At 44.7% G+C, this 54,914-nt stretch carries 64 protein-coding genes and 2 tRNA genes (1 of these 66 cut by a window edge); 34 read left to right on the top strand and 32 right to left on the bottom strand.

Annotation, left to right across the window (positions count from 1 at the left end; all coding sequences use genetic code 11):
* Window positions 1-45 carry the 3' end of a DUF2938 domain-containing protein gene (locus AB2J24_RS11990; protein ID WP_367385614.1) on the top strand. Its footprint begins 489 nt before the window's first position, so only the last 45 of its 534 coding nucleotides appear in the window; its start codon lies off the left edge, out of view; it ends in the stop codon at window positions 43-45.
* 69 nt (window positions 46-114) lie between these two features.
* Here the strand turns inward: AB2J24_RS11990 and AB2J24_RS11995 are convergent.
* A tRNA-Gly gene (locus tag AB2J24_RS11995) sits at window positions 115-188 on the bottom strand.
* A 71-nt stretch (window positions 189-259) separates the two neighbouring features.
* Window positions 260-344, bottom strand: a tRNA-Tyr gene (locus tag AB2J24_RS12000).
* A 184-nt stretch (window positions 345-528) separates the two neighbouring features.
* Between AB2J24_RS12000 and AB2J24_RS12005 the strand changes: the two genes are divergently transcribed.
* The 3 genes from AB2J24_RS12005 (at window position 529) to AB2J24_RS12015 (ending at window position 2,766) form a co-directional block, all read left to right on the top strand.
* Window positions 529-1,587: a TrmH family RNA methyltransferase gene (locus AB2J24_RS12005; RefSeq protein WP_162651179.1), complete on the top strand. Its 1,059-nt coding sequence runs from the start codon at window positions 529-531 to the stop codon at window positions 1,585-1,587.
* A 145-nt stretch (window positions 1,588-1,732) separates the two neighbouring features.
* Window positions 1,733-2,266: a dihydrofolate reductase family protein gene (locus AB2J24_RS12010; RefSeq protein WP_367385615.1), complete on the top strand. Its 534-nt coding sequence runs from the start codon at window positions 1,733-1,735 to the stop codon at window positions 2,264-2,266.
* Between the two features lie 80 nt (window positions 2,267-2,346).
* Window positions 2,347-2,766 carry a lipocalin-like domain-containing protein gene (locus AB2J24_RS12015; protein WP_367385616.1) on the top strand — a complete coding sequence of 140 codons (420 nt, stop codon included), beginning with the start codon at window positions 2,347-2,349 and terminating at the stop codon, window positions 2,764-2,766.
* Window positions 2,767-2,794: 28 nt separating this feature from the next.
* Here the strand turns inward: AB2J24_RS12015 and pncB are convergent, their stop codons facing one another.
* The gene (gene pncB, locus AB2J24_RS12020; protein WP_162651182.1) at window positions 2,795-4,084 is read right to left on the bottom strand and encodes a nicotinate phosphoribosyltransferase; all 1,290 of its coding nucleotides are present in this window, start codon (window positions 4,082-4,084) and stop codon (window positions 2,795-2,797) included.
* Between the two features lie 104 nt (window positions 4,085-4,188).
* The gene (locus AB2J24_RS12025) at window positions 4,189-4,596 is read right to left on the bottom strand and encodes a methyltransferase family protein (RefSeq protein ID WP_367385617.1); all 408 of its coding nucleotides are present in this window, start codon (window positions 4,594-4,596) and stop codon (window positions 4,189-4,191) included.
* Window positions 4,597-4,753: 157 nt separating this feature from the next.
* Between AB2J24_RS12025 and AB2J24_RS12030 the strand changes: the two genes are divergently transcribed.
* Together AB2J24_RS12030 and AB2J24_RS12035 are read left to right on the top strand one after the other, a co-directional pair.
* Window positions 4,754-5,929, top strand: a complete 1,176-nt coding sequence (locus AB2J24_RS12030; RefSeq protein WP_367385618.1) for an NAD(P)/FAD-dependent oxidoreductase — start codon at window positions 4,754-4,756, stop codon at window positions 5,927-5,929.
* Window positions 5,930-5,938: 9 nt separating this feature from the next.
* Window positions 5,939-6,346, top strand: coding sequence for a hypothetical protein (locus tag AB2J24_RS12035; RefSeq protein ID WP_367385619.1), 408 nt, complete (start codon window positions 5,939-5,941; stop codon window positions 6,344-6,346).
* A 60-nt stretch (window positions 6,347-6,406) separates the two neighbouring features.
* Here AB2J24_RS12035 and AB2J24_RS12040 read toward each other — a convergent pair whose 3' ends face one another.
* On the bottom strand, window positions 6,407-7,000 hold the full coding sequence (locus AB2J24_RS12040) for a hypothetical protein (RefSeq protein WP_367385620.1): 594 nt from the start codon (window positions 6,998-7,000) through the stop codon (window positions 6,407-6,409).
* A 269-nt stretch (window positions 7,001-7,269) separates the two neighbouring features.
* Here AB2J24_RS12040 and AB2J24_RS12045 point away from each other — a divergent pair, with 269 nt between their 5' ends.
* The 5 genes from AB2J24_RS12045 (at window position 7,270) to AB2J24_RS12065 (ending at window position 11,203) form a co-directional block, all read left to right on the top strand.
* A complete protein-coding gene (locus AB2J24_RS12045) occupies window positions 7,270-8,031 on the top strand; it encodes an SDR family oxidoreductase (RefSeq protein ID WP_367385621.1) in 762 nt (253 codons plus the stop codon).
* A gap of 74 nt (window positions 8,032-8,105) precedes the next feature.
* Window positions 8,106-9,080, top strand: coding sequence for an NADPH:quinone reductase (locus AB2J24_RS12050; RefSeq protein ID WP_367385622.1), 975 nt, complete (start codon window positions 8,106-8,108; stop codon window positions 9,078-9,080).
* A gap of 16 nt (window positions 9,081-9,096) precedes the next feature.
* Window positions 9,097-9,531, top strand: coding sequence for a thiol-disulfide oxidoreductase DCC family protein (locus AB2J24_RS12055; protein ID WP_367385623.1), 435 nt, complete (start codon window positions 9,097-9,099; stop codon window positions 9,529-9,531).
* Entirely contained in the window at window positions 9,531-10,652 is a 1,122-nt protein-coding gene (locus AB2J24_RS12060) for a saccharopine dehydrogenase NADP-binding domain-containing protein (protein ID WP_367385624.1), read from the top strand. The genes AB2J24_RS12055 and AB2J24_RS12060 overlap by 1 nt, the downstream gene beginning before the upstream one ends.
* Window positions 10,649-11,203: a DUF4166 domain-containing protein gene (locus tag AB2J24_RS12065; RefSeq protein ID WP_367385625.1), complete on the top strand. Its 555-nt coding sequence runs from the start codon at window positions 10,649-10,651 to the stop codon at window positions 11,201-11,203. The genes AB2J24_RS12060 and AB2J24_RS12065 overlap by 4 nt, the downstream gene beginning before the upstream one ends.
* Window positions 11,204-11,206: 3 nt before the next feature.
* Here AB2J24_RS12065 and AB2J24_RS12070 read toward each other — a convergent pair whose 3' ends face one another.
* The 4 genes from AB2J24_RS12070 to AB2J24_RS12085 form a co-directional block, all read right to left on the bottom strand.
* The gene (locus AB2J24_RS12070; RefSeq protein WP_367385626.1) at window positions 11,207-12,358 is read right to left on the bottom strand and encodes an amidohydrolase; all 1,152 of its coding nucleotides are present in this window, start codon (window positions 12,356-12,358) and stop codon (window positions 11,207-11,209) included.
* A gap of 32 nt (window positions 12,359-12,390) precedes the next feature.
* The gene (locus AB2J24_RS12075; RefSeq protein WP_367385627.1) at window positions 12,391-13,107 is read right to left on the bottom strand and encodes a PEBP family protein; all 717 of its coding nucleotides are present in this window, start codon (window positions 13,105-13,107) and stop codon (window positions 12,391-12,393) included.
* 84 nt (window positions 13,108-13,191) lie between these two features.
* Entirely contained in the window at window positions 13,192-13,584 is a 393-nt protein-coding gene (locus tag AB2J24_RS12080; RefSeq protein WP_162651194.1) for a hypothetical protein, read from the bottom strand.
* Window positions 13,585-13,707: 123 nt separating this feature from the next.
* Window positions 13,708-14,475, bottom strand: a complete 768-nt coding sequence (locus AB2J24_RS12085) for an SDR family oxidoreductase (protein ID WP_367385628.1) — start codon at window positions 14,473-14,475, stop codon at window positions 13,708-13,710.
* Window positions 14,476-14,634: 159 nt separating this feature from the next.
* Here AB2J24_RS12085 and AB2J24_RS12090 point away from each other — a divergent pair, with 159 nt between their 5' ends.
* Both AB2J24_RS12090 and AB2J24_RS12095 read left to right on the top strand, forming a co-directional pair.
* A complete protein-coding gene (locus AB2J24_RS12090; protein ID WP_367385629.1) occupies window positions 14,635-15,528 on the top strand; it encodes an AraC family transcriptional regulator in 894 nt (297 codons plus the stop codon).
* 36 nt (window positions 15,529-15,564) lie between these two features.
* A complete protein-coding gene (locus AB2J24_RS12095) occupies window positions 15,565-15,801 on the top strand; it encodes a hypothetical protein (RefSeq protein WP_162651197.1) in 237 nt (78 codons plus the stop codon).
* On the opposite strand, the gene ilvA is transcribed toward AB2J24_RS12095, so the two are convergent.
* A complete protein-coding gene (gene ilvA / locus AB2J24_RS12100; RefSeq protein ID WP_367385630.1) occupies window positions 15,798-17,048 on the bottom strand; it encodes a threonine ammonia-lyase IlvA in 1,251 nt (416 codons plus the stop codon). The genes AB2J24_RS12095 and ilvA overlap by 4 nt on opposite strands.
* 131 nt (window positions 17,049-17,179) lie before the next feature.
* Here ilvA and AB2J24_RS12105 point away from each other — a divergent pair, with 131 nt between their 5' ends.
* Both AB2J24_RS12105 and AB2J24_RS12110 read left to right on the top strand, forming a co-directional pair.
* Entirely contained in the window at window positions 17,180-18,595 is a 1,416-nt protein-coding gene (locus AB2J24_RS12105; protein ID WP_367385631.1) for a DUF1036 domain-containing protein, read from the top strand.
* 77 nt (window positions 18,596-18,672) lie between these two features.
* A complete protein-coding gene (locus tag AB2J24_RS12110) occupies window positions 18,673-19,188 on the top strand; it encodes a GNAT family N-acetyltransferase (protein ID WP_367385632.1) in 516 nt (171 codons plus the stop codon).
* A gap of 76 nt (window positions 19,189-19,264) precedes the next feature.
* Here AB2J24_RS12110 and AB2J24_RS12115 read toward each other — a convergent pair whose 3' ends face one another.
* Window positions 19,265-19,666, bottom strand: coding sequence for a lysozyme inhibitor LprI family protein (locus tag AB2J24_RS12115; RefSeq protein ID WP_162651200.1), 402 nt, complete (start codon window positions 19,664-19,666; stop codon window positions 19,265-19,267).
* Window positions 19,667-19,721: 55 nt separating this feature from the next.
* Window positions 19,722-20,471, bottom strand: a complete 750-nt coding sequence (locus AB2J24_RS12120; RefSeq protein ID WP_367385633.1) for a YdcF family protein — start codon at window positions 20,469-20,471, stop codon at window positions 19,722-19,724.
* Window positions 20,472-20,673: 202 nt separating this feature from the next.
* Here AB2J24_RS12120 and AB2J24_RS12125 point away from each other — a divergent pair, with 202 nt between their 5' ends.
* Both AB2J24_RS12125 and AB2J24_RS12130 read left to right on the top strand, forming a co-directional pair.
* Window positions 20,674-21,441 (top strand): MBL fold metallo-hydrolase, encoded by a 768-nt coding sequence (locus AB2J24_RS12125; RefSeq protein ID WP_367385634.1) that lies wholly within the window; start codon window positions 20,674-20,676, stop codon window positions 21,439-21,441.
* A gap of 300 nt (window positions 21,442-21,741) precedes the next feature.
* Window positions 21,742-22,134 (top strand): group 1 truncated hemoglobin, encoded by a 393-nt coding sequence (locus AB2J24_RS12130; RefSeq protein ID WP_367385635.1) that lies wholly within the window; start codon window positions 21,742-21,744, stop codon window positions 22,132-22,134.
* Between the two features lie 64 nt (window positions 22,135-22,198).
* Here AB2J24_RS12130 and AB2J24_RS12135 read toward each other — a convergent pair whose 3' ends face one another.
* Window positions 22,199-22,462, bottom strand: a complete 264-nt coding sequence (locus AB2J24_RS12135; RefSeq protein ID WP_367385636.1) for a hypothetical protein — start codon at window positions 22,460-22,462, stop codon at window positions 22,199-22,201.
* A 251-nt stretch (window positions 22,463-22,713) separates the two neighbouring features.
* Between AB2J24_RS12135 and AB2J24_RS12140 the strand changes: the two genes are divergently transcribed.
* A complete protein-coding gene (locus AB2J24_RS12140; RefSeq protein ID WP_367385637.1) occupies window positions 22,714-24,243 on the top strand; it encodes an FMN-binding glutamate synthase family protein in 1,530 nt (509 codons plus the stop codon).
* A gap of 10 nt (window positions 24,244-24,253) precedes the next feature.
* Here the strand turns inward: AB2J24_RS12140 and AB2J24_RS12145 are convergent, their stop codons facing one another.
* Entirely contained in the window at window positions 24,254-25,063 is an 810-nt protein-coding gene (locus AB2J24_RS12145; protein ID WP_367385638.1) for an aspartyl/asparaginyl beta-hydroxylase domain-containing protein, read from the bottom strand.
* Window positions 25,064-25,256: 193 nt separating this feature from the next.
* Between AB2J24_RS12145 and AB2J24_RS12150 the strand changes: the two genes are divergently transcribed.
* A complete protein-coding gene (locus tag AB2J24_RS12150; RefSeq protein ID WP_367385639.1) occupies window positions 25,257-28,124 on the top strand; it encodes a response regulator in 2,868 nt (955 codons plus the stop codon).
* A gap of 38 nt (window positions 28,125-28,162) precedes the next feature.
* Here the strand turns inward: AB2J24_RS12150 and AB2J24_RS12155 are convergent, their stop codons facing one another.
* The 5 genes from AB2J24_RS12155 to AB2J24_RS12175 form a co-directional block, all read right to left on the bottom strand.
* Window positions 28,163-28,597 (bottom strand): thioredoxin family protein, encoded by a 435-nt coding sequence (locus tag AB2J24_RS12155; RefSeq protein WP_367385640.1) that lies wholly within the window; start codon window positions 28,595-28,597, stop codon window positions 28,163-28,165.
* Window positions 28,598-28,616: 19 nt separating this feature from the next.
* A complete protein-coding gene (locus AB2J24_RS12160) occupies window positions 28,617-29,330 on the bottom strand; it encodes a cytochrome c biogenesis CcdA family protein (RefSeq protein ID WP_367385641.1) in 714 nt (237 codons plus the stop codon).
* Window positions 29,331-29,594: 264 nt separating this feature from the next.
* Complete coding sequence (locus AB2J24_RS12165) at window positions 29,595-30,161, bottom strand: fasciclin domain-containing protein (protein WP_367385642.1); 567 nt, start codon at window positions 30,159-30,161, stop codon at window positions 29,595-29,597.
* Between the two features lie 108 nt (window positions 30,162-30,269).
* Entirely contained in the window at window positions 30,270-30,953 is a 684-nt protein-coding gene (locus AB2J24_RS12170; RefSeq protein ID WP_367385643.1) for an anti-sigma factor, read from the bottom strand.
* Window positions 30,953-31,522, bottom strand: a complete 570-nt coding sequence (locus AB2J24_RS12175; protein ID WP_367385644.1) for a sigma-70 family RNA polymerase sigma factor — start codon at window positions 31,520-31,522, stop codon at window positions 30,953-30,955. Before AB2J24_RS12175 ends, AB2J24_RS12170 begins: the two co-directional genes overlap by 1 nt.
* A gap of 217 nt (window positions 31,523-31,739) precedes the next feature.
* On the opposite strand from AB2J24_RS12175, the gene AB2J24_RS12180 reads away from it, so the two are divergent.
* Window positions 31,740-32,537, top strand: a complete 798-nt coding sequence (locus AB2J24_RS12180) for a matrixin family metalloprotease (RefSeq protein WP_367385645.1) — start codon at window positions 31,740-31,742, stop codon at window positions 32,535-32,537.
* A gap of 58 nt (window positions 32,538-32,595) precedes the next feature.
* Here AB2J24_RS12180 and AB2J24_RS12185 read toward each other — a convergent pair whose 3' ends face one another.
* From AB2J24_RS12185 to AB2J24_RS12195, 3 genes are all read right to left on the bottom strand, one after another.
* Window positions 32,596-33,192 (bottom strand): acyltransferase, encoded by a 597-nt coding sequence (locus AB2J24_RS12185; RefSeq protein ID WP_162651213.1) that lies wholly within the window; start codon window positions 33,190-33,192, stop codon window positions 32,596-32,598.
* 134 nt (window positions 33,193-33,326) lie between these two features.
* Entirely contained in the window at window positions 33,327-34,235 is a 909-nt protein-coding gene (locus AB2J24_RS12190) for a LysR substrate-binding domain-containing protein (RefSeq protein WP_367385646.1), read from the bottom strand.
* Window positions 34,236-34,960: 725 nt separating this feature from the next.
* Window positions 34,961-35,869 (bottom strand): PhzF family phenazine biosynthesis protein, encoded by a 909-nt coding sequence (locus AB2J24_RS12195; protein ID WP_367385647.1) that lies wholly within the window; start codon window positions 35,867-35,869, stop codon window positions 34,961-34,963.
* A 319-nt stretch (window positions 35,870-36,188) separates the two neighbouring features.
* On the opposite strand from AB2J24_RS12195, the gene AB2J24_RS12200 reads away from it, so the two are divergent.
* Window positions 36,189-36,950 (top strand): TSUP family transporter, encoded by a 762-nt coding sequence (locus AB2J24_RS12200; RefSeq protein ID WP_162651217.1) that lies wholly within the window; start codon window positions 36,189-36,191, stop codon window positions 36,948-36,950.
* Window positions 36,951-36,975: 25 nt separating this feature from the next.
* Here AB2J24_RS12200 and AB2J24_RS12205 read toward each other — a convergent pair whose 3' ends face one another.
* Together AB2J24_RS12205 and AB2J24_RS12210 are read right to left on the bottom strand one after the other, a co-directional pair.
* Window positions 36,976-37,608, bottom strand: coding sequence for a LysE family translocator (locus AB2J24_RS12205; RefSeq protein ID WP_162651218.1), 633 nt, complete (start codon window positions 37,606-37,608; stop codon window positions 36,976-36,978).
* Window positions 37,609-37,618: 10 nt separating this feature from the next.
* Window positions 37,619-38,092, bottom strand: coding sequence for a YbaK/EbsC family protein (locus AB2J24_RS12210; protein WP_367385648.1), 474 nt, complete (start codon window positions 38,090-38,092; stop codon window positions 37,619-37,621).
* 118 nt (window positions 38,093-38,210) lie between these two features.
* Between AB2J24_RS12210 and AB2J24_RS12215 the strand changes: the two genes are divergently transcribed.
* Together AB2J24_RS12215 and blaOXA are read left to right on the top strand one after the other, a co-directional pair.
* Window positions 38,211-38,690 carry a thermonuclease family protein gene (locus tag AB2J24_RS12215; protein WP_162651220.1) on the top strand — a complete coding sequence of 160 codons (480 nt, stop codon included), beginning with the start codon at window positions 38,211-38,213 and terminating at the stop codon, window positions 38,688-38,690.
* Window positions 38,674-39,495 carry a class D beta-lactamase gene (gene blaOXA / locus AB2J24_RS12220; protein ID WP_367385649.1) on the top strand — a complete coding sequence of 274 codons (822 nt, stop codon included), beginning with the start codon at window positions 38,674-38,676 and terminating at the stop codon, window positions 39,493-39,495. The genes AB2J24_RS12215 and blaOXA overlap by 17 nt, the downstream gene beginning before the upstream one ends.
* Before the next feature lie 36 nt (window positions 39,496-39,531).
* Here the strand turns inward: blaOXA and AB2J24_RS12225 are convergent, their stop codons facing one another.
* Window positions 39,532-40,824 (bottom strand): class I SAM-dependent methyltransferase, encoded by a 1,293-nt coding sequence (locus tag AB2J24_RS12225; protein WP_367385650.1) that lies wholly within the window; start codon window positions 40,822-40,824, stop codon window positions 39,532-39,534.
* A 217-nt stretch (window positions 40,825-41,041) separates the two neighbouring features.
* On the opposite strand from AB2J24_RS12225, the gene AB2J24_RS12230 reads away from it, so the two are divergent.
* The 3 genes from AB2J24_RS12230 (at window position 41,042) to AB2J24_RS12240 (ending at window position 42,994) form a co-directional block, all read left to right on the top strand.
* Window positions 41,042-41,686, top strand: coding sequence for a LysE family translocator (locus AB2J24_RS12230; protein ID WP_367385651.1), 645 nt, complete (start codon window positions 41,042-41,044; stop codon window positions 41,684-41,686).
* 15 nt (window positions 41,687-41,701) lie between these two features.
* Window positions 41,702-42,355, top strand: a complete 654-nt coding sequence (locus AB2J24_RS12235) for an HAD family hydrolase (RefSeq protein WP_367385652.1) — start codon at window positions 41,702-41,704, stop codon at window positions 42,353-42,355.
* Between the two features lie 192 nt (window positions 42,356-42,547).
* Window positions 42,548-42,994 (top strand): DUF302 domain-containing protein, encoded by a 447-nt coding sequence (locus AB2J24_RS12240; RefSeq protein ID WP_367385653.1) that lies wholly within the window; start codon window positions 42,548-42,550, stop codon window positions 42,992-42,994.
* Between the two features lie 84 nt (window positions 42,995-43,078).
* Here AB2J24_RS12240 and AB2J24_RS12245 read toward each other — a convergent pair whose 3' ends face one another.
* Window positions 43,079-43,504, bottom strand: a complete 426-nt coding sequence (locus AB2J24_RS12245; protein ID WP_162651227.1) for a VOC family protein — start codon at window positions 43,502-43,504, stop codon at window positions 43,079-43,081.
* 69 nt (window positions 43,505-43,573) lie between these two features.
* Here AB2J24_RS12245 and AB2J24_RS12250 point away from each other — a divergent pair, with 69 nt between their 5' ends.
* Window positions 43,574-44,161 (top strand): TetR/AcrR family transcriptional regulator, encoded by a 588-nt coding sequence (locus tag AB2J24_RS12250; RefSeq protein WP_367385654.1) that lies wholly within the window; start codon window positions 43,574-43,576, stop codon window positions 44,159-44,161.
* 54 nt (window positions 44,162-44,215) lie between these two features.
* On the opposite strand, the gene AB2J24_RS12255 is transcribed toward AB2J24_RS12250, so the two are convergent.
* Both AB2J24_RS12255 and AB2J24_RS12260 read right to left on the bottom strand, forming a co-directional pair.
* Window positions 44,216-45,052, bottom strand: coding sequence for a DUF6544 family protein (locus tag AB2J24_RS12255; RefSeq protein ID WP_367385655.1), 837 nt, complete (start codon window positions 45,050-45,052; stop codon window positions 44,216-44,218).
* Between the two features lie 181 nt (window positions 45,053-45,233).
* A complete protein-coding gene (locus AB2J24_RS12260; RefSeq protein ID WP_162651230.1) occupies window positions 45,234-45,632 on the bottom strand; it encodes a gamma-glutamylcyclotransferase family protein in 399 nt (132 codons plus the stop codon).
* A 197-nt stretch (window positions 45,633-45,829) separates the two neighbouring features.
* On the opposite strand from AB2J24_RS12260, the gene AB2J24_RS12265 reads away from it, so the two are divergent.
* From AB2J24_RS12265 to AB2J24_RS12275, 3 genes are all read left to right on the top strand, one after another.
* Window positions 45,830-46,072 carry a hypothetical protein gene (locus AB2J24_RS12265; RefSeq protein WP_367385656.1) on the top strand — a complete coding sequence of 81 codons (243 nt, stop codon included), beginning with the start codon at window positions 45,830-45,832 and terminating at the stop codon, window positions 46,070-46,072.
* A gap of 131 nt (window positions 46,073-46,203) precedes the next feature.
* Window positions 46,204-47,097 carry a dihydrodipicolinate synthase family protein gene (locus AB2J24_RS12270; protein ID WP_367385657.1) on the top strand — a complete coding sequence of 298 codons (894 nt, stop codon included), beginning with the start codon at window positions 46,204-46,206 and terminating at the stop codon, window positions 47,095-47,097.
* A gap of 65 nt (window positions 47,098-47,162) precedes the next feature.
* On the top strand, window positions 47,163-47,630 hold the full coding sequence (locus AB2J24_RS12275) for a DM13 domain-containing protein (protein ID WP_367385658.1): 468 nt from the start codon (window positions 47,163-47,165) through the stop codon (window positions 47,628-47,630).
* 4 nt (window positions 47,631-47,634) lie between these two features.
* On the opposite strand, the gene AB2J24_RS12280 is transcribed toward AB2J24_RS12275, so the two are convergent.
* From AB2J24_RS12280 to AB2J24_RS12290, 3 genes are all read right to left on the bottom strand, one after another.
* Window positions 47,635-48,087, bottom strand: coding sequence for a hypothetical protein (locus AB2J24_RS12280; protein WP_367385659.1), 453 nt, complete (start codon window positions 48,085-48,087; stop codon window positions 47,635-47,637).
* A 75-nt stretch (window positions 48,088-48,162) separates the two neighbouring features.
* Window positions 48,163-48,807 (bottom strand): TetR/AcrR family transcriptional regulator, encoded by a 645-nt coding sequence (locus tag AB2J24_RS12285; RefSeq protein WP_367385660.1) that lies wholly within the window; start codon window positions 48,805-48,807, stop codon window positions 48,163-48,165.
* Window positions 48,808-49,031: 224 nt separating this feature from the next.
* Entirely contained in the window at window positions 49,032-49,190 is a 159-nt protein-coding gene (locus tag AB2J24_RS12290; RefSeq protein ID WP_162651235.1) for a hypothetical protein, read from the bottom strand.
* Here AB2J24_RS12290 and AB2J24_RS12295 point away from each other — a divergent pair.
* On the top strand, window positions 49,189-51,717 hold the full coding sequence (locus AB2J24_RS12295; RefSeq protein ID WP_367385661.1) for a methyl-accepting chemotaxis protein: 2,529 nt from the start codon (window positions 49,189-49,191) through the stop codon (window positions 51,715-51,717). The genes AB2J24_RS12290 and AB2J24_RS12295 overlap by 2 nt on opposite strands.
* 178 nt (window positions 51,718-51,895) lie before the next feature.
* Complete coding sequence (locus AB2J24_RS12300) at window positions 51,896-52,249, top strand: hypothetical protein (protein WP_162651237.1); 354 nt, start codon at window positions 51,896-51,898, stop codon at window positions 52,247-52,249.
* A 217-nt stretch (window positions 52,250-52,466) separates the two neighbouring features.
* Here AB2J24_RS12300 and AB2J24_RS12305 read toward each other — a convergent pair whose 3' ends face one another.
* The gene (locus AB2J24_RS12305) at window positions 52,467-52,880 is read right to left on the bottom strand and encodes a GNAT family N-acetyltransferase (RefSeq protein ID WP_367385662.1); all 414 of its coding nucleotides are present in this window, start codon (window positions 52,878-52,880) and stop codon (window positions 52,467-52,469) included.
* Window positions 52,881-53,015: 135 nt separating this feature from the next.
* Between AB2J24_RS12305 and AB2J24_RS12310 the strand changes: the two genes are divergently transcribed.
* Both AB2J24_RS12310 and mgrA read left to right on the top strand, forming a co-directional pair.
* Window positions 53,016-53,726, top strand: a complete 711-nt coding sequence (locus tag AB2J24_RS12310) for a pseudouridine synthase (RefSeq protein ID WP_367385663.1) — start codon at window positions 53,016-53,018, stop codon at window positions 53,724-53,726.
* 127 nt (window positions 53,727-53,853) lie between these two features.
* Window positions 53,854-54,882 (top strand): L-glyceraldehyde 3-phosphate reductase, encoded by a 1,029-nt coding sequence (gene mgrA / locus AB2J24_RS12315; protein WP_367385664.1) that lies wholly within the window; start codon window positions 53,854-53,856, stop codon window positions 54,880-54,882.
* Window positions 54,883-54,914 lie beyond the last annotated feature (32 nt).

Here is a 54,914-nt window from a genome sequence, read left to right on the forward strand (position 1 = left end):
ATATATCTCACGGGAGTAATATGCGCCCGACTTTCTCTATGGTAATAAAGCTGCCAGTCTCCATTAATAGGAAAGGTATAGATGGACGGAAATAAGTATAACATAACTCTAGTCTGGAGCGGGCGGCGGGAATCGAACCCGCGTCATCAGCTTGGAAGGCTGAGGTCTTACCACTACACAACGCCCGCGTAAGACATGTCAGCGATTTCTCGCTGCTATTCCTGACCATAAGCGATTTTGGTCAAGATAGTCAAAGCAATGGTGGAGGAGGTTGGATTTGAACCAACGTAGGCTAAGCCAACGGATTTACAGTCCGTCCCATTTAACCGCTCTGGCACTCCTCCGTACCCTTGCTTTCATCGAACATTTGGTTCGATCAACTCAAACGATTTCGCTTGAATCTGAGCGGGGTTATGGCCTTCGCTAGCCCATCTGTCAACACAGTTTGACGAAAAAAATTCACTTATAATGAACAAGCGGCAACAATCGACCATTGCGCTGATCCCTCAATAGATTATAAGCGCCATTATGAGAGAGCGAAAAGACAAAAGATCCCCGAGAAAAGGTACCTCTGGCGCGCCTTCACGCAGGAATGCAGGCCCAAAAGCGGGAAAGCCGCCTGCAAAGAATAAAAATAGCGCGAAACAAGGGCAGAAGTCGGGTGGACTGGCAGCAGCAAAGAAAGCATCCGGTCTCTTCTCTCCTCAAAGCCTAAACCCTGATGGAAAAACAACAGGTCGACCCAACGTACGTGAAGGTGCGCGGGAAGGCACGTCTCGTCAAGAAAGACGCGAACGTGTTTATATTGATGATTCTCCACGCCCTCGTGAAAAATCTACACGCGCGAGCCGTTATCGCAACCGCGGTAATTCTGCGCTTTATCTTTATGGATTGCACACCGTTCGTGCTGCCATTGAAAATCCACGTCGCAAAATCATCAAACTGCTAGCAACAGAAAATGCATGGGAACGATTAGATGTAGGCAATGCGGGGCAAATGCCCTGCCCCGTCGAATTTACCGATGGCCGCAATCTTGATCGTCTCGTGGGCAAAGACGCAATTCACCAAGGTATTGTTGCCGAGGCTCATCCTTTACGCCCCAAATCGCTTGATCAGCTTAAAGATACGCAATTGATTGTTGTGTTGGATGAAGTAACTGATCCGCACAATGTCGGTGCCATCATGCGTTCCGCAGTTGCTCTTGGCGCTGGTGCAATTATTTCAACGATGCGAAATTCTGCGCAAGAATCAGGTGTACTGGCAAAATCGGCGTCTGGTGCGCTGGAAATGATCGACCATATCGAGGTTAAAAACCTTGGTGAAGCCATCGATGAACTGCATTTTGTGGGGTTTCAGACCATTGGTTTGGATTCAGAAGGGCCGGAAGACCTTGTTGAGACATTTTCAAGCCAACAAATTGCACTGGTTTTAGGCGCGGAAGGCAAAGGCCTGCGGCATAAAACACGCGAAATTGTGAGTGATCTAGCCCGCCTTGATATGCCCGGCCCAATTAAATCGCTAAACGTATCTAATGCCGCAGCACTATCGCTTTATGCCGCACATCGTTTTTTACTGCGCCAGCCTTGAACAAAATAATAATTTCATCTAGCATCAAGCTACAAATGAGGAGTGCTCTGACGATGAACAAGTAAGTCTGTTTTTATGAATTGCATGATGACCATCAATATTGAGGTGATCTGCGCGAAGACTTACTTTTTTCTAGGAGCATCTTATGCATCCCATTATTTATGACGTTGCCGTGTCAATTGACGGCTATATTTCTGGACCAGAAGGTGACGTGTCCGCTTTTCCACATGAAGGAACAGTTGTTGAAGATTACGCCACACGATTATCTCAATATTCAACATGCCTGATGGGTCGAAATACCTATGAGTTTGGCTATGCCTTTGGTCTGACACCCGGTGACAATCCTTACCCACATATGCGCTCGATCGTGATCTCGTCAACAATTGAGCTGCCTGACGGTTCGCAAGTAGAGCAAATGGCAAACCCTAATGCTGAGACCATCCGCGCTATTCAGGAGGATGCCAACGGACCAATCTATCTTTGCGGTGGCGGTGTACTTGCTGGCTGGGCGATATCGAACGAACTTGTGAGCTATATACGATTAAAGCGTGCACCAATCATACTAGGGTCTGGCGTAAAACTGCTTGATGGCGTTACACATCTGCCGGAGCTCAAAGAATTGGAGATGAAGGCTCATGATGGCGGTATTATCTATCAGGAGTTTGAAATCCAGTATTAATGAAAAGGTCATAGGCACAAACAGCGCCTATGACCTGCGCCTGATATTGCTCAGCGCCAATACAGAAGAAGGAAGATAGTTTGGATACGCGAATTTTGGGAACATGGAATCTCGTTAAATGGGTCAATGAACTTGATGATGGCACTGAGATATTTCCCTTTGGCGAGGACGCAAAGGGATACATACATTACGCAAAAAATGGCCACCTCTTTGTGCATATTATGATGTCAAATCGCGCCAATTACATCGGTTCTGATCCATTTAGTGGCTCAACGGATGAAGATTCTGCAGCCATAAAATCACAAATAACCTATGCTGGAACTTATGAATTTGTGAATAGCAAGCTCGTTCACCACGTCACGATGTCATCATTCCCAAACTGGGTTGGCAAAGATCAGGTTCGCGACTTCGCATTCGACGGCGAACATCTGCATTTAAGCGCAGCCGGCGCACAATTTCAGGGTCAAAATGTAACGGCTAAACTAATCTGGAAGCAATAGGTCAGGCAGCTAGACTTCGCTAAAATTCCTAGACCTCGACATCAAACTCTTCTTGATCACCAACGCCAAACACGCGTTTGTAGCGGGCTATTTCTTCTGATGGCCCCATAGCTTTACGCGGGTTATCGGATAGTTTGACCGTGGGCTTGCCATCGGCAGATGTGGCCTTACATACGAGCGAGAACGGCGCGAGCCTATCATCAGCAACTAATCCCCTGAAATCATTTGTAAGCTTTGTACCCCAACCAAAAGAGATTTTTGCTCGCCCGTGAAAACGTTTATGCAGTTTTTCGATCTCGTCCGTATCTAACCCATCGGAGAAAATGAGCAATTTTTTCTTGGGGTCTTCGCCGCGTTTTTCCCACCATTTTAAGGCATATTCTGCAACTGTAGAAGGATCACCGCTGTCGATGCGAATACCTGTCCATTTGGCAAGCCAATCTGGTGCATTATCCAAAAATCCATAGGTGCCATAAGTGTCGGGCAGAATGATCAGCAAATTGCCATCATGCTCGGTCTGCCAATCACTCAAAACCTGATATGGGGCATTGGCCAGTTCGGCATCATCTTTTGCAAGTGCTGCATAGACCATTGGCAATTCATGCGCATTGGTACCAATGGCTTCAACCTCTTGCCGTCTAGCAATCATACAGTTTGACGTGCCGATAAACTTGTCACCCAAGCCCTCACTCATAGCTTGTACGCACCAATCTTGCCACATGTGAGAATGGCGACGTCGTGTGCCAAAATCAGCAACTTTCAAGCCATCAATCACACGGAGACGTTCGATCTTTTCCCAAAGCCGCGCCATTGCACGTGCATAAAGCACTTGTAATTCAAACTTGCCCATACCCTTAAGCACAGCGCGCGAGCGTAGCTCCATAATCACAGCAAGCGCATAAATTTCCCACAACATGACAGACGGCCAATCGCCCTCAAAATCAAGCTGATATTGATTGCCAACGCGCTCAAGCTGGTATTCAGGCATTCTCAAACCTTCGAACCATTCCATAAAATCAGGACGGAACATGGAGCGCTTGCCATAAAACATATTACCGCGAAGCCAGGTGCTTTCACCCGGGGACAAAGATAACGTGCGAATATGGTCCAACTGCTCACGCAATTCACCTTCGTCAATCAGATCCGCAAGCGGCACATGTGTCGAGCGATTGATGAGATTAAATGTTACGCGTGTATCTGGCTTATGGGTAAAAATGGTTTGCGCCATCAACAACTTATAGAAATCAGTATCAATCAACGATCTAATGATCGGATTAATTTTCCAGTTATGATTATAAACGCGCGTTGCAATATCCATAAAGCGTAAGCCTCGTTGACTGACAGAAGTCCTCTCTTACAAAGAAAGGTGACTGCTTGCAATTCTTAATCGATTAATTGGAACCAATTATGAGCGGGATAAATCTAAATCCAGCGCCGAGTTCGTGATTTCAAATCTAGATATTCTTGACCAAAAAGCCTCTCCAACGCAGCCTCTTCCGGTGCGATCTGGAACTTATTGATAATTAAAACAAATGCAACAAGTGCTGGTAAAAACAAAAATGAACCAACATATATCCCCGCAGATACAATTAGGATCGCCATACCAAGATACATCGGATTACGCGAATAATTGTAAATACCATCGCTGACCAGATGTTTGGCTTCATCCAGTTTATTGGGCTGAATGGTTGTACCAAACTGACGAAACCGCTGTACCGATACAATGGAAATTGCCACACCAACGATACCAAGAAAAATTCCGATCAACTTCTGTTCAACTAAACCAAAGGACAAGAGCGGGAAAAATGATTGACCATAAAAAATACTCATTATTGCAAGAACCATATAAACGGGCGGTGGAATGTGCCTATACAGATCCTTATTAAACTGGCAGATATGGACAAATATATCAGTTTTGCAGGAAGCCGCTCCATTTAATTTAATAATACTCTTGTTATTGCAGTCACCGGCATCTAATCGCTAGGTTATGAAACAATATGATGTCGTTATAATTGGTGCGGGCGCTGCGGGTATGATGTGCGCTATTGAGGCGGGCAAGCGTGGGCGCAAGGTGCTTGTTTTGGACCATGCGAAAACGGCTGGTGAAAAAATTCGTATTTCTGGTGGTGGACGGTGCAATTTTACCAATATCAACACTAAATTTGACCGATTTTTGTCACAAAATCCGCGTTTTGCGATTTCGGCACTTAAACGCTACACCCAGCACGATTTCATCAAGATGGTTGAGCATTACAAGATTGCCTATCATGAAAAAGTACTTGGCCAGCTTTTCTGTGATGTGTCTGCCAAAGTTATTATTGATATGCTGTTGACGGAGATGAGCAATGCAGGTGTAGAGTTACGCTTATCCACCGACGTGAAAAGCATCAATAAGTCTGATACATATAGTATTCAACTTGAACATGACACAGTGGAAGCGCAATCTCTTGTGGTGGCGTGCGGTGGAAAATCCATCCCGAAAATGGGAGCAACAGGCTTTGGCTATCAGATCGCAGAGCAATTCGATCTGCCGGTAACTGAAACGCGCCCTGCCCTTGTGCCACTGACTTTTGCTGACGAATTACTAGGCCGAATTAAGCCGCTATCGGGCGTGAGCACCAAAAGTTCAGTCACGTGCAACAAGGTTAGTTTTGATGAAGCACTTCTATTTACCCATCGCGGATTATCTGGCCCGTCAATCCTGCAAATCTCGTCCTATTGGCGCGAGGGTGACGAAATTATTGTTGATCTTGCCCGGGGGATAAATATTGCCGAGCAGCTTAAAGCCATGCGCCAGAGTTCCGGCAAGCTATCAATTGGCAATGCGCTTGCAAAGTTAATCACATCCAAACTTGCGCAAATGATCGTTGAGCATTCAGGCCTGACCGGAAATCTTGCAGATCAAAACAACGCCAAACTCGATCAACTTGGACAATCTGTCAATGCCTGGCGGATAAAGCCAGCGGGTTCAGAAGGTTATCGAACAGCAGAGGTCACGCTTGGCGGTGTGGATACAGGTGCGCTAAATGCAAAGACCATGGAAGCCAAAAATACCGATGGGCTTTATTTCATCGGCGAAGTTGTTGATATGACTGGCTGGCTCGGCGGTTACAATTTCCAGTGGGCCTGGAGTTCGGGCTGGGTTTGTGGGCAAGTCTGTTAGGTTTTATTAATGCGTAATATCGGTCAAAAAACATTTATTGCTTTGGAATTTTTAAGCTATGTGGCTCTTATTATTGGCTTATTTGCAATCATCAACCTTTCATTCTTTAACTTCTTGGGCAACTGCACTCAAATATACCTTAAATTTCATTGCGATGGCGCATTCTATGATCAGATGACAAATCTATCCTCTGAAATCATTTTTGCATATATATTGGCTGTATTACCAATTTTGCTTGGATTACTTGGTGTTTTATTGGGATTGCGACGCATTCATCATGTCAAAACCGTAAAATTACGAGCTGAAGGGCGCACGGACGAGGTTGAGAAACTACGTTATTTTCTTCTCAGATCATCTAAATATCTGGTGATTTTAGCCGTTCTTTTGGCTGCAATGGTAATGACATTATTAAGCTAAAACAATAAAAATCCTGCACGATGATAGCGCGCAGGATTGGTGTATAAAACAGTTACAGGTTTAGTTGCTAAGCTTGCCGCCAATTGCGTTTGGCAGACACTTAACCTGAACAGGATACCACATCCATGTGGAGTTATGTTTACTATCGCTCAAGCCTTTTAACCCATTTTTGTTAGACGCATGCAACTGAAAATATGCCGTTGCCTGTGTTGTTGTTCCTTTAGTCAGAATATTACGGCTGCTTTTCAATTTGTTATTACATGCCTGAATTGGATCAGCTCCACTCCACCTGACTTTACTCATAGCAATAACAGGCGAAAGCGATTTCGAAAAAGTTCGCTTGTTCGGATAATACTTCATGCTCCATGTGCCCGGGTCAGCCTCTAAATACGGAGCATCACTTGTAGTTACCTGCGCTACCTTTACCTTTTTCGCAAGCTTGGCCTTGGCATATATTTTTAAAAGAAATTTGTGTGATGGTGATTTAATTTTTTTAAAACTGCCACCAACGACACTCACTTCGATTGGCACTGCGTCAATACCATTTTTACTGATCGATAGATTTTGCATCGGACCCGCTGCAGCAATACCCGTTGATACGGCCAATATTGCTGATGAAACGGCTAGTGCTGAAATAGTTTTAACAAACGTCATAATAAGCTCCTGATCAATTAATTTGTCCGGAGTAGTCGCCCCCGGAAAGATTTTAAATTTCGAATTTGTTTCGATGAGGAATGTTTTAACGAAGTGGTTTTGAAACCTTGCTGAATAGGCCGTTCATCAAGCATTCATCTTGGAAAACAGAATATTTTACATTTCACCTACGATACCTGAATTTTAGTATTTGAAATTGTGGCGTCATATCCCCATTTATCCAAGCAAGTTACATTATGTGGCAGGTGATATTTATGTGGGGAGAGAGCATGATCAACCTTTCAGGAAAAACAGTATTCATAACAGGTGCAAGTCGAGGCATTGGAGAAGCCGCGGCGCGAAAAGCGGCTAGCTATGGTGCAAATGTGGTTCTTGCAGCTAGAAGCAACAAAGACATTGAGCGAATTGCCGCCGAAATCGGCAATAAGGCTCTAGCGCTCACATGCGATGTATCGGACTATGACAGCATAAAAGAAGCAATTGATAGTGCCGTTCAGCATTTTGGCGGGCTGGATGTTGTGGTCAACAATGCTGGCGTGATTGACCCCATTGACCGAATTGAAGACACCTGCCCAGATGCTTGGGGCAACGTAATCGATATCAATATTAAAGGTGTATATCATTGCATGCATGCAGCTTTTCCTGCGTTATTAGAAGCCGCCAATGGCGGGCGTTCTGTCATTATCAACATGTCTTCTGGTGCCGCGCATGGCGCATTAGAAGGTTGGGCACATTATAGCGCATCAAAGGCAGCAGTTGCCTCGCTTACCCGCAGTGCAAACCGTGAATGGAACGAAAAAGGTATCAGTGTCATCGGCCTTTCACCCGGTACTGTGGCAACTGATATGATGATGTCGATTAAAAAATCAGGCATTAATGCCGTTTCGCAGATTGACTGGGAAACTCATATCTCGCCCGATTGGGTTGGAGAAGCCATTTGCTGGCTGACCACAGACGAGGCACGTGAGTTTGACGGCACTGACTTTACAATCAAAACGGATGAAGGCCGCAAGCTTGTTGGGTTGATTTAAACCCCAAACGGCTTTGCAAAACTTCACCTGCACTTTATACCTTTACCAACAATATGATTCAGGGAGATAAAATCATGCGAGCAATCTGTGTGAATGAATTTGGTGATGCAGATGTTCTGCAAATCGAGAATAAAAATGATCCCATTCCTGCTGCCAACGAAGTTGTGATCGACATGATGGCAGCTGGCGTGAACCCTGCCGATACTTACACACGCACAGGCACATATATAGTTAAACCTGAATTGCCCTATACACCTGGCGGGGATGCTGCTGGGGTCGTCTCAAGCATTGGTGCAACTGTCCGTTCATTAAAGGTGGGTGATCGTGTAGCAACAGGCATCGCATTTAGCTCTGATCGATTGGGTTGCTATGCAGAAAAAATCCTGCGCAACGAGAATGATGTTATCAAAATTCCTGACAGAGTGAGCTTTGCTCAGGCCACGGCATTGGGTGTGTCCTACCCAACCGCTCACCATGCACTTTTTAACCGAGGTCGACTAACCGCAGATGAAACAGTTTTCATTCACGGGGCCAGCGGTTCTGTTGGCACATCAGCCATTCAACTTGCTAAACGCGCTGGGGCAAAAATCATTGGTTCCGCAGGTACACAAGCTGGATTGACGCTTCTTAAGTCACAAGGGGTAGATCTTGCGGTCAACCACACCAGCGGAGGATATGCCGATGAAATCATGGCATTCACAAATGGCGATGGTGTTGATCTAACACTTGAAATGCTGGCCAATGTAAATCTGGCAACAGATTTGGATCTTGCTGCCATGTTTGGACGTATCGTGATTATTGGCAATCGCGGTGAAATTACCATCAATCCGCGCATGACTATGGCAAAAGAACTGGACGTCATGGGCATGGCACTTTGGAATCTTAATGCGGAGCAAATCAAGCCAATTATGGATGATCTGATAATTGGCCTAGCTGATGGTAGCCTTACGCCAATTACAGGCAAGGAAATACCGCTCGCAGATGCGGCATTAGCGCATGAATATGTGCTTGCCCCGGGGGCTCATGGCAAGGTAATCTTAGTCCCGTAACTAAGCGGGATGTATAATGACAAAACCAAATATCGAGAAGAAGTCGCTGGACAAAAGCCAGCCGATATTTCTGTTCGATAGCGTCTGCGTACTATGTGATAGCGCTGTTCAATATGTCCTCAAACATGAATTGAACTCAGACATAATATTCATCTCGATTCAATCTGAAGAAGGCCGCAAACTGGCACTTTCTAAAGATATTGATCCTGATAATCCCGAGACATTTATCTTCTTTGAAAATGACCTTCCACACTTTAAGTCCAGCGGTGTGATAGCGCTTTCACAGCACATGCGAGGCGTTGTCCGTCTCATGCGCTTTGGCACATATATACCTAAACCAATTCGGGATTGGTTATATGAGAAAGTTGCGCGAAACCGCTATAAAATCTTTGGCAAAACCGATGCATGCATCATTCCTGACGCCGATAATCAGCACCGGTTTGTTCTTTGATGGATAGTAAACCTAAAATCCTGATTATTGGCGGAACTGGCATATTTGGCACACGGCTTGTGCAACATCTTGCCGTGAGTTTAAAGGCGGACGTCTGCCTCTTCATCACATCACGATCTGAAGCGAAAGCACAAAAAGTTGCAGATAGCATACAAGCAACTTTTGACATCAAAGGCGTCGGTTTTGATCGCAAAACAAACCTGAAAGCAATGTTTGCAGATATTCAACCTGATATTACTGTAGATTGCTCTGGCCCCTTCCAAGATGCTGATTATGAAACAGCTCTTGCTGCATTGGCATCTGGTTCCCACTTTATCGACCTCGCTGACGCCAAGACCTATATCGAGCATTATACCTCCAATCTCAATGAGATCGCGCGTGAAAATAATTTGACGGCGATCACAGGCGCCAGCACGACACCTGCCCTTTCCGCCAATGTGGTTCAAACAATTACAAATGATTGGCAGCAAATCGATAGGGTTGAACTCGCCATCACACCGGGTGGTAAAAGCAAAGTCGGCCCCTCCGTTATAAAAGCTCTCTTAAGCTATGCAGGGCGTGAAATCCCGGTATGGAAAAACGGTAAACTGGATTCTGTCTTTGGCCTTATTAACTCCAAGATTATAGATGTGCCAAACATTGGAAAACGTCGCATCGTGCCTGTAGAAACGTATGATGCGCCGTATCTAGGAACCCGCCACAATGTCATATCTAATGTAACCTTCTACACAGGCCTTGAATCCTCATTAGAACAATGGGGCACGATTTGCCTTGGTTATCTGGCTAAATGGGGCATGATAAAAAACCCGCTACAGCTGACACCTTTGCTGATTAAAGCCCGTAGTTTAACTCGACCTTTCACCTCGGATCGCGGCGGTATGGTGATCTTCATTTCAGGGTCAGATGCACAAGGTCAGGATATAACAACTCGCTGGTCCTTACTTGCAACGCATGATGATGGAACGTTTGTTCCAATTCTACCCATGGCAGCAGCAATCAAAAAGCTAATGAATGCGAAGATAGAAACCGGTGCCATGATCGCAGATAAAGCTCTCGCATTGCATGAGATTGAAGCTGAAATGCAGCACCATCACATCACGACTGAGATGGAAGTGGTATGACGGACAGATCAATCTATCAAACAAAATTAGGTACAAAATTCAACCAACTGCCCACTATTTTGCAAAATTTCCATTCGCTGGATGGCCCAAAGCACTGGCGCGGGCAAGCCTCTATCTCTGGTGGACAAGGTATAATAACAAGGTCTGTACGCTGGCTCTTCGGTTTCCCTGCCCCGACTGATGAAGTTCAAGTCGATGTAAAAGTCGTAAATGGAGCAAAATCCGGCGTTAGCTTTGAACGTTGGCAGCGAGTATTCGGCAATAAATCTTTCCACTCTGTTCTTTCACATGAGAAAAACGATGGCTTCATCGAACGCTTTGGTATTTTAGGGTTTAAGATAGGCATAGACTTTCATGATCAAGGGATTATCATGCCGGTGATTGGTTGGAAAATTGGTCCAATTCCCCTGCCACTATGTCTGGCACCCCAATCAGAAACCCTCGAGTTCCAAGATAATCAGGGTCGCTTTCGTTTTGATGTAAAGGTGAGTCTACCGATCATCGGTCTTTTGATGCATTATCAAGGTTGGTTGGAGCCTGAGGCTGAATAGCTGTTAGCCGCAAAGCTCATCTGCGATACTAACAAACATTTTCATACCCGTTTCAATCAGCTCTTCAGGAAAATCATAATCGGAATTGTGTAATTGCGGTTGTGTTTGCCCAGCACCCAGAACGAACATTGCAGTTTTAGCGACCAAACTGAAATTACCAAAATCTTCAGACCAGCGAAATGGCTCTTGAAGCTCATCAAGCGCAAGATTGCAATTTTTGGCAGCCTTTTTAATATAATTAGTTGCTTCAGGATCATTCTGGCAGGATAGAAATTTCTCACGATGATTGAGTGTCACCCCTAGGCCGTTTCGTCGCGCCACTTGCTTTACCAGCTCTTGCATATGATGCATCAATTTTTGCTGCGCAGCATTCGTAGAGCTCCGCAATGTTGCCTTGATCCGTGCATCAGCTGGCGTTACGCCAAATGCTTTGCCGCCCATTCTGGTACTGATCAATGTACAAAGTGCGGTTCGATGATCATAGCCAAGTTCTTGCGGCACATTGGGAAGTTTGGCGAGAATTTCAGCCACGGCACTGGCTGGACTTATACCATCTTCAGGGTGTGAAGCATGAGAGGTTTTGCCAACAAGATTCACGATTAAGCCTTCGGATGCAAAGTTAAACGGCCCGGATTTGACACCAATTTCATGAAGAGGTCGACCCGGCAAATTATGCAACGCAAATGCATAATCTGGCTTGATGAGGCTAAATTTTGGATCATTTATTATCGCGCTCGCACCAGCGCCATTTTCTTCGGCGGGCTGAAACAGCAAGATTATTCGCCCCTTCCGAGGTGGGTTTTCTGCAAAATGGCGTGCCAAACCGCAGATAATCGACATATGCCCGTCATGGCCACATAAATGTGCTTTGCCATCTTCCTTAGAGCGCCATTTAGGCTGACCAACCTCAAAAATAGGCAATGCATCCAACTCACACCGAAAAAGCACAGATGGCCCTTCTGTCTCGCTGTCAAAAATCGCTGCAATGCCATGCCCACCAATCTGATCGATAATCTGGCTTGGTGAACAGGTCTCTAACAACGCTTTGATCCGGTTGGCGGTATTTTCCTCTTCGCCAGAAAGCTCCGGATACTGATGCAGCTCACGCCGCAACGCAATGAGTTCGTCCAACACATTTAGTTCTATGACTGACATAATTTATCCGATAATGATCTGCGTACAGGAAGCTATTGAGTGACTTTTATTCGACACAGCATAATATTATCCCGAACAAGGTCCGAACTCCAGATAAGTTTAGCCTCACTGCGCCACTTAACCGCATCATATCCATCCTTTGGTCGAACACTCTGTTCGGCATGCTCGATCGCGTTTTCCCAACGACTGTCATCAAAATCCGGGTCGGTCCAATTTTCAGGTATTTGAGATGTGACTTGTGCGCATGAACCAGAATTTGCCACAGGATTAGCTTCGCTGGCGCAAGATGTATCAATCGGCGCTGTTTGAACCACATAACATTTCACACTGGAATTCGAAGCAGCAATCAATTTTCGGTTAGCTGAATTTGTGAATTGGAATATAGCCCCACCATCACCCATTTGCTGCCGGTTTGTGCCGATATATTCCAGCCCTGTCTCGTTTTGAGCATAATCGCGAAATTCAATTGCAAATGTCATGGGGTAATCGGCTTTAAAATTAAAGCGTTCCGCATTAAACGAGCGTTCTGTTGTGATTGGCACGCTGTCTTCGGTCAAATATTGACCATTTACATAAAGGCTGAACCAGTTATCGACCCATACCTCGCCCAAAACATCTATAGCGCCCGTGGTCGCTGCAATCCGCACTGAAGATTGCTCTGATGTCGTCAATACAGATGTTGATGTTGCATCGCACCCTGCCAAAACGGATAATACTGTTAGTGGCAAGAGGATTGTTTTTAATTTCATTTTCTGTAACACAAACATACCCCCCCGAATATGAATCGTTCAATCTATGCGTAATGATAGCATTTTATCGTCCAGATTTAAATCTTAGTAGAATGTAATGGCAAACACAGATGGCACCACAGATGCCATACCCACAATAAAAAAGACTGCCGCAGATACGATTGTCGGTATATGTGCACTCTGAGATGCGTTTTGTCGGCATAACGCATTCCAACGGCGAGCTCGCTTAAAATCAAGTGCCCAGATCGCCCGACGGTATCTTTTACCTAACCATGATGAAAGCGGAGAGGTTTCGGCCTTAAACGCATTTATCGCTGATGAAATGCCTGATAGTCCCAGCGCAATGGCAATGAGAATAAGCGCAGGACCAAAGCCATAAAGCTGATGATGCAGCACCATGAGTCCCAGAAGTAGCAGCGCAAATGCAAATGGCATGACGAAGATAGCAAAAGATAATGCAAAGATTTTTTGAACCATGATACTCACCCCAATTCAAAACTTGAATTGGGGTGAACATAAATCAGAAGCCATAATTTACACTAAATCGGCTCCGTAAAATTTAACCAAATCGGTAAACCACTTCTTGATTTTAAAAACCAGCTAAAGTTGTTGCCCACCGGACACTTCCAAGCGCTGCGCTGTCATCCACTGGTTATCGCCAGTTAGAAGACTAGCGACCATACCGCCAATATCATCTGGCATACCCACCCGCCCCCTGGCCGTTGTTGAAATCACAAAATCATTTACAATTGGGTCATCACGCACCATACCGCCTCCAAAATCGGTTTCAATGGCTCCTGGGGCGACTGTATTTACCGAGATATTGCGCGGGCCAAGCTCCTGCGCCAAATAGCGAGTAAAAACTTCAATTGCTCCTTTCATAGATGCATAGGCGGCCAACCCGATCATAGAAAACCGTGTAAGACCAGTCGAGATATTGACGATTTGCCCACCATCCTCAATTGTCGGTAATAGGCGCTGAGTCAGAAAAAAAACACCTTTAAAATGTATGTTCATCAGCTGATCAAATTCGGCCTCTTGCGTATCTGCAATAGTGTTAAGAATGCCAATTCCTGCATTATTGACGAGGTAGTCCAACGTTTTTCGACCCCATTCGTTGTTCAAGGTCTCACTTAAACTCTCAATAAAGCGGTCGAACTGAGCCAATTCACCAGTATCAAGCTGTAAGGATTGTGCCTTACCACCACCAGCGCGAATTTCAGCTACAACCTCCTCCGCTAATTCACCGCTAGAATGATATGTGATAACTACACCCACGCCCTTTTTAGCTAAATGCAGCGCCATGCTCCTGCCTAATCCACGGCTAGCGCCCGTAATCAATGCAATTTTGTTTTCTTCCTTGATCATAACATTATTCCTTTATCTATGTTCGATGACCCAATTTAGTGTTCATAAGTGAGAACTACCTGCCCTATCCTCCATATAACCTGCCTATTTCTCCAGATATCCAGAATGCTTCTTGAGGCATCGAGATCATAGAGTTATAGCTATTTTGCAGGAGTAATAATGATGATCGATGCCCAATTCATAGCAAGTGTGGACAAATACATCAGCAATCGTGGTAACAATAGCTCAACCAATTTCGATGAGCCACTACGCCTTTTTGCTATGAAGTACACTGAGCCAACTGCATTTGAAGCGACAGTATATGAACCCGTAACTTGCATGATCCTACAGGGCGCAAAAGAAGCCGTCTTCGATGGCAAGACATGCAGATCTGAGGCGGGACAGTCCTTTATTGTCTCTCATAATTTGCCCATCATCTCTCGCATTACAAAAGCCAGCGAGCAAGAACCATACCTGGCCTTGGTTGTACCTATTGATCTATCCATTCTGCTCAGCCTCCATGGTCAAATCATTGGCCATGGAGCTTCAACTTCTGAAGTGACCTCGCTTGGCATGCAAAAAGCTGATGATGATTTTATCGATGCAATGCGCCGCTACTTTATGCTCTCGCAAGATGAGACTGAGGCAAATGTTATGGGTCCACTTATCTTAAAGGAACTACATTTTAGACTTTTACGAGCCAGACATGGTGGCATGTTGCGCCAGCTTCTGAACCGCGATAGCCACGCAAGCCGTATATCAAAGGCAATTGCTGAAATTAAAAAGAGTTTCAAAACTCAAATTGCCATCAATGACCTTGCTAATATCGCCGGTATGAGCGCCTCATCATTTCATGAGCATTTTAAATCCATCACCGCAACGTCACCACTGCAATACCAAAAGGAATTACGATTAATGGAAGCACGGCGGCTTATTGCTCAAGGTGATATTTCAATTTCATCAGCTGCGTTTGAAGTAGGCTATGAAAGCCCGACACAATTCACTAGAGAGTATACTCGTAAATTCGGCGCGTCTCCTCGCAATGATTTAGGTCGCATTGTAATCATGGTATAAGACAACACTACCCAAATTTAGGAGTTAGATAATTCGATGGATAAAAACCGTCTTGTCACAATATTTGAAGTTTCGGGCTCTGCTTTAGCCATGGCCTACGCGCTTCTCATCGCATCCAACACTGGTAACGAAATTTTGGGTTTCAGCCTATTGCTCATATCCGCATTATTGTTTGCCGGATGGGGGTATATTGATAAGCGCTGGGCCTTTTTCGCTCTACAGTTCTTCTATGCTGCCTCGGCAATTATTGGGCTTTTCAGGTGGTGGAGTTAAACCAGAATTTCCGCCAACATGTCATTATCAGTGATATCTTGAAACGAAAAACCGTTATCGTTCAAACGCGCAAAGAGTTCCGGAAACCCTTCCGGATTTTTTGTTTCCAAACCAATCAGTACGGCACCAAAATTTCGGGCTGATTTCTTGAGATATTCAAAACGGGCAATATCATCATCAGGACCCAGCAGGCTCAGAAAGTCTTTCAATGCGCCCGGACGTTGTGGTAATCGCAAAATCAGATATTTTTTCCGCCCCTCATAACGCATCGCGCGTTCTTTGACATCTGGCAGACGTTCAAAATCAAAATTACCACCGGACGTGATGCAGATGATTGTCTTACCCCTAATTTCATCTTTAAGATCCTTCAACGCGTCGATTGTGAGCGCGCCTGCTGGCTCAAGCACAATACCCTCGATATTCAGCATCTCAACCATTGTCGTGCAGAGACGCCGTTCGTCAACACCAATCACATGATCAGGATCTACATGTTTTAACGCCTCATAATTTCGGTCACCAATACGAGCCACCGCAGCGCCATCTACGAAGTTATCGACGTAATCGAGCGTAACAATGCTACCTGCGCAAAGGGTGGAAAACAGGCTACGCCCCCCTGAAGGTTCTGCAAAGCGGAATGCGACGTCATTGTCGCCCTCGCACATAAACTTGACCAAACCTGCCGATAATCCACCGCCACCCACAGGTACGATCAGCATATCTGGTTCTAATTGCGCCAACTGTTCCATGATTTCGGCAATAACAGTAGCCTGCCCTTCAATTACATCATCTGCATCATAAGGAGGCAAAAACTGAGCACCTTCATGCTCGCAAAATTCTTGTGCTGCGTGGAGTGTGTCGTCAAAATAGTCTCCCACGAGTTTAATCTCGACCTGGTCACCACCAAAGATCGAGGTTTTATTGATTTTCTGCTCAGGCGTTGTAACGGGCATGAATATAACGCCGCGAACACCAAAATGCTTACATGCAAATGCTACGCCTTGCGCATGATTACCCGCAGAGGCACACACAAATGTTGACAGATCGGGATTAGCCGCAAGCGCCTTACGCATGGCATTAAAAGCACCCCGAATTTTATAAGATCTTACAGGGCTTAAATCTTCTCGTTTGAGATAAATATCAGCATCATACATTTTTGAAAGATGCTCGTTCTTCTGCAATGGCGTGGGAGCAAACAGCACACGAAGTTCTTTGTTCGCCATTTCCACATTAGATCTAAAGCCTGACATTTTACATACCTTTTATTGCCATCCGCTTTGTATAACTGCTTCAAATGCTTGGCAAGATAAATGAAGTTGGCACAATTGATTGACCGCACCATTTATACTCGCATATTGTCTATTATAAATTGGGGCCATACATGCAAAAGCAAATCAATTTTATTCTTAAGGCGAGCATCTTTGCTGCGCTATTGACCGCACCGCTATTATTCAACGTCGATTCTGCTCAAGCAAAACTTAAAATCTGCAATGAAACGAATGAAACCAGAGATGTTGCCATTGGTTATAAAACCAGTGAAGGTTGGGTATCAGAGGGTTGGTGGGGCATTATCAAGGGTGATTGTACCACGGTGATCAAAGATGATCTGACAAGCAGATTTTATTATTACCGCGCCAAACATAGAGGCGGAGATTTTGACGGTGAGCGATATAATTTCTGCACCGATTCCAAAGCTTTCACAATTATTGGTGACAAGGATTGCAAAAAACGCGGATATAAAGTTGAAGATTTTCGCCAACTCAAATTAGCAAAAGGCACGACAGGTTTTACCCTTACTTTAGATAATACGACAATCTACTCAGCCAGCAAGGAAGTTGCCAAAAACACCGAACCGGGAACAACACCGGAACCAGAGGTAAAAACCTCTCCCGAACCAGCAGCTCAAAACGTTGGTCCCGGCGCTCCTTCTGGAACCCATGGCGAACCCTATTCCATCCGCGCAGTGCTCAAAGGCTGTGATCGGGTTGATGGGTTGCTCTGGTGTACATTTATGGCTGACGGTTGGTCCTATGTTGTTAAGGACGATGGTAAGAGCCACTCCCACATTCTGCAAGAAATCGATGCCTTACCTCTTAACGGCACGTATGACCTTTCAGGCGATATGATTTTTTACTCTGGCAAATCAGCCGACATTACCATCCGCGAGTATGCACCTGCGCAATCCAGTTCAAATATAAAATCAAATAGTGCTGCGCCTGGCACTTACGGTGAGACCTATGATGAGATTGCGATCTTTAAGGGATGTGACAGAATTGATGGTCTTCTATCTTGTAATTTTGAAGCCAATGGTGGGCGCTATATCATCTTTGACGATGGCAAAACCAATGAAGCGCTCCTTAATCAAGTGGATGGGCTTTCTATCAATTCCCGTTATAGAATTCTGGGAGACGTCCATAATTATGGCGACATTACCTTTGAGGTTACGCTTCGCGAGTATCAAGACATGGGAGATGATGCAGACCAACTCAGAATGAATAGGCTTGTTGGTCTATGGCGGTCACTGGATGATCCATCATCAACAATACGATTTTTCGATGACTATAAAAAATTCGATTACTACAATGGCGACCTATCCTCAGAAGGTGCAGTGAGCTTCACCACGACATGCAATGATTCAAGCGTTAGAGAAACGGGCACATCATTCTTACAAATCCAGGATGGGCCGGAGGATTATTACTGCTACGAGGTTATTGAAAACACAGAAGACAAATTAATATTGATGTATTTACCACGTGGAAACTTCCTCGAATATGAGAAAGATTTAGGCCTGAATTAAGCGGGAACCTGTTCTGTAACCAGTAACATCAATCAGAGCACTCAATAGCAGTTAAAAGCAAACAAATCGGAATTTGAATGCTACCAACCTTCAAAACGAACAGACTACTTATAAGGCCACGCTTGGTGACGGATCTAGAGCTTTGTCTTGCGATGGATCGAGATCCCATGGTCACACAATACGTGACGGGGCCGTGGTCGGACGCAGAAAAGCATCGTGCGTTTATACTTGATCGCATGAATTTTGAATATCCTGAAGGCCTGGGGTACTGGTCTGTTGTTAGAAACGAAGAAGCCAATGATTTTTTGGGGTGGATACTTCTCCTTCCGTATCAAATGATAACAGATGAGACGGAAATCGGCTGGAGATTCACACGAAAGAGTTGGGGTCATGGCTATGCATCTGAGGCCGCATCAGTTGTATTAGAATATGGCCTAGATACGCTTAGTTTAAAACGCATTGTTGCAGATATTGCTCTTCGAAACGTAGCGTCAATGCGTGTAGCAGAAAAGATCGGCATGCAATTTAGCGGAAATAGGTGCATTGACGGTGAGCAGGCCAAATCATACCAGATAGATGCCGAACATAAATGATTAGAAATTGCCTACTCGACGAGTGGTGCAACAGACGCCGCATCTGGATGCAAATTCATCCTTAGACGTCAAATTTCTAGTACCGAATTTCGCCGGTGACTGGATTTAGCGCTAATTCTTCGGTTCTTGCTTTGGTCATATCTACATGGCAGCTTAAATCCAAAACACCCGCTAAGGTTCCACCACGAGCAGTATCTGCGACGCGCGCGCATTCTGCATCTCGATAGGCTATCCACGCGCGTTGAGCCGCCTTTAACAACTCATTTGCTTCGTCATCCTGATCGGAACGCAAAGCCTTATAGATACGATTCAGCTCACCATCAGCCAGATTTAACTGATCGCTCAAACAGAATTTTATCCCGACAGTGGTCGACACATTGTTGCAATCTATATCTTCTGCTTTTGTGATAAGTGAGGTCATTAAGAAGATGATTACCAATCCCAATGCGAGCCTGAAAGGTGAATGTAAGGTCTCCAATTTTCTTTCCTTCACATGACAACGTTCTATTCTGGGAGAGAGCTTACCATAATTATTATGCTCTTAGCCAATAGTACAGTCGCCCAAGCATCTCGCGAGAGAACAACGAGGTACGAAACAACGCAGCTGCATTTGGCAAAAATGACATAATCGTAAGAGATTTGACCTCTGCCTTAAAATCGACCGGGTATGTTTCAACCGAAATGCCCTCGCTTTCAAATACGCGTACAGCACGAGGCATGTGAAATGCGGATGTCACCAGAATGATGGATGGGCTATCTATCGCTTTCAACAACTCCTTGACTGCAGCTGCTTCTTGCGCTGTATTTTCCACAGGCCGAGTAACCAAGATATCACCTTCTGGAACACCGCGCTCAACAGCTCGAGCTTTTAGATAATCGCCCTCAGGCACACTATGCTGGGTCCAAGGTAGTTGACCACGTGTAAAAATAAGCTTGTTGGCCTTATCTGTATTCCAAACCTCAAGCCCACCAAAAAAGCGATCGGGATCGCCCCACTCGGTTGCCAATCCTTCGCTACCTTGCACTATGGTCAACATTCCACTGAGAACAACAACAGCATCAGCATCTTCTGTAATATTTTCCGGTGAACCTCTAAGTTGATTTCCATCTAGTATAGACATGAGATAATTACTCGTTACATGCATGGAACAGACCCATAAGAAGATGATGGCAAAACAGGCATAACGTGCACGTTTCAACATAAGACCAAAAACAATCAACATTATTGCAATGAAAATTGGAGAGATGAGGACTGGCAGGATTTTATGAAGATATATGGTCATTTTCTCTCTACATCTGACTACTAAGACTGATTACAAAACTAGCTACTCATAAGATTGGCGAGAGCAAGATGCGAACAAGAGTGTTAATTCACTACCTAGATTCCGCACCACGTTATCATCACATTTAAAATCTATCTTCAACCTGATTTCGTGCAAATGAATGCAGCACCATCATTATTTAATCGTTTGAGGAGAAATATTCATGACACAGCAAAACACACGTCGAAATTTTTTGAAATATTCTGCCGCAATAACCAGTGCGATCACTGTTATGCCCTATGCTGCATATGCCGATGGGCATAGGGGAGATAAATTCGGGAATATTACGATAAACCCTATCTCTCATGCCTCCTTTGTAATGACTTCACCTAACGGAACAATCTACGTTGATCCGGTTGGAGATGCAGCTGACTATGCAAGTTTTGCAGAACCAGACCTCGTGCTCATTACGCACCATCACGGTGATCATTTTAAGCAGGAAACGCTTAACGCAATTGTCAGTGAAAACACGCAAATGATTGTTAATCCGGAAGTATACGCCAAGTTACCAGCACCTATGCAAGCAAAAGCAAGACAGTTAGCCAATGGTGAGAGCACCAAGATGGCAGACATAGCTGTTGATGCAATACCTGCGTACAACACAACAAAGGGACGTGAAAAATTCCATCCGAAAGGTCGAGATAACGGCTATATTGTAAGTTTAGATGGGCAACGCATATATATTTCTGGTGATACAGAGGACATCCCAGACATGCGTGCACTAAAGAACATAGATATCGCCTTTGTGTGTATGAACTTACCGTTTACAATGGATGTGAAGGCCGCAGCGTCTGCGGTTGCAGAATTTAAGCCTGCCCATGTTTATCCCTATCATTATCGTGGCCGCGATAACGGCACTCAAGACCCACAAGAGTTCGCAGACCTTGTTGGTGCAGCATCAGACGTCAAATTGGGTAAATGGTACGGATAGTTCGCACCCAAAAACTATCTGAGCGCAAAAGCGTGTAGCGAAAGTTGCACGTTTTTAGTAAGCAACAACACATCGGATTTTTAGTAAGCAACAACACATCGGACCAACTATTATTCGAAACTGATAGACCACTTACCTTCTCATATTACCTATAGATGAATACTGTTTTTAGCTATTCAAATCAGTAATATATGTTCAGCATTTATTCACACATTCAAGAATAAAAATACAGTAACAAGTATAGTTTTCACTTACACTACACTTCCTGGAAATTTATTTAGGGTTGCGTATAAAATGGTAATGAGTTCGAATGCTAATCAAAAGTCTCAAACATCACTTTACGACAGGATTGGCGGGGAGGCAGCGGTTGATACGCTCACCATGGCGTTATACGCACATGTAAATTCTGATGACCGATTGGCGCACTTTTTCGAACATATTGATCTCATGCAACAAATCAATCATCAGAAACGTTTTTTAACATACGCTTTGGGTGGTTCATCTGTTGTCTACGATATGGAAAAACTATCTACGGCCCATGGGAAACTGAACTTGAAGCAGGAACAAATTACCGCATTTAACGAAGCACTAAACGCCGCACTTATTGACCTTGACGTAGATGATGATATTCGCGAGAAAGTTCTGGCTATTGCTATTGAAACCGAGAACAACTTTCAAAAGTATTCCACATAAGTTGAGCAGCGCGATAAACCTCATTACGGTAATTCGTAATCAGTCAGCCACCAAAATCGGGCAGTTAGTCACCAAAATCGGGTACATCACCTAAACGGGCAAAAAATACAGGGTCACCATATTCGCCCGCCTCATCATCAACCGTCACTCTATAGGCATCGACGCCGACATGGTCTGTACTTTTATCATGTATCCGTTCGGCGCGTCTGACCGCATCGGCTTCCGATGGCACCTCTTTTGTTTCTGTAATCACAAGTTGCGCCGGTGTTCCGCCACTTGCGGCTTTCCAACCATATGTCTGAACTATGAAACGGGTTTCTTCTGCCATGATTAGCTCCAAATGCGCATCAGATTTTGCTGCGTTATAAGTACCCATTCTTCATCTTTCTACAAGAAAGATTTTGATTTTTAGAGCGATAGGCTGTGTATTGGCGACCAGCCGATAAACCAACACTCACCCAAACGTCATTTCCAATTGAACACATCGCTATTTAGTCTTTAGCTAGTGTTTGAACATAAATACTGGCACATTGGTTTCATAATGGAATCGATTGTTTTGGATAATTGGGAGATACATCTATGGAATTGATGATGGAAAGTCCGTTTGCACGATTTGTGATCGCCGCATTGGACGTTTTATCCACACTGTTTGTTGTGGCGCTCGGACTTGTTTTTCTTATTATAGTGGTCCTTTTCTTCATTGATATAACCCAAAGTGCGGACGCTGTGCGGCGGAACTATCCAGTGCTTGGCCGCTTCCGCTCGCTGTTTTCTGAACTTGGCGAATTCTTCCGCCAATATTTCTTTGCCATGGATCGCGAGGAAATGCCCTTTAACCGCGCTGAACGTGACTGGGTAGGCAGAGCATCCAAAAATAAGAATAACACAATTGCATTTGGCTCAACCAAGAACCTGTCACCAGCTGGCACATCGATCTTTGTTAACAGTCCCTTCCCTGCACTAGATGAAGAAGCTGACATGGTGCAGTCACTGCTCATCGGTCCCTACGCAAACGAGCCGTATGATGCGCCTTCGTTCTTCAACATTTCAGGCATGAGCTATGGCGCATTATCGCGGCCAGCAGTCAGAGCATTATCTCGCGGTGCAAAGATGGCCAATTGCTGGATGAACACCGGCGAAGGTGGCGTGTCACCCTATCATCTGGAAAGCGGTGCGGACATTGTCTTTCAAATTGGCACAGCAAAATATGGCGTTCGAAATAAAGAAGGCGGTTTAAGCGACGAAAAACTGCGCGAGGTTGCCGCCAAACCGCAGATCAAAATGTTTGAACTAAAAATGAGCCAAGGTGCGAAACCAGGCAAAGGCGGCATTTTGCCTGCCATTAAGGTCAATCGCGAGATCTCAGAAATTCGCGGCATTGAAGAAGGCACAGCATCGATCTCTCCCAATCGCCATCCCGAGATCACATCCTCCAAAGATATGCTGGATATGATCAATCATATTCAAAAAGTGACAGGCAAACCCGTTGGTTTTAAGGCTGTCATAGGTGAATTTTCATGGATTGAGGATATGTGTAGAGAAATTCATGCGCGTGGCATCGAACATGCGCCAGATTTCTTCACAATCGACAGCGGTGATGGCGGAACAGGCGCGGCTCCCATGGCACTGATGGATAATGTCGGATTGACTGTTCGCGAAGCGCTACCACAAACAGCGGATATTTTGCATAAATATGGCCTGCGGGACCGTATTCGCATTGTCGTCTCTGGCAAACTCATCACTCCATCAGAAGTCGCATGGGCATTGGCAACGGGCGCTGATTTTGTGACCTCAGCACGTGGTTTTATGTTCTCGCTTGGGTGTATTCAGGCGTTGAAATGCAATAAAAATACCTGTCCGACGGGCATTACGACCCATAACAAGCGCCTGCAACACGGATTGGATCCAACGGATAAAGCCGCAAAGGTCGCCAATTATCACAAGAATATGGTGCACGAGGTAGAGGTTATCTCACACTCGTGCGGGGTCGCGCGCCCACGGCTTATGCAACGCAGTCATGTGCGCATTGTCCAAACCACTGGACGCTCGATTACGATGGACGAGTTATACCCCACGCCGCACCCTTTGGCAGAATATGAAGCCAAATAGGCGTTTACGACTATTTCTTGGAGTCCAGCATTTTCCAGTTTTTATAGAACATGGATTTAAAGCGTTCGAGAATGGCTGAAAAACCGACCATGCATGTGGTGATAATTTTCGGGAAATAGGATGGACGGGCAATGTCCATAAAGACCACATAACGCGGTGTGCCTGCATCGTTCACGGAACGGTGGAATAGCGTATCATCAAAAGCATAGAACTGATCTTTGTACCAAAGGTGTTTTTTGCCCTGACACTCAATAAATACATTATCTTTTTCAACTGGTGTTAGGTTGTACAAGATACGGATCGACATGCGGATCGGGCCATAGTGCCAGGATGTAGATTCTTTGCCGCTGAACACCGACACAGCAATCGTTTTAAGATGTTTAAACTCGCGATTAAACTCGGGAACATTGTCGATATACTGTTTGCCGTACCATTTATAAACGTACATACCCCGCGCATTTTCACCCATAGCCTCGTCAATATCGGCCATAATATCGTCTTTGCGTTCCTTGAATACATCAAGCACAGTTTCAATTTCTTCGCGATACTCATCAGGAAAATCTTCCAGCTGGAATATGCCTGGGTTTTTGTGCGATATCAGATCCAAAAACAGATTAAATGGTGACAGAAACCACGTTAATATCCCATTTCCGGTAAAATAACGCTTTAACGCTAAGGAGCCCTCGGTTTTATTGCGTGAGAAATCAATAATACCGCAAATCACCCAAAACAAAATTACAAGAGGAAATGCCAGAAACAAAGCAATTGCTATTGCGGTCACAGCGATGCGTTTAATTAGCTTTTTGGTTTTTCTATCCATATTCACACATCCCTATTCGAGTGTAATGTTGATCTTCAAATTCATGTTATAATCCTGCTATCAAGCTTACAATCCAATTGCAATGGATTGCTTGCCGCACCGCCATACACATAAGATATGACAGGGCAAATTTATCTTTATTTAACAATGACGTGGCATGATTTTAATTAGTTTCAATTGATGGTTTAACTTCATGCCAAAACGCAACCTAGAGATAGAACGCATAATCAGGGAACATAAAATCCTCTCTGAAGCTATAGAACACTCTCCGATACCTTTTTCTATTTTTGATGAAAATGACAAGCTCATATTTTGGAGCAAAAACTATGAAGAGATGCATCCAAACGCATTTAAGGAAAATGCACCACAAACCGAATTGACCCTTGCAGATATTCTTCGCGCATCGGCGGACCCCGATTTTACCGAGGATGAGCTGGAAAACCACATCACTAAGCACGTCAAACTTCAACGATCAGACAAAATAGTGAACGAAGTTCGTAATTCCTCTGCGGGCTGGCGCAGGGTCACAAAATACCAGACGCCAAGTCAAGCGGTATGCGGCATTGCAATTGATATTGAAGACTTAAAAGATCGAGAAATACAACTGGAAGAAGCTAGAACTGAGGCAGAGGAATCGCTTACCCAATTAAACATCGAGAAAAAGCGGATTGAAACCATAGCAACAACGGGCTGCGATTGGTTTTGGGAGATGAATGCTGACCTCGAATTTTCCTATATGTCACCGCAAATTGAATATTTTACCGGGATTAAAGCCAAGGATTGGGTTGGGCGCAAAAGAGAAAAGACCGAACTGGCCGTCAGCAAAGGCGTCAACTTTGATGCACACCTGGAAACGCTTAAAAATCATGAACCATTTAGAGAGTTTGATTACCCTTTCCAGCGTGCAGACGGCTCCGTCAGGTGGATATCCATTAGCGGTGCCCCTGACTTTGACCGTAACGGTAAATTTCTCGGATATTTAGGAACCGGTAGCGATGTAACGGTGCAAATGATTGAGAAATCTAAACTGGAAACAGTTATCTTTGCACTTCGGACGATACCTGATGGTATTTTAATTCATAATCACGATAAAATTCTATACACGAATCCCGCCGTATCAAAACTTATGGAGTTTCCAAAGAATCTTCTAAAGACGGGTAATCCCATCAAAGATCTGCTCAATTTTGAGATTGCCCGCGGTGATCATGCGGAGGGAGTTACGGCAGAATCCCTCATGGACGTTTTGAGACAATCCGTCAAGCCGGGCCAAAATAATGTTAATGCATTTCGAGTTCAAAGAACTTTAAAAAACGGCAAGGCTATTAACATAAGTGTTGCAGCTGGCAGCAACGGTATTTTTGTCGGCCTTTATACCGATGTGACATCATTGGTAAATGCGCAACAAGCCGCTGAGAGTGCTGATAGGGCTAAATCAGAATTTCTTGCCAATATGAGTCACGAAATACGAACGCCGATGAACGGCATCATGGGAATGGCAGAACTGCTTGCCAAGACGGAGCTGGACGTAAAGCAGAAAACATTCTCAGATGTCATTGTAAAATCTGGCGCATCACTTTTAACAATCATCAATGATATTTTAGATTTCTCAAAACTTGATGCGCATCAAATGGAGCTTGATCCGGCCCCCTTCTCTCTCGCAGAGGCAATCGAAGATGTTGCCACACTCGCCTCGTCTTTTGCAGCAAACAAAGATATTGAACTTACGGTTCGCGTGGACCCCAAATTACCTGACGTGGCCATCGGTGATTGCGGAAGAATTCGTCAAATCATCACAAACCTGGTAGGAAACGCGATCAAATTTACCGATATAGGGTACGTATCCATTGATGTAAGCGAAACCGAGCGCAGAGATGGACCAAAAGACGGGCACAGGCTGCATTGCTTAAATATCTCGGTCAAAGATACGGGAATGGGTATACCGGAAAATAAACTAAACAAGATATTCGATAAATTTAGTCAGGTTGATGAAAGCGCGACGCGTAAACACGAAGGTACAGGACTTGGTTTAGCAATTTCCACCTCATTGGTTGAACTTATGGGCGGTGAAATCAGCGTTGAAAGCGAAATTGGTAAAGGTTCGACATTCCAGTTTAAAATTGAGTTGGAAATGTATGCTGAAAACGATGATAGGCTGGCAAATTTACGTAATAAAGCTGGCTCAAAAATACTGATTGCTGATGACAGTTCCACCAATAGAGAAAACCTTATAGAACAGCTATGTGAATACCAGTTTGACTGTGCTGCCGTAGATGACGGATATGAAACAATTGCTTTCTTGGAAATGGCATCTCAAAAGAACCTCAATATTGATGCGATCATTCTGGACTATCAAATGCCAGGAATTACCGGCAGAGAACTCGTAGCAAAAATTCGTACGATGCGAGATTACACCCAGACACCAATCATTACCTTGTCTTCGATTGATCTGAATTCCCGTAACGAGGAAATAAAATATCTCGATGTACAGGCTCAGCTCATAAAACCAGCGCGAAAAACACTCCTGTTACAAACCATTCAAGATGTGCTGACCGGTAAGTTGGATAATGAGAAAAATGCTGATAATCAGAATACATTGCTGACGTTACCACCTTTACAAACCAACTCGACACTCGCAATAAACACCCAACAAAATCAAATCGATATCTTGGTGTGCGAGGATAATGAAGTCAATCAAACCGTATTTAAGCATATCCTCGATGATAGCGGATACAGCTATGAAATTGTCGCCAATGGTCAACTCGGTGTCGATGTTTTTAAGGTTAAGAAGCCAAGACTCATTCTTATGGATGTTTCCATGCCAGTGATGAACGGTCATGATGCAACAGTTCAAATTCGCAAGCTTGAAGAAGAGCTAGGTACACATACGCCCATCATAGCCATAACAGCCCATGCTATCAGAGGCGATGTTGATCTGTGTCTCGAAGCAGGCATGGATGATTACTTTTCAAAACCAGTCTCACCTGTCAGTCTTATGAGCAAAATTGAAAACTGGTTTGCAAAAGAACAACTACGCGCTGATAAAATGAACGCCAACTCATAGCGGTCATCATTTCCCAAATCAGTATGCTCGTTTCAGAATTAAGAATTTTCTGCAGTTAAACCAGCATCCAGTAGTTCTTTAATCTGACCGCGACCAGTTCCAGCAACAATGCGGCCCAGTTCTCTATCACCCTTTAACACGAGTAACGTCGAACGACGTGGAATATTGTAATCGGTGGATATAGGGCTGGATGAATCTTCATCCCAATCCACACGCACAAACAATAAGTCATTGTATTTCGGGTTTTCTTTTCGAAGTGATCTAATGGTGCGCTCTTGCGATTTGCATGTTGTACACCAGTGTGTTGCGTAATCTATGAAAACAGTTTTACCATCCGCTAACGCTTGCTTGACGATACCAGGCTTATAGGCGATTACATCAAAGTTAGCATCATCAGCAGCAGCAAAGTGGCCACTTCCCACAAGCATGGTTGCAGTAGTGGCAAGCTTAATAAATTCTCTGCGTTTTATCATTTTTCATCCCTTTTCAAAATTAAAGTATGACCGAAAAATCCTGGAGCCAATATGGAAGAATATCGACCGCCCATGCCTCCAAAATATAGTGAATTTTAAAGAAAATCATCAACCCGACGCTCAGAAAGACCGCGCCCATGATGGGTTTTGAGCGCTCTGCAATTGATTTCATGGCATTTGTGCGCTTTTGCAATGCGCTTTTTGTGCCCCAAGACAGGCCCAATATTAGGGTAGAGACACCAAAGGCAAAAAACAACATAATGAAGAAAGCCCACAAAAGACTCTCGCCTTGAGATGCAAGCGCAATCGCACCGCCCAAAGTTGGCCCAATACACGGCGACCATACGATACCAAGCAGAATACCGCCCAGTAACTGACCATTAAAGCCGGAAAGATCTAACCCCAGCATTCTTTGATTAGCGGCACCTGAAACCCCTTGTGTGGCAATTTCAAACCGCCGCGACAAAGCTGGGACCAATAGTATAAGACCGAAGATCATCATCAGAACGGCGCCAATTTGTGACAGGCGCTCTTGAGTTAGGCCAATCGAATGGCCAATGGTTGTGACAAACATTCCAAAAACCACAAAGGAAATGGTCAAGCCAATAGCAAGTGCGAGAGGTCCGCGAGAATTTGCATTAAAAGCTGACGCAATTACGATTGGTAAAACCGGTAATACACACGGATTTATGAGCGTTAATATTCCTGCAAGATATGCAAAAATCAATTCCATGAATGTTCCTTAGAGATGACCTTTCATCACGAGTTCTAAGTACGAACATATTGCATAGCAACTAAACTTATCTGAAAAACATTCACAAAACCGTGTGTGCTTCTTACGCTCTTGAATAAAAGTGAAATTCACATTTTGATTCACTTACTCCCCAGAAGCTATTGAATTTATTATGGTAACAAAATACCCCGAAGCATTTCTGCAACGGGGCATTTGAGCAAGCGCAACTAAAATAATCAGCACTCAAGTAATCTCTGATTGCTATTATTTTGGTACGAGTACAGTGTCGACAACGTGGATCACGCCATTTGACTGTTTCACATCTGCAATTGTCACTGTGCCGATACTACCACTTTCATCCATGAGTTTGACCATTTTACCATCGAGCATTGCGGTTAATGTATCACCAGACACCGTTTCAATGGCGAGTTTACCACCTTCAGCTTCACCGATCATCTTTACAAGGTCACCCGCCAAGATTTTGCCAGAAACAACGTGGGCGGTTAGTACTTTTGTCAACATGTCCTTATTTTCAGGCTTTAGCAACGTGTCTACTGTGCCTTCTGGCAACGCAGCAAATGCATCATTTACTGGTGCAAATACCGTAAACGGACCTTCACTTTTTAACGTATCAACAAGACCTGCCGCCGCAACTGCTGCAACCAAGGTTGTATGGTCTTTTGAATTCATCGCGTTATCAACGATATCCATATCCATCATCATTTTGGCGCCGCCAACCATTGGGTTTGCATGACCGTCGGCCAATACAGCCGTTGAAGATGCAATTGCGAAAACGCCTGCTGTTAGTGCGATACGAAGTGATTTAATCATTTGATTTTCTCCTATTTGCCGTCCCGATCATTCGGGAGTTATCTAAACAAACGAGAGGACGTTCAAATAAGTTTCAGGATAAAACTAAATAATTCACTTCTAACTTTCTTATGCTTTGAGCAACGGACCCAATGCCACAACCGGGCCTGTTGCTACGCCAGTGGGCGAGCCGCCGATCGGTTCAACAGATATCGCAAATTTTGAGTCCGCCGGGATATCTAAACCTTCACGGTTTAACTCACCTGAGATCACCCCAAGAGACAGCACAGGACCATCTGCTAATACAAGCCAAAGCTCATAATCTTTATCGGCCGGTTTTGTTCCCTTATTCTGTGTCACCGTAAGGCCAGCGTCGGTAAGCTTTGCCTCAAATGCGACATCAAATCCTTCGAGGCTGGCTATCTCACTTGTATAAAGAATCTGCTCTTGCGTTACTGTTAAGTAATTCATGACGCGTGGAGAAATTGCGATCAGAAGCACCGCAATCAAAATAGGAATACGAAAACGGGTCAGAAAACCAAGTGCACCATCGCTTTGTTGTGTTGGGGCGGCAAATAGTTCTTTGTCGATCGCAGTTTTAACAGCATCAGGCGCTTGCACCTCTTCATAACCAGCATTGAGGCCAGAGAAATGTTGCTCCCAAGATGAGACCATGCGCGCAAAGGCGATGTCGCTTTCAATGCGTTTTGCAGCAAGTTGACGAGCATCTGAATCTAGCACACCAAGGACGTATTCGGCTGCCAAGTCTTCATCATTATTTTTCAAACCGTAATCACCCAGCCCAGTGCTCATTATCTTTCTTCCAAACATGCGCGCAGACTTTGAAGGCTACGTCTTAGCCACGTCCGCATTGTATTAAGTGGAATCTTATAACGATCAGATAGCTCCTGATAGCTATATCCTTCCATATAAGCTGCTCGCACTGCATCTGCTTTTAACTCGCCAAGCTTCTCCATGCAATGCTCCACTGCCGCCGCCTCGCCGGAGGCTACAGCGTTTTGCTCAGGGCTTTTGGCATCATCTGCGAGAAAGTCTGCCATATCATCAATTGGCGATGTATCGGTCTTACGTGTTCGCAAACGGTCAATCGCATGGTTACGCGCGATAGCATAAACCCACGACATAGCGCTGGCATCTTGCGTCGCAAAACGATCTGCCTTCTGCCAAATCCGCACATAAACCTCCTGCAAAGCATCTTCTGCTTCGACCCTGTCAGTTAGTAAACGACACAGAACCCCAAAAAGTTTCGAAGATGTGTGAGAATATAGCGTATCAAACGCTTTTCGATCCCGAAGCGCTATCTTGGATATTAGATCTGCGATGATATCTGTCTGAGACAATCGTATATTCCCAAGGTCCATAACAGACCCCCTCCACTCATAATTTTGACCATTTGAAGTGTTATACGCGGGATTAGGTTATTTGGATGAGTCTATCGATGAATACCTTCGACGTCATCAAACTATACGTAAAACCATCGGTAAGAACTCCTATCCAACGCTTTACTTATAATTGTGTATTATTTATTTTCTACTTTTAGGTACGGTCTAAATTTGTAAGAGCCAGCAGGAGAAAGAAATGAAAAAGGTATGTGAGGAATGTGTATCGACAAAACCGGAGAGTGAGGCTTTAGAAGCAAGATATGCTCAACAGTCGCACATCTATTATAAGGGAAGCGTATGCGAGACGGATAGTATCGGTCATGCTGAGCCCCCCTTAGCAAGGTCTCCAACCGAGCTGGTTGTCCATGCAGCAGATGGGTTTATTCCCTTATGGAGGCAGGATGTCATTTTGCGTTGGAGATTTCAAGAACGTTCTCTTGCCATCTTTGAGCAACCGGAAGCAGCCAAACAGTATCTCAGACAAATATTAGCCAATGGAATAATGTTGTGGCGAGATTCTGTCCCTATCAAGTTTCGAGAAGTTGAAACGGGTGATACATGGGATTTTGAGTATGTTTTTAACTGGCAGGATAAGTGCATCCCCAATGGCGGATGTACATTGGCCAGCGCTTTCTTTCCCGATGGCGGAAGGCACGAGTTAAATGTTTACCCAAAACTCTTCGAACAATCAGAGCAAGAGCAAGCTGAAACAATGGCACACGAGACTGGACATATATTCGGTCTTCGACATTTCTTTGCCAAAATAAGTGAAAAGCGTTGGCGCAGTGAAATTTTTGGTGATCACGCACCATTTTCAATCATGAATTATGGCCCAAACAGCTACATGACTGAAAATGACAGAAAAGATCTCGCCACCCTTTACCGAAAAGCCTGGTCTGGAGAGCTGAAAGAGATAAATGGAACTCCGGTCCAACTTGTCAGCCCATTTAGCGCATTTCGCCCCGCATTTGAACAACTAGCAGCCATGCACTGATCCGAATGTAACAACAAAATCATTTCAGGTTGGAATCAAGTGCTCTGAGTACGATTGATTAGGATTTCTTGTCTTGCTGAGCCTGTAAGTTTCGCTTGAATTTCGCTGGCGCGCCTGCATACACGCCAGGTTCATAGTCGCCCTCTTTAACCACGGAATTGGCTGCAATAATTGTACGCGGCGCTAGATGAGCGCCAGCTAAAATGCGCGAACCTGAAAAAACGAGCGTATCATCTCCAATTACAATCGGCTTTAAGCGATGTGAGCTGTATTTAAGCGGTGTATTAAAATCTGTTTCGTCAATATCAAAATCAAAACTGATGAGCGAGACGTGGTGCGCGATGGAAACATTATCGCCAATCTTGATGCCGCCCTTACCATCAAGATAGCAATTTTCGAAAATCGCAGAATTTTCACCAAATTCGATTTGGTCCCAGTGCGTGATGCGAACACCGGTTTCTAACAATACATTATCGCCGCAAGATTTTGCCAAACGCTTTGCCCAAATATAACGTAGCAGCACTCCAAAACTCCACGGAAAATGCTCAAACAAGGGCCACGTGACAATAAAAAACTGACGTGGCATGTAGGAAAAGGGCAAACCAATGGTCGTAATAATGGGCTTTAAAGTTTGAAATGTTTTACGTCCGCTCACTCAAACACCCGCTATTTGTAGGGAAATCATTAAATTCGACTTGGATCAACTTATTTAGGACAACAAAAGGGGCCGGCTCAAGTCTTAATTTTCAGGTTCAAGCTGATTATGTCCAATTTTGGGTTGAGTTCCGGTTAGCCTTGATCACTTCTCCAATGCCTGATTGAACATTCAAGTTCACTTTGGAGCCATGATTTGAATTTGCGGACACTGGATTTCTCAGCCGATATACGACTTGTGGCGAACCAGTATGTCGCTCCAGTGCATGACCGCTGTTGAAACGGGGAAACAACTTGCCCCCTTTCCAAGGCGTCGCAGGCAAGAGTTTCCCAAGCCATAAACACGCCCTGCCCCATCATGGCCGCATCGAGACACAAAGAGGCATCAGCATATGTTGGTCCTGGTTGCAAGGACTGATCCGAAATACCATATTCCACCAACCACGATCCCCAGCCATATAGTTTTTCATTCTCGCAAATCACCGGAAGCTTTAAAAGATCGGTGGGCGAGTTTATATTCTGGGCGACTTCTGGAGAACAGATAGGAAATACGCGCTGATCTAGCAATTTAACCGCATTTCTGCCCATCGACGGGTCTTCGCTTACCCGAATACCCACATCAACCTCAGTTATATTTAAATCGACCACATCGCTCGTTGGCTCAATTCGTACTTTAATCGTCGGATTTTGCTCATTAAATTTGTGAATTCGCCATATGAGCCAGCGGCTGGCAAAAATGGGTGCCACGGAAACCGTCAACACAGAATTGTCAACAGCGCGGATGTCTGACACGATGCTGGATAGATCGCCAATGGCGCGAGTTAGTCGCGGAGCAATGTCAGCACAAACTTCTGTTGGTTTTAACCCGTATGGAGTGCGGATAAACAGGGGCCGCCCAAGGGCTGCTTCCGATTTAGTCAACCTTTGGCTCAGCGCTCCTAGCGTCACACCCAGCTCCTCAGCTGCGCGTGCCAAGGTGCCCGTACGCGCTATCACCTCTATGGCTCTAAGCGCTGAAAGTGGTATCGCATTTAAGTTTTGCATTAGTTTTTCTAAACTAGATTTATAAAAAAATCTATTTTTAAAAGGAGAAATAATTATAAAACTAAACAAATGAAATATTTTTACCTCCCCATTTTGAGACTTTGGAATACTCGAAGACCCAATGCGCAATGGCCGCAACGTTATATGATTGATTGGTGTAAGGACCCCTTATCTCATCCAGATATCGACCAGATGTCAGAACGGGAACGCGCAGATCTACAGTTCGATCCGCATTGCATAAAATCTGAATAGAATATTCTCAGGTATCGAAATCGGGATATTGGTTGGATACCACCCAGGCGTTCCATTCTTCATTATTATCGTTCTGAATGGGAGACCTCGGGTTGATCAAAAAATGACCAATAAAATGGCGTTTACCGTCCACATCTACCTACACTGCGGGCGGCGCAAGGTCTGGGTTATTTAGCGATCCGATCGAAACCTTCATGCCACCTTCAAACTCATAAGTTAGCGGTGTGCTGCAATCTTTGCAAAATCCGCTCCAATTGCGATTTGTGCTGTGGAATACTGCGTACGCTCCCCTTGTCCATTCTAGCCCTTTAGATGAAACAAGCGGGGTAAAAAGTTGCTGAAAGCCTTTTGACACATACGGCAATGACAGATCAATGCGCAGCCAAGACACTCGACCTTATATCACACAGCACCGCATAGGCACCCGCCTTTGATAGTTTCAGCAATATCGCTATTGGTTGCGCTTCCCAATGTTAGATCTCGATTTCGCCCTGCATAACCGTTACGGTTTTGCCAGAAATCTCAGCACGCGCATTCACGCCTTCACCTAACATTCTCACATATAGCTCGCTTGGACGCCCCATATCGACACCTTGCGACAGACAATATACATCACCATTTTTGGGTGCGACACCAAGTGAAGCTACGAGCGCGACCGCCGCGCCGCTTGCACTTCCTGTTGCCGGATCTTCATAGGGAATTTCCTCAAAAGCGAACATACGAGCCGTCCAATCCCTTTCTACATCTGTATCAGCAATCACCGTATCGGTATCACGCGTATATACATAAATAGCATCACAACTAGGAGGGACATTTAAACGTTCGGCTGCGGAAAAATCAAAACGAATTTTTTTAAGGCAATCCCGATTTTCAACCTCTACAATAATAAACTCTGCCCCAACGCTCGCAATTTGAGGTGGATGTGTCAATGTTATGATATCTGCTTCGTGTAGTGACAGTACAGCCGCTATTTCTTCACACGTCAAGGATTGTAGCACTGACAGCGGTAGGGGCGCGACGATAGACGTGTGCGATAGTGCGTCTCCATCATAAGCAATTCTTACGCTAACAAGCCCCGCCTTTTCTTCAAACAGCATTTCTTCAACATGATGTTCGTTGCGCGTTGCCAAAGCATAAGCCGTACCAACGTTTGGGTGACCTGCAAAGGGCATTTCAATCGATGCGGTAAATATCCGAACATGAGCTGTATTGTTGGCGTCTTTGGGCGCTAATACAAAGCTTGTTTCCGAAAAATTAAATTCCCGCGCAACGGTTTGCATTTGCTCTGTGGTTAGGTCATCTGCATCAAACACAACAGCAAGCGGATTACCGCCAAATCGGGTCGATGTAAAAACATCAACCACCATATATTCCAGTTTCATCCGGCCACTCCCCAGTTTCTGACAGTTCTTAATACGGCAAGTACCAGAAATATACTACTGTTGTGCGCGCGAATTGATGAATATATAACATTATCTATATATATATATATATATATTTATGTGTGATGATATTGATCCAATAATTGGATCTCGTTTATGTCACACCTCTCTTAACCTTCTACTTCCCAACATCCGACAACGATTATATACTCAACTGGCTCCACATAATTATTGCACTGGTTTGCGCAATATTTGGCTTTCGACTATCTAATAAGCGGTGAATCTGCTTTGCTATTTTCATCGACGGAAAGATCCATTATTGCTACAAGACATCGCTGAATTCGCAAACATATCGCCAGACATAGTCATCTTCATGCTAGGGGCATCGCTTCTTGCTGGTCTCCTGCGAGGGTTTTCAGGATTTGCTCTTTCTGCGGCTGTGATGGCAAGCCTGTCGAGTGTGATCTCACCTATCGAACTTTTGCCAATTTGTTTTTGGCTCGAGGTAGTAGCAAGCCTATTTATGCTTCGTGGCGGAATGAAAGAAGCCGATATGAGCATTGTTTGGGGCTTGGTGATAGGAACCCTTATTGGCATGCCAATCGGACTGTTAATTCTTACCCAAATCGATGTTCAACTATCAAAAATTGTTGCTCTTGTTTTAATTTTAAGCCTCGCAAGTCTGATATTCATAAAGGTAAAAGCACACTTTTTGGCAACAAAATCAGGGCTGTATATTAGTGGCATAGCGGCGGGGCTAGCATCTGGTATTGCAGCTGTTGGCGGAATGGTAGTTGCGCTATATGTGTTGGCACGCGAAAAACCCGCAGCGCAAATGCGGGCATCTCTTGTCATGTTCCTGCTAATCTCGGAGGTAGGAACCGGAATTTACTTCTATATCTACGATATCTTCACACTTGATTCCATAAAGCGCGTTCTGGTTATGACCCCGCTACTGTCCGCTGGTATTTTGATCGGCAGCCTGTTTTTCAATCCGTCCCTCGCCAAATATTATAAGCCAATATGCCTTATGATTTTGATGGGAATTTGTGCACTCAATCTTGCCAAACAAGTCTTTTAAAGTTTGCCCCTCAGGAGCAGTAAATCTAGGCTTTAAATGTTGCGAGCTTCAGTCCAAAGGCGATAAACACAAATCCTGTGACGCCATTGAGCCAGCGCTTAAATACCTTACTTGGCGCTCCACGAGAGAAATATGAAAATAGTAGCACCATGCCAGTAAACCATATCGCATTTAGAACTGCATGAATAGTAACCAGTAGGAAAAACAGCCCCGCACTATCTTGCCCAATAGTTATAAACTGAGGAAATGCAGCAAGATAAAATAATGCGACTTTGGGGTTAAGAAAATTAGATAAAAACCCCTCCAGAAAGGACTTTAACAATGTTCTTTTTCGTTTTGCCGGCGTTACAGCTTCCGCGACCCCTTCGCTTCTGAAGGCTGTTTTTAGAGCTTTTATCCCAAGCCACAATAGATAGGCGGCGCCAGCATATTTAACAATCATGAAGGCGGTTGCCGACTGCATCAAAATAACAGAAACCCCTAATATTGAAAAAGCACCATGTACATAAAAACTCGCGAAAAAACCCGCGATATTTGCAAAACCAGCGTTTCGTCCCGATGTTGGAACAGTTTTGGCGATCAAAACACCGTTTGGCCCTGGTGACATAATCAACAACATTGCCAATGTTGCGAAGGGAATTATTGTGGACCAAATCATCTAACTACTCCTATTTCAAAATCGCTTTAAACGTGTGTGCATCTGTTATATCCAACAGTATCTTTGGGTCAATCTCAAACACGATATTGTTGCCACCAGCAGCAGCCCAAACTTTGTCAAAATCGAGCAAATGCTCATCAATATAAGTCGGTAAAGGCGAAAAATGTCCGATGGGTGAAACGCCACCTATTGCAAAGCCTGTCTCCTTACGAATGCGTTTTACATCAGCGCGCATCAACCCTTCACCAACCGCCTTCTCTGCCAGCGCCATATCAACCTGATGATCTCCACTTACAAGCAGCAGTTTCAATGCGCCAGATCTCTGCCCCTCAAAAATTAACGATTTGACGATCTGACCAACTTCGACTTTACAAGCGATAGCGGCTTCTTCTGCTGTGCGGGTGCTATCTGGCATTTCGACAAATTCGATGTTCAGTCCAGCCGCATCAAGCGCCGCCTTTACCCGCTTCGCACTTTTTGACATTGCTCACCCTTACCTGTTGTTATTTGAAGTCCTGACAGTAAACATAACTTGAAGTTTGAAAGGTGAACACATACCTTATACCTATTCACCAGAAATTTTCCTCTTGGGGTAAATCAAGATGCTAAGACTTCTCATAAGCCTACTGATACTGCCATTGCTGCAGCGGCTTGTGATGTCGTTTTTGGGTGCGTTCCTGCAAAATGTGAAAACGCGAACCGCTGCCGGGAGTGCAAATAATGGCCAGGCGCGTGGCACAACTGAATATGAACAATATTCAGGTTATTTTACAGGACAAGTTCGCTCCATAATTGATGGTGACAGCCTTTATGTCGTTGGTCACGAGGAGCAAATACGCTTGTGGGGCATTCAAGCACCAGAAAAACACGAGGCTGGCTACAATGAAGCTACCCAGACCCTTCGTCGCCTTGCGCAAGATCAGGAAATTGAAGTCAACGTGGTCGGCATAGACAAATTTGGGCGTACACTCGGTCGTTGCTTCTTTCGCGATGGCAGCGAACTGAATCATGAGATGATTAAATCCGGTGCAGCACGTGAATATACGCGTTTTACCAAGGGATATTATGCGAAAAAAGGCTAATAACTTTGCATTCTCGCTACTTTGCGTGACAATGACCATTCTACTGGCTTTGATCCCCACCAAGGCGGCAGACATCATCGATCGTGCTGATCTCATAACTGTCTTCAAAAAACACAATGTTTCGGGGACGTTTGCGCTTTATGATCCAACACAAGATCAACTTACATTGGTGAACTCTAAACGCGCCAACATACAGATGATACCCGCTTCAACCTTTAAAATTGCCAACAGTTTGATTGCGCTTGAGACGAACATCATCGCTGATGAAAATGAGATCATACCCTTTGGGGGCAAACCTCAACCTATCAAGGCATGGGAAAAAGACATGCCGATCAAACAGGCTTTTAAAGTATCAAATGTACCTGTATATCAAGAACTTGCACGTAGGATTGGCATTCAAGACTATAATATATGGTTAAAGAAACTTGGTTATGGCAATCATACAGTTGGTGATAATGTAACGATGTTCTGGCTAAAAGGGCCGCTGAAAATAAGCGCCGTAGAACAAGCTCAATTCATCGCAAAACTTGCCGGTTCTAAACTCCCACTTTCCATGAAAACCCAACAGATTGTCCGCAACATTGCGAAAATAGAAAGCAGTGGCAACCGAACTTTCTATGGCAAAACAGGCTGGACCATTGCTCCAGATCCCAACATTGGATGGTTTGTAGGCTGGATAGAAAATACGGGCAAACCGAATAAGCTTGTGTCATTTGCTCTAAATATCGACATCAACTCGCGAAAAGATGTTTCCTTACGAGAGATAATTACGCGAGAAATGCTAGCCAAACTAGGCAAATACTAGATTGCAACAAGGCAAACAGAAGCCGTTTGGCTGCAACTAAATATACAAATCATCGCGTGTTTGCGGAATTGTGCTCACGCCACGCTGCCTGCGGGTAGCAACTGTTTGATTGATTTGCACAGTTCCGCGCTCAAAAGCGATTGCGCACAGAGCCATGTATAAATACCAAAGTCGAGCACGCGCTTCGCCAACTTCAACCACCGCTTCATCAAAACGCGCCCATAGTCGCTCCGCCCAAAGACGGCATGTTTTTCCATAATGCTCGCGAAGGTTCTCCACATCATGAACCTCAAACCCATGGGCTTCCAAATTGGAAAGCGACATGCCGATGTGATCCAATTCCCCTCCCGGAAAAATATATTTAACCAGCGCTTTATGCTCGGCACTCTTCTTACCAAACCGCTTACCCTTCTTGTTTCGACGGGTAATTGCATGGTGTAAGTAGATACCGCCAGGCTCTAGCAAACGATGTACCGTAGAGAAATACGTATCGTAGTTCGCAATGCCCACGGCCTCAAACATACCAATGGAAGATATCTTATCAAAACGCATATCAAGATCAGTATATGATTTAATTTCGATGGTGATTTTATCACTCAACCCCTCGCTCTCAATCCGCTGTCGAGCAAGTTCAGTCTGTGCCGTTGATAAAGACACGCCATGCCCTGTTACGCCATAATATTTTACCGCGTGAATAAGCATAGCGCCCCATCCACAACCGATATCAAGCAGGCGGTCGCCGGGTTGCAGGCGTAGCTTTTTGCAAACATGGTCCAACTTATCAAACTGCGCTTGTTCAATTGTGTTGTTCCAATCTTTAAAATAAGCGCACGTATAGACCATCGCATCATCCAAGAAGAGCTGGTAGAATGCATTTGATACATCATAATGGTGTTCTATAGCACTTTGGCTAGAGCCGCTTACGAAAGGGTCGTCACCCGACAGTTTATCGGCATCTTTGATTGTGCTTGCACCCAAAAATAGAGATGGCAGATCTTTGGCCAGAGCCCACTTGGGAAGGGTTTTTATTTTCGCCTTCAGGTGAGTGCGTTTTTCGATTTTTATAATGTCAAAAATAGTACCATTCTTTATATCAATCTGCGCAGAACTCCACAATTCTATGAGACTATTTATCGATGGTCGACGTGCGATAGCGCGGACAACTTGCGGCGAAGCAACATACACATGTATGCACTTGGTGACATCAAAGTCGGACTGCCCTCCCACAATGTGACCATTCCAGAGTCTGATCGGTACAGGCAGGTCAAGGTGTTCTAAAATAGTTCTTATAAAACGTTCGGTTTTAAAATCTGATCTATTGTTTGACATATTGCAGAACCCTCAAGTTACAGATTAATTTATCCATAGAGGAAATATAGTCAAATATGCAATCTATTCCAAAAGCATTCAAAGTTTGAAGCGAAATTATTTGTGAGGAATTATGTTTAAACTAACGCGATGGATTCAAGAAAATACACGGTCAAAATTGCCGCATATTCTGAATCTGCGTGACTCCGATTGAACCATGGTTTAAATCAGTAACTCTATGGAACAGATTCTCCTTTTTTACCTCACTTTTGCGGTTGCTGTGGCAAGTCCGGGACCTGCAAATTTTGCCATGATGCATACCGCATTGGAGCAAGGGCGCTTTAATGGTATGGCGCTTGCATTGGGCGTGTGGACAGGATCCATCACATGGGGTTTATCAACGTCTCTGGGCTTGAGCGCGATTATGCAGAAATCACCCATAGTTTTTGATATTTTACTGCTGGCTGGCGGCTCATATATGTTCTATATGGGGTTTAACTCTGCTAAACAAGTTATTAATTTAAAAGGAAATAATTCATCTTCACCTGCCAATGACAATGCTCCTGTTAAATCTCCTATCAAACAATATATTCGCGGATTACTAATCCATTTAACAAATCCGAAAGCTGCCACAGTCTGGCTCACAATTGTGCTTTACGGCACCACAATGGCAGAAGAAAATGGCACGGATTTAGTTATATTTATTCTACCTTGTTTTGCAATTGCAGCTATGGTGATGTCAGGTTATGTTTTATTCTTTTCAAGCCGCCCGATGATTGCGCTTTACGCTCGCGTTCGCAAACCATTTACCCTCACAACAGCGGCCTTCTTTATAGGAGCCGGGCTGTTTATGCTTTATAGCGCATGGGAGGCGTTTAGATGACAAAAGGATTGGCTAATGAGTAGAGAAGTTGGTGTCATTTTTGATATGGACGGGTTGCTGCTGGACACTGAGCGCGTTTATCTGGAATGTTTTACAAATGCGCAAGCTGCACTGGGGTTGATGCATAATCCAACGCCCTACCTCAACTCAATTGGCATTGCCGGGGACACATCTGATCTTATCATTGGCGAAAGCTTAAGCAATGGCGTGACTGTAGAGCAATTTGTTGCAGTTTGGGATGAGAAAATCCATGCACGACTTGAGCAGGAAATCCCTGTGAAAAAAGGGGTGTTTGAACTGCTTGAGATTTTGTCTGCCAAAAACTTGTCCATCGCGGTTGCCACATCATCGCGAACAGCTACCGCGGAAAAACACCTTACACAAGCTGGTATCATAGATCGTTTTGAGACTATTATTGGCCGCGACCAAGTCAGCAACCCCAAACCACATCCCGAACCATACCTAACAGCCGCTAATGCCCTTGGGCGCAACATTTCCAAATGTTTTGCCTTTGAAGATAGCGAAACAGGCACGACAGCCGCACTGGCCTCTGGCGCACAAGTCGTACAAGTACCAGACCTGCAACAACCATCAGACAAGTTGCGTGCCCACGGGCATATTATTGCGACGGATTTGATGGCTGGCGCACGGGCGATTGGGTTGGTTTGAGTGCGAGATGGGTCAAAAGAGGACTGCTCACGAGTTTGTATCAAACATCACACAAATGTGATGAAAGTTATGATCAGTTTATTTCCTTAAAATGCAGATATGCCACAATGTGCCTTTAGCGGATGATGTGGGGTGAGCATACGATTCTGGTTAAGTTTCACCTCCAGTTATTTTCTACAAAGGACCTCCCAAATGAAAAAACTTTTATTAGCATTGGCGATCACTATGACTTCTTTTACTGCGCAAGCGTCTGATCTTGTTACCAAAATTAGCCCACACTCTGTTAACGATACGATGGACAGACTTGTGGCTGCTGTTGAAAAAGCTGGTGCGACTGTGTTTGCGCGAGTTGACCATGCAAAAGGCGCGATGAGCATTGATGCTGAACTTGCTCCAAACCAGATGCTTGTTTTTGGAAACCCTAAACTGGGTACACCAATCATGCAGCAAAACCCTGCCGCCGGCCTTGATCTGCCAATTCGCGTTGTTGTCTTCCAAGATACAGACGGCAAAACAAACGTTGCCTATCACAACCCAAGCCGCATTGCAGATGATCATGGCTTACCAGCTGATTTCAAAGCATTGCAAATGATGGGTGGTGCGGTTGATAAACTGACTGGCGCAGCAACCGCTGAATAATACTACCCAAATCTGATAAACAAACTAAAACACAAGCGGTATGAAGCCGCTTGTGTTGCTGAATAGTACATCTAGCAAGATGCATCACACTGGTGCGGCATCAGCGCTGTATTGTTTCAAAAACTCCTCGCTGGGTGGAATAGGCTTAATTACATCGATCAAGATGCCGTTTGGATCATGTGTAATGAAGTGGCGTTGACCGAAATCTTCATCCTTGATTGGCAGCAGAATTGTGACCCCCTCTTTCGATACTCTGTCATAAACAGCATCGACATCTTCAACTTCGAAATTGAGTAGCAAGCCAGAAACCTTATGTCTTGCCGGCTCTGGCACAGTCGCATGATCATATTGCAAAATAGCTAGATTGACTGCTTTATCCTTGCTGGATTGCAAGTGGATGTACCAGTCACTTTCAAAGGTTGGCACAAATTCGAAATGTTTACGATAGAACTCAGATGTCTCGGCAACTTTGTCTGTCATAATAACGGGATAATATTGAGTGCATTTCATGGGTTTTCTTTCCTTTCAAAATAACATACAGTCTGTATGTATAAACTCAATAACAAACAGGCAGTATGTATGCAAGAGAAAAATTTACGAAAATCGAATAAACAGCGCACAGAGGAAACTCGGGCCAGATTAATGAAAGCCGCGCGAGCGCTTTTTGTTGAGAAAGGCTATGCTGAGACCAGCACACCGGAGATTGTAAAAACTGCTGAAGTCACACGTGGGGCGCTATATCACCATTTTGAGGACAAATTATCTCTGTTTCGCGCTGTATATACAACAGAGGCAAAGGCTGTATCAGAAGAGATTGATGCAGTAACATCGCGAGATATGAAGCCGATTGATGCTATGATTATAGGTGCAAATGCCTATTTTGATGCCATGCAAAAAGATGGTCGCGCAAGACTATTGCTCATTGATGGACCAGCGGCACTGAGCATTGCTGAAATTCGCGAAATAGATAAAGAAACGGGCGGTGAAAGCCTGCGACAGGGCCTCGAATATCTTAAAGAAACACATAATCTCGATATAGACCCCGCATCAGTTGCTGATCTTTTGTCGTCGATGTTTGATCGTGCTGCTCTTGCAATCCAAATTGGCGAAGATAGCGCCTCATACCGCGCAATGATGGAAAAAGTTATGCGAAACCTGCTGGATTAAGGCGTTTAACCATCATTCCAGCTCAGCGATATCATAGGCAATATTCTGTATTCATCACCTGGAAAGCGGAAATGAAATGCTTGTCACATTTGCTTTAAAGAACGGGAAATAGGCATCTGTGCCGATATGGTTTCCGCCGGTAACGCGCGTTGGGAGGCGATAACCTGCAAAATTTTGGAACTGCGATAATTCACCGCCAAATGGCTGTTCACGAAACTCTTTCTCAGGGTTTTCGTTGCTCCAGCGTTGAGTTATCACACGTTTGGGCCCGCCCTCCTCATCAACTTCTATATCAACAGCTTGGGTGAACTCACCATATACTACAATTGCCCTTGCGCTATCGCTCGACAAGGCTTCCCATTTCACAAACTTATTTGGGAGCAAGCTGGCGGGTGCCCAAAATGAAGCCTCAGCCACAACGCGCCCGAAGGCCGATCGACGATGGTCTGCACTTCCTGCACGTACGACTGGAATGAAATTAAACACCCAAAACCTGGTCCATGACGTTTCAGGCGTTGCGCCATCGGAGCCGCTGATTGCGCCGGATTTCAGTTTCCATACAAGCCCGTAAGGAGGCGCAAGTATTTGCGTGGCTTTCATGGGTTTGTAATTGGGAGCATCGATGGTGCCCAATCCCATTTCTCCATTCATTTCAATCTGCACAACCCTATGTAAAACAGTGCCCTTCGCAATTGTGTACGTAAAATACCGTTGAGCTGGCTCTGGCAAATCGCGGATCATTTCATGATCAAATACCCGAAACTCATTCTCGGACGCGCCTGAAAGCATGTTCCATGTAGCTTGATCGGCGCGATGATCCATCTGCCGCCATGTAAATAAAGCGAGGAAAATGGCAACAAGGATTGCCAACCCATAACCTAACCACATCATCGCCACCTACATAAGACAAATAGCACATATTGGCTGTGCACTTTTGCAATAAGATCCACTCATGTAAAAACACTCAGTTTGCGATCTACCATGAAGCTATGAAAGATAAAAGTTTCAACCATTTTTATCATCGTAGAAGCCACCCTTTCAGAGCTTAACTCCTTGCATGAAAAAATGAAATTTACTTATCCATCGAAGCTACAAATGAGGGTTTTACGTTATAGAGATAGGCCATAATTTCACCCTCATCGGTTTGAACGGTAACAGGTACACGCCTGTAGCCTTCGCCTTCAAACTCATCCAGTCGCCACCAGTAGGCTGGCAAGTCTTTGGATTTGAATATTTGTACGGGAATATCATCGCCATTCGGGTCCAGAATGAGGGCTGGCAGGCCGATATGGGCTCCCTTGCTTGCATGGGTCAAATATCCGCGCACAGTGCCAGCACTCCACGTACCTACCATTCCGTCCATCTGATTAGAATTCACCTCCCCCGGCGCGAGCGTGCCGTAAGATGCCAATGTTGTTTCCAACGAGACTTCTGAACTGATTTGGGAATGGTGAGTGGTGTTAGAATCCATTGGGAAAATCCATATCATTTAAAAACTACAGCCCTAGCCTATCGCATGGTCTTTATATTTTCTCAAATAAAACATATTACCGTACCGACTTTGCTTCACCTCAAAAAATCCATTTGAAATATCAAGTTGATTACAGGCTGCCATAGAATAACCATTTTACCATTTAGTGTAGTTTCACCCACAATATGAGGTATCTGATGAAGATTTTTTTATACATTATTGGCGGACTTGCCTTTATCGCACCGATTATTCTTTGGCTCTTTGCAGCTGGTATGTCGTGCGCTTATGTGACCAGCGCTACAAATTGTGGCGCATCGTTTGAAGATTTTCTGGATTGGGAATTTTTAACCATCGCAGCGTTACCTTGGTTTGTCGCTCTGATTTGTTTTTTTATCGCAGGCCGTTATCGCCCCAAAGTGAAATCAGGGAACAAAGCCTAGCTTAAATCTAAACTCACATTGATCAATTTCATTGATTAGAGCATCACGATTTGTCATTTGAATTTATGCTCTTATCTTGATTAGCTCCGAATATGATTCGGGGAATCATGCTTCAGTTATGAGAATCTATTATGTCATTATTTAACGGTCTATCAGCTTTTCCAATAACCCCTGCAAATGAAGCTGGCATGGTCGATACAAACGCGCTTAAGGGCTTGCTTGAAAGATTAGTCCACGCGCGCGTGCAATCTATTGGCTTACTGGGCAGCACAGGCACGTATGCATTTTTATCTCGCAGCGAACGCAAAAGAGCGGTCGAAGCTGCCGTCACACAAGTTGCTGGCCGCACACCGCTGATTGTAGGTGTTGCGGCCCTGCGCACGAGCGAGGCAATACGCCTGGCAAAAGACGCAAAAGAGACAGGTGCGGATGCATTATTGATGGCGCCTATGTCCTACACCCCCTTAATGGATGAGGAGGTTTATCAGCATTATCTAGCTGTTGCAGCGGCAACTGATCTGCCACTTTGTATTTATAACAATCCAGGCACGACGAATTTCAAATTTTCATACAAATTGATTGAGCGTTTGGCGAAAATTGAAACGATACAGGCCATTAAAATGCCGCTACCGGCGGATGGCGATTTTAAACTTGAGCTCGCTACGCTGCGCGAGAATGTGCCACGTGATTTTTCCATTGGTTACAGTGGAGATTGGGGTTGCCCAAGAGCTATGCTGGCTGGAGCCGACAGCTGGTACAGCGTTGTTGCCGGAATTTTACCTGAAGCAACGCTCAATCTTGCAGACATAGCAGCATCCGGCAATGAGAAAAAAATGACCGAAATTGAAGCCATCTTTAAGCCACTTTGGGTTCTGTTCCAAGAATTTGGTAGCTTGAGAGTGACATATACAATCGCAAATTTGCTATTATTGACTGATGCAAAACCACCTTTGCCAATCCTACCGCTTGGCAAAACTGAGCAAGACCATATTGCAGCTGCGCTAGAAGCTTTTAATGTGCTCTGATTGTGATTTAACACGTCGCATGCTAGATGTGAGCCATCATATTTATCAGATATAAGGCTAATTCAATGCGCATATTACTTCGCCTCATCACCCACGGAATCGCACTTGGTATTGGCTTTGCAGGTGGTATTTACGCACTGCCTATACTCATAGCTCCACCGAGTGTTGATCGCGCCATGCTTGAGACATCGGCCAAAGATGCGACTTACCAGACAAGCTTTATACGTGAACTTAAAGGCAGTGATTTTTTACATTGGGGTGAAGGTGATGTGAGTATCTCAATGGATAAGATCGTTCACCAAGGCACAATGGCACCTGGTCCGGATTATAAAATCTATCTTACGAAGGAGTTCGTTGAAGATGAGGATAGTTTTAATGCGATTAAAGCCAGCTCCTTGCAGGTTGGCGAGGTAAAGACCTTTGATGGTTTTATTGCTGATTTGGGAAATGATGTTGATGTCGAGGCGTACAACACCGTAGTTATATGGTGTGAAACTTTTGGTGAATTCATCACCGCCGCAAAATATAGGTAATGATCTAATTGCACTGTTTTGCAACAACATTGCAATTATCATCTCTAAAATATGTGCAGCCCGCCTCAGTTGTGACTGCTGCACATGATCCACCAATGTAACTATCGTCAAAATTTTTGCCACCAAGCTGCGCGTTGACCAAAAATAAAATAAGAACGACAACCCAGGCTATCACAAAGCGCACCACGATGTTGCGCATAACTTCATTTGATTTCCAAAGCAGGTAGATTGCCAAAGGGAAAAGTATGAGCGGATATATTGCGTTACCAAGACTGAACCCGCCGGCAAAAAACAAAATCACGACGCCAATGGCAATTCCGATCCTCATATTTTTTTCAAATATAGCAGTTTTCCAAAGGCCAAAAAGCCCAATAGGAGCAAAGACCAACAGCCAAGCAATCAGAAGTGCTTTCCTGTTATACCAAGGTATTTGTTTTTCTGGCTCTTTATCTGACACACTCGCCCCCATTCCACTCAATTATGACAAATGCACAATTTTCACGCAATATTTAAGTTCTGTCCTTGCCAGAGCTTAGCTTGTTTTGCGGTCCCGAAGCACATTATCTATTGTATGATCGATAAAATCATCCAGCTCGTTTTCGACAAGAAACTCATGATAGAATGGATCACAGAGCATAGATGACAGACCTGCAATGGTTGAAAGAATCTGCAGGCGGAGCATTTTGGGGTCAATTTGGCTACTCCATCCTTTGCTCTGAGCATTTTTTATTGCTACCAATTGCTTCTCTGACAAACAGGCGATTGCTGATTTCAATGTATCATCGGCGTGTCGCGTAACATCGGGATTTCGCATCGCCATAAACAGCTTAGGATTGCTCTTCGCCCACACCACATCTGCTTTGATCATGGCGCGTAAATGCGCGCAAGGTTCCGGTGGTGAGAGTAGATCCTCGAGATCAATTTGATCTTTGTCCTCATGTTTTTGAGCAACCTTTTGTGTCGCGACAATCATATCGCTATAGCCCTTTGTTGCAACGGCTGTGAGCAATGCCGCTTTGTTTGAGAAGTGGCGCGCTGGAGCACCGTGCGAGACACCCAACTCTCGAGCGAGCTGCCTGAGACTCAAGTTTTCCACGCCGTTTTTCGCAATAAATTCAACGGCCTTATCCAGTAAATCCGCTCTTAAATTGCCATGATGATAATTTGATGTTGTCAACGCCTACATTTAACTCTGCATCTTATGTTGTCATCGTCAACTTCTAGTAAACCTACTATGAAATGCAAGCAAAACATGTTAATCAAAGAAAAGGAGCCGAGATACACACATGTATTTTCACCACCCTCACAAGATCGCCGCGAACCCTGCTCTATGCCCTCCATCCGAGATCAAGCAATAGTTTCTTGAGTGCTACTTATACGCGAACACCCTAAATCTGTTGATTACAATCCAGTATAGTTCATTAAGTTATCATCAATACATTCTCCATAACTATTGGCACTAGGCAAAAGGCATTTTTGTGAGATGTGCCGAGAATGCGCAAATGAATTGTCGCCACCTATTGCCATCAAATCTTTGCAAATAATTACAGGTAATTTCATGCGTCTCTCCCACCAATTGTTAATCGCAATGTCTCTTGCAACGATTATTGCTATCGCCGCAACCAGCATCACTAGCGTATTTGTAGCATCTGATAGCCTTGAGAAAGCCTATGGGGATAAACTATCTGCCATTGCAGATGGCAGACGAAATCAACTTGAAACCTACCTACAGGGTCTTGATGATAAGCTAAGTGGGCTGGCCAAGAACGAGGTATCATTAGCCGCGCTGAACATGTTTAAAATCGGTATCGAGCAAGTTAAAACAGATAATCCGACTGAAGCTTTACAAGGCTTAATAAATATCGAACGAGAAAGAGATGCGCTGGTAGCGTTTTACAAAGAAACCGGCACAATGGGATATGCGACCCAACTCAATAAATTCGGACCTACTTTAGATCAGTTTGCAACGGAAAATGCTCTCAATGATTTTTATCTTATCAACAAAAACGGCATGGTTGTTTACACCTCTAAAGCTGGTGATGAAATTGGAACAAACTTGATAGATGGACCTTATGCTGAAACAAAACTCGGCATTTTGAACAAGCATATCACAGAGGCGGCAGTTGCAAAGATGGAACAAGCCGCAGGTGGTGAAGAAAATACAGTGGAAATTGAAGAGCAAGGTGGCGTCAAGGACACAAATCAGGTTTTTCTGGAAGATTTTGCACCATATGAATTAGCTGACAATAAACCTGTAGCATTTATTGGCTTGCCGGTCGTCGATGCAAATCAATTTTTCTACGGTTCAATCATCGTGCAAGTCCCGCAAAAACAGATAGCGGCTATACTGAATAACCCAACGGGCCTTGGTAAAACCGGAGAGACAATACTTACATCTCCTGATGGCACACTCCTGCTGGATTCATGGCTAACTGATGAGTATGACCCACTAAATACAAAAATTGACCTGACCGCGTTCCCGAAAGTTGAAGGTCGCGAGGTTGTTCAAGGTACCATTACTGATTACCGCGACATGACAGCTATGATATCGATTGCTGATGTGCATTACGATGGCGCAACATGGCATCTCGCTGCCGTTATAAATAAAGACGAGGCGCTTGAGGGCACCATCGAAATGGAAATTGCGATTGCGACAGTAGCCGTGATCACACTAATCGCCGCCCTCGCCTTTGCATTCTGGTTTGCGCGCAGCATTACACGTCCAATCAGTGCAGTTATTGGAAATATGAAAGAATTGTCTTCTGGTAATACTGAGTTTGAACTAAATGGCATGACACGTAAGGATGAAGTTGGCGATATCGTTCGCTCTGTTGAAGGTTTCCGCCAAGCTGCAATTGACAAAATCCGTATCGAAGAAGACGCACTGGCGAACCGTTCACAAAGTGAAAAAGATCGCGCAGCAAACGAAGAAGAGCGTATACGCAGTGCAGCCGAAGTCACACAGACCGTTGACCAATTAGCAAAAGGTCTGGAGACACTTGCTTCTGGCAATCTGGTTTCAACACTCGACCAACCATTTATGGAGAGTATGGAATCCGTTCGCCACAACTTTAATACGTCTCTTGGAAAACTACGCGAAGCCCTTGCCAGTATTGATACAGGCGCTAGCTCAATCCGTAATGTGTCCTCAGAAATCTCGGCAGCCACGGGTGACCTTTCAAGCCGCACTGAACGCCAGGCCGCATCTTTGGAAGAAGCTGCAGCTGCAGTTCAAGAGTTGACAGAAAATGTACGTAGTGCAGCAGGTCAAGCACAAGAAGCCGCAACATTGGCAAAATCGGCGAAAACGGATACTGACCAATCAAGTCAGGTTGTATCTGATGCAATGAGTGCAATGAGCCGCATTGAACAAGCATCACACGATATTGGTGGCATCATCAATGTGATTGATGAGATTGCATTCCAAACGAATCTTCTTGCACTCAATGCAGGTGTTGAAGCGGCCCGTGCTGGCGAGGCAGGCAAAGGCTTTGCCGTTGTTGCACAGGAGGTTCGCGAACTTGCTGGCCGCTCTGCGGAAGCTGCAAAGGAGATAAAAAGCCTAATTGATACATCCAATAACGAAGTTGATCAGGGCGTAAAACTGGTAAAAGAAACCGGTGAAGTGCTTGAAAAAATCTCAACGAACGTCTCCGATATCGATACGCGTATCAGCCAAGTTGCTAACAGCACGAGTGAACAACTCGATAGTATCGAGACGGTGAACTCAAGCGTAAGCGAACTCGACCAACGTATCCAACAAAATGCTGCAATGGCAGAAGAAACAACAGCTGCAACCGGCCACCTAGTCGAAGAGATTGATAGTTTGGCACAAATGGTTAACGCCTTTGATATTGGAACAGACAGTAAATCTGCCAACTCAAGCGCAGCAAGAAGCACATCAAACAAAACAACCAACGACAATGGGCTAAAACAAATGGCTGCAAAAATGAAGACAACAGCCCCTGCCCCCAAAGTGACTGCAAAACCAACGCCTCAACCGGTCGCAAATAAAGCACCAATTGCAGCTGCAACAAATGCTGCCGTCGCCCACGTGCAGGATGATGATGATTGGGACGAATTTTAAATATCAGCCCCCGCTAGAAATTATCTCCTTATACCCAAAGGAGTTCTAGCATCCCGCCAGTGAACACGTCACTGGCGGTTTTTTTTCATCCGAAACATCTCCAAAATTAATTTTAAACTTGTTCCCCCCGGTTCGTTCTTAAGACACCGTAAACGTATTTTTACTAGAGTAGAATGTAATGAATATCTGGATCATATCAGCCTCTGTTTTTGCTTCTCTTGGTGCACTTTCCTTTGCTGTGCGTTCGTCGCGCAAAGTCAACGACATGAACAAACATGTGGACAGTTTATCGGCACAAATAAAGCAACAATCGGCTGCATTTGAAGATGCAAAATCAGCGCTACAAGAGCTCAAAAATGAAGTCTATGGTAATTCACGACGCGAACAACCAACTGCTAATATCACATCAACAGACCCAATTATTCCAATTTCTACCGAACAAGCAGAAAGCCTTCGTAATACCGCACAAATCATGCAGGACGCTGCAGCAGCGCCGGAATATGATGATCCAAAAAAGTGGGATGATGTTTGAATTCCGTTAACTTTTAACAACTAAAAGAGTACTTAAGTCAACTAAACTATACTTTGTTATACTTGTATATACTGATAAAAATTTAGTAGTGCGTAGAATTAACCCGCCAATGGAAAGCAAGTAATGCGTCTTTCCGCTGGCGGGTTTTTTCATGCCACCCCGACATGAACATGTAATCCAGCATTCAAGAACATATTAGGGGGGTATTTGTGAAAATCTATATGCGGCGCACCATCAGTTTGCCATTTTCCTTAAAGTTGGTGAAACCAAATTGCCGGTAAAGCGCGTGCGCGTTATCAGTACCTAATATAAAGTTCGAAACGTTACGCAAGTCCGGATGATCTAAAATGGCGGTCATCAGCATCTTTGCAACGCCCTTGCCACGAGCTTCTTCAAATACAAAAAGATCGAAAATATAGGCCATAAATGCATGATCTGTGACCACGCGGGCAAAGCCAATTTGCTTGCCGTCATCAAGGGCAACAAAGCAGACCGAGTTTTCAAAACTTGTACGGATAGCAAATGGCGAACGCCCTGCCCCCCAGTAAGTTCCCTGTAGAAAAGAGCAAACACGGTCAAATTCGATCAGTCTCTGATCGGTTGAAATTGTAATCGTTTTATTAACTTCCATAAAATCCTCATACCAAGCAAAGCTTTTGCGAGGATTGAGGTGACAAAATCATGAATGTGAACAGCTCTGGTTGCTAATGTGCGCACAACAGATCGGTGGATGACAAGCGCACTCTATGCATGTTAAAGCGATGATATGAGGGAACTTCCACCACGGCATGCGCCATTGAAATTGTCTGCTTCAAGGCCTATTAAACCGCTATTAGATTACAACCCACCGCAGGCTCCACTCGACATTATCTATGGCGATGATGATATTTTGGTTCTCAATAAGCCCGAGGGCCTTTTAACGGTGGAAGGCAAGCATGAAGACCATAAGGACTGTCTTGAGGCACGAGCCATTGCAGATTTCCCCACCGCACGCATCGTTCACCGTCTGGATATGCACACATCTGGCCTTATTGTTTTGGCGCTGCACGCTGGTGCGCTACGACATCTAAGCCGCCAGTTCGAACTTCGCAGAACGGAAAAGAGTTATGAGGCGCTGGTTTGGGGTACGATGATCTATAATGAGGGCATTATTGATTACCCTTTACGATGTGATTGGGATAAACGCCCGTTGCAAATGGTGGACTGGGAGCAGGGCAAACCCTGCGAAACATATTATAAATTGATCGATTGGAAAGACGGCGTCAGCCGTGTGCTATTGTGCCCCAAAACCGGGCGCTCTCACCAATTGCGCGTACATATGCTCGCCCTCGGACACCCTATATTAGGCGATGAGTTCTATGCCGATGGCGAAGCTCTCGCTGCATCGCCTAGACTCTGCCTGCACGCAAAAAAACTGACAGTCGAGCACCCGATCACCGGCGCGATGATGACATTTGAGAGTGCAGTTGAGTTTTAAAAACGCACATCAAAATGCATTTTCGGTAAAGTTTTTTTTAGGTAAAAAACAATACTTCGCTCTGGTCAGTTGTAGGAATTTGAAATATATTTAATTCAAACACCTTCCCAAATGAGAGATTCTTCATATGACATATGTACCTGCAGCTAATCGCTATGAAAGCATGAAATATAATTATTGTGGTAATTCCGGGCTTAAACTGCCTGCTATTTCGCTTGGTCTCTGGCATAATTTTGGCGGTGATACGCCTCATGATACGAAGGTTGATATCTGCCGAAAAGCATTTGATCTTGGTATTACCCATTTTGATCTTGCCAACAATTATGGCCCGCCTGCGGGGTCTGCCGAAGAAGCCTTTGGTGAAATTTTGCACACTGATTTTGCTGGCTACCGTGATGAACTTATCATCTCGTCAAAGGCTGGCTATGAGATGTGGGATGGCCCTTATGGCGAATGGGGCAGCCGCAAATATCTGATCGCATCATGTGATGCCAGCCTTCGCCGGATGGGGCTAGATTATGTGGATATTTTCTATTCCCATCGCTTTGACCCAAACACCCCGCTTGAAGAAACCATGGGCGCGCTCGACCAGATCGTAAAATCCGGCAAAGCGCTTTATGCCGGCATTTCGTCCTATAATTCAGAGCGCACACGTCAGGCAGTTGCAATTCTTGAAGACCTTGGCACGCCTATGCTGATCCACCAACCGAGCTACAATATGCTCAATCGCTGGGTAGAAACCGACGGCTTGAAAGATACGCTCAAAGAACTTGGTGTTGGTTCCATTGCATTTACACCCCTTGCCCAAGGTATGCTGACCAACAAATACCTCAATGGAATTCCAGAGGGTTCACGCGCGACACAAGGCAAATCACTGCTGGATGGCTTTATCAACGAGCGCTCGCTCAACAGCATCAAGAAGCTAAATGAAATTGCAGAGGGTCGCGGCCAAACTCTGGCTCAAATGGCCATTGCATGGGTCTTGCGCGAAGGTGGCATTACCACAGCACTTATTGGCGCATCAAAAGCCAGCCAGGTTGAAGATTGTGTCGGCGCGATTAATAATCTCGAATTTACCGCTGATGAATTAAAACTTATTGATGAACATTCGGGCGGCGAAGACATCAACCTTTGGGCCAAGTCTTCGGCTGGATAGAAATACCTGGTATCTGAAGGTGGGCGTTTTTG

The sequence above is a fragment of the Lentilitoribacter sp. EG35 genome (assembly GCF_040784015.1).
In the GTDB taxonomy this organism is placed as follows: domain Bacteria; phylum Pseudomonadota; class Alphaproteobacteria; order Rhizobiales; family Rhizobiaceae; genus Lentilitoribacter.

Coding starts and splice junctions, on each gene's coding strand:
- AB2J24_RS12170 (WP_367385643.1), bottom strand. CDS start 30,953: ATGAGCACTGGGCTGGGTGATTACGGTTTGAAAAATAATGATGAAGAC.
- AB2J24_RS12110 (WP_367385632.1), top strand. CDS start 18,673: ATGCTACCAACCTTCAAAACGAACAGACTACTTATAAGGCCACGCTTG.
- AB2J24_RS12060 (WP_367385624.1), top strand. CDS start 9,531: ATGGATAGTAAACCTAAAATCCTGATTATTGGCGGAACTGGCATATTT.
- AB2J24_RS12050 (WP_367385622.1), top strand. CDS start 8,106: ATGCGAGCAATCTGTGTGAATGAATTTGGTGATGCAGATGTTCTGCAA.
- AB2J24_RS12055 (WP_367385623.1), top strand. CDS start 9,097: ATGACAAAACCAAATATCGAGAAGAAGTCGCTGGACAAAAGCCAGCCG.
- AB2J24_RS12260 (WP_162651230.1), bottom strand. CDS start 45,632: ATGGATTCTAACACCACTCACCATTCCCAAATCAGTTCAGAAGTCTCG.
- AB2J24_RS12135 (WP_367385636.1), bottom strand. CDS start 22,462: ATGGCAGAAGAAACCCGTTTCATAGTTCAGACATATGGTTGGAAAGCC.
- AB2J24_RS12010 (WP_367385615.1), top strand. CDS start 1,733: ATGCATCCCATTATTTATGACGTTGCCGTGTCAATTGACGGCTATATT.
- AB2J24_RS12080 (WP_162651194.1), bottom strand. CDS start 13,584: ATGGTTCAAAAAATCTTTGCATTATCTTTTGCTATCTTCGTCATGCCA.
- AB2J24_RS12160 (WP_367385641.1), bottom strand. CDS start 29,330: ATGGAATTGATTTTTGCATATCTTGCAGGAATATTAACGCTCATAAAT.
- AB2J24_RS12040 (WP_367385620.1), bottom strand. CDS start 7,000: ATGACGTTTGTTAAAACTATTTCAGCACTAGCCGTTTCATCAGCAATA.
- AB2J24_RS12125 (WP_367385634.1), top strand. CDS start 20,674: ATGACACAGCAAAACACACGTCGAAATTTTTTGAAATATTCTGCCGCA.
- AB2J24_RS12180 (WP_367385645.1), top strand. CDS start 31,740: ATGAAAAAGGTATGTGAGGAATGTGTATCGACAAAACCGGAGAGTGAG.
- AB2J24_RS12290 (WP_162651235.1), bottom strand. CDS start 49,190: ATGAAATTACCTGTAATTATTTGCAAAGATTTGATGGCAATAGGTGGC.
- AB2J24_RS12190 (WP_367385646.1), bottom strand. CDS start 34,235: ATGCAAAACTTAAATGCGATACCACTTTCAGCGCTTAGAGCCATAGAG.
- AB2J24_RS12090 (WP_367385629.1), top strand. CDS start 14,635: ATGATGATCGATGCCCAATTCATAGCAAGTGTGGACAAATACATCAGC.
- AB2J24_RS12310 (WP_367385663.1), top strand. CDS start 53,016: ATGAGGGAACTTCCACCACGGCATGCGCCATTGAAATTGTCTGCTTCA.
- AB2J24_RS12140 (WP_367385637.1), top strand. CDS start 22,714: ATGGAATTGATGATGGAAAGTCCGTTTGCACGATTTGTGATCGCCGCA.
- AB2J24_RS12095 (WP_162651197.1), top strand. CDS start 15,565: ATGGATAAAAACCGTCTTGTCACAATATTTGAAGTTTCGGGCTCTGCT.
- AB2J24_RS12240 (WP_367385653.1), top strand. CDS start 42,548: ATGAAAAAACTTTTATTAGCATTGGCGATCACTATGACTTCTTTTACT.
- blaOXA (WP_367385649.1), top strand. CDS start 38,674: ATGCGAAAAAAGGCTAATAACTTTGCATTCTCGCTACTTTGCGTGACA.
- AB2J24_RS12155 (WP_367385640.1), bottom strand. CDS start 28,597: ATGATAAAACGCAGAGAATTTATTAAGCTTGCCACTACTGCAACCATG.
- AB2J24_RS12275 (WP_367385658.1), top strand. CDS start 47,163: ATGCGCATATTACTTCGCCTCATCACCCACGGAATCGCACTTGGTATT.
- AB2J24_RS12270 (WP_367385657.1), top strand. CDS start 46,204: ATGTCATTATTTAACGGTCTATCAGCTTTTCCAATAACCCCTGCAAAT.
- AB2J24_RS12075 (WP_367385627.1), bottom strand. CDS start 13,107: ATGAAATTAAAAACAATCCTCTTGCCACTAACAGTATTATCCGTTTTG.
- AB2J24_RS12215 (WP_162651220.1), top strand. CDS start 38,211: ATGCTAAGACTTCTCATAAGCCTACTGATACTGCCATTGCTGCAGCGG.
- AB2J24_RS12045 (WP_367385621.1), top strand. CDS start 7,270: ATGATCAACCTTTCAGGAAAAACAGTATTCATAACAGGTGCAAGTCGA.
- AB2J24_RS12145 (WP_367385638.1), bottom strand. CDS start 25,063: ATGGATAGAAAAACCAAAAAGCTAATTAAACGCATCGCTGTGACCGCA.
- ilvA (WP_367385630.1), bottom strand. CDS start 17,048: ATGTCAGGCTTTAGATCTAATGTGGAAATGGCGAACAAAGAACTTCGT.
- AB2J24_RS12235 (WP_367385652.1), top strand. CDS start 41,702: ATGAGTAGAGAAGTTGGTGTCATTTTTGATATGGACGGGTTGCTGCTG.
- AB2J24_RS12265 (WP_367385656.1), top strand. CDS start 45,830: ATGAAGATTTTTTTATACATTATTGGCGGACTTGCCTTTATCGCACCG.
- AB2J24_RS12030 (WP_367385618.1), top strand. CDS start 4,754: ATGAAACAATATGATGTCGTTATAATTGGTGCGGGCGCTGCGGGTATG.
- AB2J24_RS12255 (WP_367385655.1), bottom strand. CDS start 45,052: ATGATGTGGTTAGGTTATGGGTTGGCAATCCTTGTTGCCATTTTCCTC.
- AB2J24_RS12065 (WP_367385625.1), top strand. CDS start 10,649: ATGACGGACAGATCAATCTATCAAACAAAATTAGGTACAAAATTCAAC.
- AB2J24_RS12300 (WP_162651237.1), top strand. CDS start 51,896: ATGAATATCTGGATCATATCAGCCTCTGTTTTTGCTTCTCTTGGTGCA.
- pncB (WP_162651182.1), bottom strand. CDS start 4,084: ATGGATATTGCAACGCGCGTTTATAATCATAACTGGAAAATTAATCCG.
- AB2J24_RS12005 (WP_162651179.1), top strand. CDS start 529: ATGAGAGAGCGAAAAGACAAAAGATCCCCGAGAAAAGGTACCTCTGGC.
- AB2J24_RS12035 (WP_367385619.1), top strand. CDS start 5,939: ATGCGTAATATCGGTCAAAAAACATTTATTGCTTTGGAATTTTTAAGC.
- AB2J24_RS12195 (WP_367385647.1), bottom strand. CDS start 35,869: ATGAAACTGGAATATATGGTGGTTGATGTTTTTACATCGACCCGATTT.
- AB2J24_RS12305 (WP_367385662.1), bottom strand. CDS start 52,880: ATGGAAGTTAATAAAACGATTACAATTTCAACCGATCAGAGACTGATC.
- AB2J24_RS12225 (WP_367385650.1), bottom strand. CDS start 40,824: ATGTCAAACAATAGATCAGATTTTAAAACCGAACGTTTTATAAGAACT.
- AB2J24_RS12150 (WP_367385639.1), top strand. CDS start 25,257: ATGCCAAAACGCAACCTAGAGATAGAACGCATAATCAGGGAACATAAA.
- AB2J24_RS12295 (WP_367385661.1), top strand. CDS start 49,189: ATGCGTCTCTCCCACCAATTGTTAATCGCAATGTCTCTTGCAACGATT.
- AB2J24_RS12245 (WP_162651227.1), bottom strand. CDS start 43,504: ATGAAATGCACTCAATATTATCCCGTTATTATGACAGACAAAGTTGCC.
- AB2J24_RS12230 (WP_367385651.1), top strand. CDS start 41,042: ATGGAACAGATTCTCCTTTTTTACCTCACTTTTGCGGTTGCTGTGGCA.
- AB2J24_RS12250 (WP_367385654.1), top strand. CDS start 43,574: ATGCAAGAGAAAAATTTACGAAAATCGAATAAACAGCGCACAGAGGAA.
- AB2J24_RS12070 (WP_367385626.1), bottom strand. CDS start 12,358: ATGTCAGTCATAGAACTAAATGTGTTGGACGAACTCATTGCGTTGCGG.
- AB2J24_RS12120 (WP_367385633.1), bottom strand. CDS start 20,471: ATGACCATATATCTTCATAAAATCCTGCCAGTCCTCATCTCTCCAATT.
- AB2J24_RS12085 (WP_367385628.1), bottom strand. CDS start 14,475: ATGATCAAGGAAGAAAACAAAATTGCATTGATTACGGGCGCTAGCCGT.
- AB2J24_RS12130 (WP_367385635.1), top strand. CDS start 21,742: ATGAGTTCGAATGCTAATCAAAAGTCTCAAACATCACTTTACGACAGG.
- AB2J24_RS12105 (WP_367385631.1), top strand. CDS start 17,180: ATGCAAAAGCAAATCAATTTTATTCTTAAGGCGAGCATCTTTGCTGCG.
- AB2J24_RS12025 (WP_367385617.1), bottom strand. CDS start 4,596: ATGAGTATTTTTTATGGTCAATCATTTTTCCCGCTCTTGTCCTTTGGT.
- AB2J24_RS12210 (WP_367385648.1), bottom strand. CDS start 38,092: ATGTCAAAAAGTGCGAAGCGGGTAAAGGCGGCGCTTGATGCGGCTGGA.
- AB2J24_RS12175 (WP_367385644.1), bottom strand. CDS start 31,522: ATGGACCTTGGGAATATACGATTGTCTCAGACAGATATCATCGCAGAT.
- mgrA (WP_367385664.1), top strand. CDS start 53,854: ATGACATATGTACCTGCAGCTAATCGCTATGAAAGCATGAAATATAAT.
- AB2J24_RS12165 (WP_367385642.1), bottom strand. CDS start 30,161: ATGATTAAATCACTTCGTATCGCACTAACAGCAGGCGTTTTCGCAATT.
- AB2J24_RS12205 (WP_162651218.1), bottom strand. CDS start 37,608: ATGATTTGGTCCACAATAATTCCCTTCGCAACATTGGCAATGTTGTTG.